Origin of the sequence: Bacteroides sp. AF32-8BH (assembly GCF_003435205.1) — a bacterium.
Classification (GTDB): Bacteria; Bacteroidota; Bacteroidia; order Bacteroidales; family Bacteroidaceae; genus Bacteroides; species Bacteroides ovatus.
This window is the reverse complement of the sequence record NZ_QVLZ01000048.1, coordinates 1-50,170: the sequence shown is the minus strand read 5'-3', so window position 1 is coordinate 50,170 and position 50,170 is coordinate 1. Positions and strand designations below refer to the sequence as shown.

Annotated in this window: 46 protein-coding genes and 1 pseudogene; 31 read left to right on the top strand and 16 right to left on the bottom strand. The window is 39.1% G+C overall.

What is annotated here, in order from left to right; translation table 11 throughout:
* The 13 genes and pseudogenes from DWZ47_RS25260 to DWZ47_RS25200 all read left to right on the top strand — a co-directional run.
* Window positions 1-333 (top strand): annotated as a pseudogene (locus DWZ47_RS25260) (capsule biosynthesis GfcC family protein); the annotation flags it as partial.
* 12 nt (window positions 334-345) lie between these two features.
* Window positions 346-1,482: a chain-length determining protein gene (locus DWZ47_RS25255; RefSeq protein WP_117515071.1), complete on the top strand. Its 1,137-nt coding sequence runs from the start codon at window positions 346-348 to the stop codon at window positions 1,480-1,482.
* Window positions 1,483-1,504: 22 nt separating this feature from the next.
* Window positions 1,505-2,911, top strand: coding sequence for an undecaprenyl-phosphate glucose phosphotransferase (locus DWZ47_RS25250; protein ID WP_117515069.1), 1,407 nt, complete (start codon window positions 1,505-1,507; stop codon window positions 2,909-2,911).
* Between the two features lie 61 nt (window positions 2,912-2,972).
* The gene (locus DWZ47_RS25245; RefSeq protein WP_117515067.1) at window positions 2,973-4,268 is read left to right on the top strand and encodes a lipopolysaccharide biosynthesis protein; all 1,296 of its coding nucleotides are present in this window, start codon (window positions 2,973-2,975) and stop codon (window positions 4,266-4,268) included.
* A gap of 12 nt (window positions 4,269-4,280) precedes the next feature.
* On the top strand, window positions 4,281-5,135 hold the full coding sequence (locus tag DWZ47_RS25240) for a hypothetical protein (protein WP_117515065.1): 855 nt from the start codon (window positions 4,281-4,283) through the stop codon (window positions 5,133-5,135).
* A gap of 18 nt (window positions 5,136-5,153) precedes the next feature.
* Window positions 5,154-6,356, top strand: a complete 1,203-nt coding sequence (locus tag DWZ47_RS25235; protein WP_117515063.1) for an O-antigen ligase family protein — start codon at window positions 5,154-5,156, stop codon at window positions 6,354-6,356.
* A gap of 19 nt (window positions 6,357-6,375) precedes the next feature.
* The gene (locus DWZ47_RS25230) at window positions 6,376-7,215 is read left to right on the top strand and encodes a glycosyltransferase family 2 protein (protein ID WP_117515061.1); all 840 of its coding nucleotides are present in this window, start codon (window positions 6,376-6,378) and stop codon (window positions 7,213-7,215) included.
* Window positions 7,212-7,844 carry an acyltransferase gene (locus DWZ47_RS25225; RefSeq protein WP_199488165.1) on the top strand — a complete coding sequence of 211 codons (633 nt, stop codon included), beginning with the start codon at window positions 7,212-7,214 and terminating at the stop codon, window positions 7,842-7,844. Before DWZ47_RS25230 ends, DWZ47_RS25225 begins: the two co-directional genes overlap by 4 nt.
* Before the next feature lie 43 nt (window positions 7,845-7,887).
* A complete protein-coding gene (locus tag DWZ47_RS25220) occupies window positions 7,888-8,799 on the top strand; it encodes a glycosyltransferase family 10 domain-containing protein (RefSeq protein WP_158570397.1) in 912 nt (303 codons plus the stop codon).
* Window positions 8,800-8,815: 16 nt separating this feature from the next.
* The gene (locus DWZ47_RS25215; protein ID WP_117515057.1) at window positions 8,816-9,640 is read left to right on the top strand and encodes an alpha-1,2-fucosyltransferase; all 825 of its coding nucleotides are present in this window, start codon (window positions 8,816-8,818) and stop codon (window positions 9,638-9,640) included.
* Between the two features lies 1 nt (window position 9,641).
* Window positions 9,642-10,598 carry a glycosyltransferase family 2 protein gene (locus tag DWZ47_RS25210; RefSeq protein WP_117515055.1) on the top strand — a complete coding sequence of 319 codons (957 nt, stop codon included), beginning with the start codon at window positions 9,642-9,644 and terminating at the stop codon, window positions 10,596-10,598.
* Between the two features lie 143 nt (window positions 10,599-10,741).
* Window positions 10,742-11,872, top strand: coding sequence for a glycosyltransferase family 4 protein (locus DWZ47_RS25205; RefSeq protein ID WP_117515073.1), 1,131 nt, complete (start codon window positions 10,742-10,744; stop codon window positions 11,870-11,872).
* A gap of 346 nt (window positions 11,873-12,218) precedes the next feature.
* Complete coding sequence (locus DWZ47_RS25200; RefSeq protein WP_004296628.1) at window positions 12,219-12,452, top strand: DUF4248 domain-containing protein; 234 nt, start codon at window positions 12,219-12,221, stop codon at window positions 12,450-12,452.
* 59 nt (window positions 12,453-12,511) lie between these two features.
* Here DWZ47_RS25200 and DWZ47_RS25195 read toward each other — a convergent pair whose 3' ends face one another.
* From DWZ47_RS25195 to DWZ47_RS25185, 4 genes are all read right to left on the bottom strand, one after another.
* Window positions 12,512-12,955, bottom strand: a complete 444-nt coding sequence (locus DWZ47_RS25195) for an N-acetylmuramoyl-L-alanine amidase (protein WP_117515053.1) — start codon at window positions 12,953-12,955, stop codon at window positions 12,512-12,514.
* A gap of 16 nt (window positions 12,956-12,971) precedes the next feature.
* Window positions 12,972-13,070, bottom strand: a complete 99-nt coding sequence (locus tag DWZ47_RS30475; RefSeq protein WP_004303901.1) for a smalltalk protein — start codon at window positions 13,068-13,070, stop codon at window positions 12,972-12,974.
* A 70-nt stretch (window positions 13,071-13,140) separates the two neighbouring features.
* Window positions 13,141-13,629 (bottom strand): HU family DNA-binding protein, encoded by a 489-nt coding sequence (locus DWZ47_RS25190; RefSeq protein ID WP_004296631.1) that lies wholly within the window; start codon window positions 13,627-13,629, stop codon window positions 13,141-13,143.
* A 256-nt stretch (window positions 13,630-13,885) separates the two neighbouring features.
* Window positions 13,886-16,213, bottom strand: coding sequence for a DUF3987 domain-containing protein (locus DWZ47_RS25185; protein WP_117515051.1), 2,328 nt, complete (start codon window positions 16,211-16,213; stop codon window positions 13,886-13,888).
* A gap of 152 nt (window positions 16,214-16,365) precedes the next feature.
* Here DWZ47_RS25185 and DWZ47_RS25180 point away from each other — a divergent pair, with 152 nt between their 5' ends.
* The 6 genes from DWZ47_RS25180 (at window position 16,366) to DWZ47_RS25155 (ending at window position 21,719) form a co-directional block, all read left to right on the top strand.
* Window positions 16,366-16,725 (top strand): hypothetical protein, encoded by a 360-nt coding sequence (locus DWZ47_RS25180; protein WP_004303898.1) that lies wholly within the window; start codon window positions 16,366-16,368, stop codon window positions 16,723-16,725.
* 137 nt (window positions 16,726-16,862) lie between these two features.
* Complete coding sequence (locus tag DWZ47_RS25175; protein ID WP_004303897.1) at window positions 16,863-17,369, top strand: DUF805 domain-containing protein; 507 nt, start codon at window positions 16,863-16,865, stop codon at window positions 17,367-17,369.
* A 126-nt stretch (window positions 17,370-17,495) separates the two neighbouring features.
* Window positions 17,496-19,754 carry a hypothetical protein gene (locus DWZ47_RS25170; protein ID WP_004310254.1) on the top strand — a complete coding sequence of 753 codons (2,259 nt, stop codon included), beginning with the start codon at window positions 17,496-17,498 and terminating at the stop codon, window positions 19,752-19,754.
* Window positions 19,755-19,758: 4 nt separating this feature from the next.
* Entirely contained in the window at window positions 19,759-20,331 is a 573-nt protein-coding gene (locus tag DWZ47_RS25165; RefSeq protein WP_004296637.1) for a sigma-70 family RNA polymerase sigma factor, read from the top strand.
* A 4-nt stretch (window positions 20,332-20,335) separates the two neighbouring features.
* On the top strand, window positions 20,336-21,403 hold the full coding sequence (locus tag DWZ47_RS25160) for a RyR domain-containing protein (protein WP_004310255.1): 1,068 nt from the start codon (window positions 20,336-20,338) through the stop codon (window positions 21,401-21,403).
* A 22-nt stretch (window positions 21,404-21,425) separates the two neighbouring features.
* Entirely contained in the window at window positions 21,426-21,719 is a 294-nt protein-coding gene (locus DWZ47_RS25155; RefSeq protein ID WP_004303891.1) for a RyR domain-containing protein, read from the top strand.
* Here the strand turns inward: DWZ47_RS25155 and DWZ47_RS25150 are convergent.
* From DWZ47_RS25150 to DWZ47_RS25140, 3 genes are read right to left on the bottom strand one after another with little or no spacing between them, the layout of a single operon-like run.
* Complete coding sequence (locus DWZ47_RS25150; RefSeq protein WP_004321205.1) at window positions 21,694-24,975, bottom strand: CHAT domain-containing protein; 3,282 nt, start codon at window positions 24,973-24,975, stop codon at window positions 21,694-21,696. The two genes, DWZ47_RS25155 and DWZ47_RS25150, sit on opposite strands and share 26 nt — an antisense overlap.
* 20 nt (window positions 24,976-24,995) lie before the next feature.
* The gene (locus DWZ47_RS25145) at window positions 24,996-25,664 is read right to left on the bottom strand and encodes a hypothetical protein (protein WP_004310258.1); all 669 of its coding nucleotides are present in this window, start codon (window positions 25,662-25,664) and stop codon (window positions 24,996-24,998) included.
* 21 nt (window positions 25,665-25,685) lie between these two features.
* The gene (locus tag DWZ47_RS25140; protein WP_004321203.1) at window positions 25,686-27,302 is read right to left on the bottom strand and encodes a formylglycine-generating enzyme family protein; all 1,617 of its coding nucleotides are present in this window, start codon (window positions 27,300-27,302) and stop codon (window positions 25,686-25,688) included.
* 95 nt (window positions 27,303-27,397) lie between these two features.
* Between DWZ47_RS25140 and DWZ47_RS25135 the strand changes: the two genes are divergently transcribed.
* A complete protein-coding gene (locus DWZ47_RS25135) occupies window positions 27,398-27,772 on the top strand; it encodes a RidA family protein (RefSeq protein ID WP_004303886.1) in 375 nt (124 codons plus the stop codon).
* Here DWZ47_RS25135 and DWZ47_RS25130 read toward each other — a convergent pair.
* Entirely contained in the window at window positions 27,740-29,230 is a 1,491-nt protein-coding gene (locus DWZ47_RS25130) for a bifunctional folylpolyglutamate synthase/dihydrofolate synthase (protein WP_004303885.1), read from the bottom strand. The genes DWZ47_RS25135 and DWZ47_RS25130 overlap by 33 nt on opposite strands.
* A gap of 131 nt (window positions 29,231-29,361) precedes the next feature.
* Here DWZ47_RS25130 and DWZ47_RS25125 point away from each other — a divergent pair, with 131 nt between their 5' ends.
* Window positions 29,362-30,687, top strand: coding sequence for a PhoH family protein (locus DWZ47_RS25125; RefSeq protein WP_004296645.1), 1,326 nt, complete (start codon window positions 29,362-29,364; stop codon window positions 30,685-30,687).
* Between the two features lie 120 nt (window positions 30,688-30,807).
* On the opposite strand, the gene DWZ47_RS25120 is transcribed toward DWZ47_RS25125, so the two are convergent.
* From DWZ47_RS25120 to DWZ47_RS25105, 4 genes are all read right to left on the bottom strand, one after another.
* Complete coding sequence (locus DWZ47_RS25120; RefSeq protein ID WP_004296646.1) at window positions 30,808-31,785, bottom strand: dihydroorotate dehydrogenase-like protein; 978 nt, start codon at window positions 31,783-31,785, stop codon at window positions 30,808-30,810.
* Window positions 31,786-31,808: 23 nt separating this feature from the next.
* Window positions 31,809-32,477 carry a YggS family pyridoxal phosphate-dependent enzyme gene (locus tag DWZ47_RS25115; RefSeq protein ID WP_004296647.1) on the bottom strand — a complete coding sequence of 223 codons (669 nt, stop codon included), beginning with the start codon at window positions 32,475-32,477 and terminating at the stop codon, window positions 31,809-31,811.
* Between the two features lie 6 nt (window positions 32,478-32,483).
* Window positions 32,484-32,963, bottom strand: a complete 480-nt coding sequence (locus DWZ47_RS25110; protein ID WP_117515049.1) for a DUF4494 domain-containing protein — start codon at window positions 32,961-32,963, stop codon at window positions 32,484-32,486.
* A gap of 83 nt (window positions 32,964-33,046) precedes the next feature.
* Window positions 33,047-33,610: an HdeD family acid-resistance protein gene (locus DWZ47_RS25105; protein WP_032854764.1), complete on the bottom strand. Its 564-nt coding sequence runs from the start codon at window positions 33,608-33,610 to the stop codon at window positions 33,047-33,049.
* A gap of 137 nt (window positions 33,611-33,747) precedes the next feature.
* Here DWZ47_RS25105 and tpx point away from each other — a divergent pair, with 137 nt between their 5' ends.
* Together tpx and DWZ47_RS25095 are read left to right on the top strand one after the other, a co-directional pair.
* Window positions 33,748-34,248, top strand: a complete 501-nt coding sequence (gene tpx, locus DWZ47_RS25100; RefSeq protein ID WP_117515047.1) for a thiol peroxidase — start codon at window positions 33,748-33,750, stop codon at window positions 34,246-34,248.
* 198 nt (window positions 34,249-34,446) lie between these two features.
* On the top strand, window positions 34,447-35,331 hold the full coding sequence (locus tag DWZ47_RS25095) for a DUF3078 domain-containing protein (RefSeq protein ID WP_004296651.1): 885 nt from the start codon (window positions 34,447-34,449) through the stop codon (window positions 35,329-35,331).
* Window positions 35,332-35,500: 169 nt separating this feature from the next.
* Here DWZ47_RS25095 and DWZ47_RS25090 read toward each other — a convergent pair whose 3' ends face one another.
* From DWZ47_RS25090 to DWZ47_RS25075, 4 genes are all read right to left on the bottom strand, one after another.
* Window positions 35,501-36,145 carry a DedA family protein gene (locus tag DWZ47_RS25090; protein ID WP_004296652.1) on the bottom strand — a complete coding sequence of 215 codons (645 nt, stop codon included), beginning with the start codon at window positions 36,143-36,145 and terminating at the stop codon, window positions 35,501-35,503.
* Window positions 36,146-36,175: 30 nt separating this feature from the next.
* Window positions 36,176-37,627 (bottom strand): tetratricopeptide repeat protein, encoded by a 1,452-nt coding sequence (locus tag DWZ47_RS25085; RefSeq protein ID WP_117515045.1) that lies wholly within the window; start codon window positions 37,625-37,627, stop codon window positions 36,176-36,178.
* Between the two features lie 102 nt (window positions 37,628-37,729).
* Complete coding sequence (locus DWZ47_RS25080) at window positions 37,730-39,469, bottom strand: glutamine--tRNA ligase/YqeY domain fusion protein (RefSeq protein ID WP_004303881.1); 1,740 nt, start codon at window positions 39,467-39,469, stop codon at window positions 37,730-37,732.
* Between the two features lie 48 nt (window positions 39,470-39,517).
* The gene (locus DWZ47_RS25075) at window positions 39,518-40,330 is read right to left on the bottom strand and encodes a PstS family phosphate ABC transporter substrate-binding protein (RefSeq protein WP_004310267.1); all 813 of its coding nucleotides are present in this window, start codon (window positions 40,328-40,330) and stop codon (window positions 39,518-39,520) included.
* A gap of 177 nt (window positions 40,331-40,507) precedes the next feature.
* On the opposite strand from DWZ47_RS25075, the gene pstC reads away from it, so the two are divergent.
* The 8 genes from pstC to DWZ47_RS25030 form a co-directional block, all read left to right on the top strand.
* Window positions 40,508-41,704 carry a phosphate ABC transporter permease subunit PstC gene (gene pstC / locus DWZ47_RS25070; RefSeq protein WP_117515043.1) on the top strand — a complete coding sequence of 399 codons (1,197 nt, stop codon included), beginning with the start codon at window positions 40,508-40,510 and terminating at the stop codon, window positions 41,702-41,704.
* A 1-nt stretch (window position 41,705) separates the two neighbouring features.
* Window positions 41,706-42,581, top strand: a complete 876-nt coding sequence (gene pstA, locus DWZ47_RS25065) for a phosphate ABC transporter permease PstA (protein WP_117515041.1) — start codon at window positions 41,706-41,708, stop codon at window positions 42,579-42,581.
* An 8-nt stretch (window positions 42,582-42,589) separates the two neighbouring features.
* Window positions 42,590-43,348, top strand: a complete 759-nt coding sequence (pstB, locus tag DWZ47_RS25060) for a phosphate ABC transporter ATP-binding protein PstB (protein ID WP_004296658.1) — start codon at window positions 42,590-42,592, stop codon at window positions 43,346-43,348.
* Between the two features lie 55 nt (window positions 43,349-43,403).
* Window positions 43,404-44,093, top strand: a complete 690-nt coding sequence (phoU, locus tag DWZ47_RS25055) for a phosphate signaling complex protein PhoU (RefSeq protein ID WP_004296659.1) — start codon at window positions 43,404-43,406, stop codon at window positions 44,091-44,093.
* Window positions 44,094-44,519: 426 nt separating this feature from the next.
* A complete protein-coding gene (locus tag DWZ47_RS25050; protein WP_072067140.1) occupies window positions 44,520-46,274 on the top strand; it encodes a site-specific integrase in 1,755 nt (584 codons plus the stop codon).
* A gap of 719 nt (window positions 46,275-46,993) precedes the next feature.
* Window positions 46,994-47,899 carry a hypothetical protein gene (locus tag DWZ47_RS25040; protein WP_233525105.1) on the top strand — a complete coding sequence of 302 codons (906 nt, stop codon included), beginning with the start codon at window positions 46,994-46,996 and terminating at the stop codon, window positions 47,897-47,899.
* Window positions 47,900-48,316: 417 nt separating this feature from the next.
* On the top strand, window positions 48,317-49,471 hold the full coding sequence (locus DWZ47_RS25035) for a hypothetical protein (protein ID WP_117515037.1): 1,155 nt from the start codon (window positions 48,317-48,319) through the stop codon (window positions 49,469-49,471).
* Between the two features lie 25 nt (window positions 49,472-49,496).
* Window positions 49,497-50,170: leucine-rich repeat domain-containing protein (locus DWZ47_RS25030; protein WP_147330795.1), on the top strand; the 674-nt coding region annotated here is incomplete at its 3' end.

Genomic DNA, 50,170 nt, shown 5'->3' with positions numbered 1-50,170 from the left:
CCGAAAAACAATAATACGGTTACGATTAATGGTGCTGTAATGGTTCCGAATACAGTTTCTTATATAAAGGGTGAAGATATGGATTATTACCTGAATCAGGCCGGTGGTTATTCTGAAAATGCAAAGAAGAATAAGAAATTCATCGTTTATATGAACGGCCAGGTAACTAAAGTGAAAGGTAGTGGTAAGAAACAGATTGAACCGGGTTGTGAGATAATTGTGCCTAGTAAGGCTAAGAAAAGGACTAATATTGGAAATATCTTAGGTTATGCTACTACATTTAGCACTTTGGGAATGATGGTTGCTTCTATAGCTAATTTAATCAAGAAATAACGAATTCCTTTTATGACTACTTTGATAGAACAAAAATCTGAAAAAGATATAAAACAAAAACTGAATAATCATACGGATGAAGAGATCGAAATTGATTTGATGGATATTCTTCGTAAGATTATAGGTATTCGTAAGACGATTTATAAAGCTGCTGGCATTGGTTTTGTAATTGGCGTTATTATAGCAATCAGTATTCCTAAACAGTACACGGTTGAAGTGACTCTTTCTCCGGAGATGGGGAGCGTTAAAGGTGGTGGTTTGTCAGGTCTGGCAGCTTCTTTTTTGGGGAGTGAGGTTTCTATGGGGGATGGAACGGATGCTTTAAATACCTCTTTGTCCCCGGACATTATATCTTCCACTCCTTTCTTACTCGAACTTTCTACAATGAATATACCGGTATCGAAAGATGAGAATATGACTTTAAACACCTATTTGGATGAAGAGTCATCTCCTTGGTGGAACTATGTAATCGGATTTCCGGGCATGGTAATTGGTGGGGTGAAGTCTTTGTTTGCTGAAGAAGAGAATGAATCAAGAGCTTTGAACAGAATCAGTCAAGGCACAATCGAATTATCTAAAAAAGAGTCAAAAAAAATCGAAATCCTGAAGGAAATGATTGTTGCCGCTGTAGATAAGAAAACGTCCATAACTTCCATTGCTGTAACCATGCAGAATCCCAGGGCAGCCGCAGTCGTAGCTGATTCTGTGGTGAAAAAGCTGCAGGAATATATCATAGACTATCGTATTACCAAGTCGAAAGAAGATTGCATTTATCTGGAGAAACTCTTCAAAGAGCGCCAGCAGGAATATTATTCCGCGCAGCAGAAATATGCTGATTATCTGGACTCTCATGACAATATCATATTGCAAAGTGTCCGTGCCGAACAGGAACGCTTGCAGAATGATATGAGTTTGGCTTATCAGGTATATAGTCAGGTGGCAAGCCAGCTTCAGGTTGCCAGAGCTAAAGTCCAGGAAGAAAAGCCGGTCTTTGCTATTGTAGAGCCTGCGGTAGTGCCATTGGAACCTTCGGGAACGAGTAGGAAAATATATGTATTGGTATTTGTTTTCCTGTCTGTTTGTGTCGTTATATCCTGGAATTTATTCGGAAGAGATTTTCTGAATAAATTTAAAGAACTCCGGGCTTAATATATCTAATTGGTGAAGTGATATGGCATCAACTAATCAGATAAATAAAGTAGTAGAATTTATTGCAGTTTTGGGAGATTTGATCATCCTCAATCTCTGTTCGTTTCTATTACTATTTTATTGGGAAAATGTATATATGCATTCTCCTTTTTCTTGTACTGTTTCTTTGATGATGACTTCTCTTAGTCTTTGTTATTTGGCCTGTTCTGCATCTCGAGGAAAGGTTTGGAGTAGTAGGGAAATTCGTGCGGATCAACTTGTATTGCGTGTACTGAAGAATATTGTAACTTTTTCAGTATTTTGGGCATGTATTATGGCATTTAGTGGAATATCTATTATTTCTCCTCTTTTTTTTGTTATCTATTTTTTTACACTTTTTGTTGTATTAAGTATTTATCGTATTATAATTCGTCATTCGCTGATTGCTTATTGCGCCAAGGGCAAACATAAGCGTTATGCTGTTTTTATTGGTGGAGGCAATAATATGCAGATGTTATATGAAGAAATGGAAAGTTCTTTGGCATCTATTTATGAAGTTGTTGGTTATTTTGATATTAAACATAATGAGACTTTTTCATCTCAATGTCTATATTTGGGTAATCCTGAAAGTTTTGCTGATTTTATGTCTGGACAAACAGGAATAAAGCATGTTTTTTGTTCCTTGTCGATGGAGGAAGGACGCTATAATTTTTCTATAATGAATTATTGTGAGAACCATTTGCTCTATTTTCATGGTGTTCCTAATGTTTGCAAGGGTTTTCCTCGACGAATTTGGCACAGCATGGTTGGTAATATGCCTATTTTGAATCTACGTTATGAACCTTTGGGTAAGATGGAAAACCGTATATTAAAACGAATATTTGACATTGTTTTCTCCGGTCTTTTTCTGGTTACTGTATTTCCTTTTATTTATCTCATAGTTGGAAGTATCATAAAGTTAACTTCTCCCGGTCCTGTATTTTTTAAGCAAATGCGGACAGGTTTGAACGGTGTGGATTTTGTATGTTACAAGTTCCGTTCCATGAAAGTGAATGATGAAGCCGACAGCAAACAGGCTACGATTGATGATCCTCGAAAAACTCGTTTTGGAGACTTTCTTCGGCGTTCTAATATTGATGAATTTCCACAGCTTATTAATGTATTTAAGGGGGATATGTCAATAGTAGGACCTCGTCCACATATGTTAGCTCATACAGAGACTTATGCCCAGTTGATTGATAAGTATATGGTGCGTCATTTTATTAAACCTGGCGTAACCGGTTGGGCACAAACGCATGGTTTTCGCGGTGAAACGAAAGAACTGTCACAAATGGAAGGACGTGTAAAGGCTGATATTTGGTATATGGAGCATTGGACGATATTGCTAGACTTATATATCATTTACAAGACTGTGGTGAATGTGATAGTTGGAGAGAAAAATGCGTATTGAAAAAAAATATATTTGTCAATATATCTTTTTCAGTGTTTGATGTTTAATCTTATAATGAATTATGTATCTTTTTAAAGATAGAATTAAAGGTTATCTACAGCATCCTATATTTAAGAGAACGGCTATATATACTATAACTGATGGCATAACTAAATCTATTTCTTTTATAGTATTGCCTATTGTATCCTATTTTATTATTCCTTCAGAATTAGGTATTGCTGCAAATTTTGATGTCCTTCAAAACATAGTAATACTATTAGCTGGTCAGGTTGTAGTAAATTCATTACCCTATTTCTATTATGAAAGGACCAAAGAAGAGGTCGCTATATTGGTTAGTAATCTACTTTTTCAAGTTTTATTACTTAATATGATTTTTGCGATAATTATTGTTTTCTGTACTAATATAATAGATGGATATTTACATATAGGATTATCATTACAATTGCTTACAGTGTTGAGTAGTATTTGTATGTTGGCAAACAGTGTGAACTTCATTTTATATAGGATGGAGGATAATCCTATTAACTTTGCGAAATTGCAGATTGGTCAGGTTATTGTATATGTCGGATTACTTATTATTTTAGTAGTAGGATATGAACAACAGGCATTTGGAAAGATTCTGAGTCATGTAGTAGCAATGTTTATTATGTCTTTTATTCATCTTTCACTATTATATAAGAGAGGGTATCTGTTATTTAAAGTAGACCTTAACATTCAAAAGACTTTAATGAAGTTTGGAATACCTCTTTTGCCGCATTCTTTATCTTTTTGGATAAAAGGAGGGATGGATAAAGTTATTCTTACAACATATTGCGGACTGTCTGTTAATGGTCTTTATTCGATGGCTTTGAGCTTTGGTGCGGTTTACGCTTTATTTAATACCTCTTTTAATAATGTTTATGTGCCGGAACTTCAAAAAAGGTTATCTAAGATGACACCGGAAAATGAATATGAAGAAAAAAAGTTCCTAGTAAAATTGTCATATAAATTAGGCGGTGCTTTTTTTGTGTTGGGCCTTATCGTAATTTTCCTATGCTGGTTTTTGGTTCATTATGTTTTGAGCGAGCAATATGCTGCTTCTTTCCAATATGTGCCATGGATAATATTGTCGTCTACGATATATTCATTTTACGGGTTAGTTATTCAATATCCATATACTGTGAAAAAAACATTCGGATTAGGTGTAGTAACATTGTTAGGCAGTGGTATTCAGCTTTTATTAACTTTTTTATTGGTGAAAACAATTGGAGCCGATGGTGTAAAATACAGCTTGGTTATTGGGTCTTTAGTTATTATGTTAGGAGTTTGGTGGTATAGTAATAAAGTTTATCCCATGCCATGGTTTTCACGGCTATAAATTAATCAATATATGAGAAAGATTGTACTTCTTTCATTTGCTAATACAGACTATTCTGATTCTTTAATCAGATTGCGAAAAGAAACGGAAGTTTTTCCTTTTGATGAGAGAGTTTTTCTTACAGAAAAAGACCTTAAGCCTGAATTAAGAAAGAAAATTCATTGGTTCAAGCATCGGCGTGGCTATGGATATTGGCGTTGGAAAGGATTTATTATATATAATCAACTTCAAAGAATGGAAGATGGTGATATACTAGTTTATTCTGATGCGGGAAATGTTTTTAATTATAAAGGAATACCAAGGTTTCTGGAATATATAAAGATGTTGGATAACAGCATTTCGGGAATTTTGGCATTCCAAGAAAGATATAAAGAAAAGGAATATACGAAAGCTGATTTATTTGAATTTTTAAATGTGAACAGTGGAGATTCTGCAATGGAATCTAATCAACTTCTATCCGGATGTATCTTTCTTAAAAAGAATAATATAACATTGACTTTGACAAAACAATGGTATGATATTAATCTTTATCATTACGACTTGGTTACTGATAAAAGATCTAAAATTCCCAATTATGACGGCTTTATAGAAAATCGTCATGATCAAAGTGTTTTTTCTTTATTAGCAAAGAAATGCAATCCTATTATTCAGAATACGGATGAGTTTGTTGCAGTGGATAATGATTGGGGTAAATTATCAGATAAACCTATCCATGCGAGAAGAGCTCGTTACAGTGATCAATCTTTAAAAAAGAAGATAAAACGTTTCTTATTGAGACCCTTGATTTTAGTGATTCGCTGGTATATTATTATATTTGAGAATATGGATATGCAGCGTCCCTTTCAAATAAAAGGAAGAACTTATTAATTGTTGTCATTGACGTATATGAAAGCAATAATAGTAAAGCGTTCTTACATAGAGGATATGATAGCTGTATTACTGATATTATTATCATCCGGTACATTTTGCTTTTATCATCAACATTCTATATTATCATGCTTTTCATTATTCTTTTATGGGGCATATTTATTTGTAAGGCGTAAAACTCGTTTGAGTTCAGTTATAAAGAATAAAAGTTTTTTATTTGTTGTTATTTACACATTTTGGATATGGATAAATTTTCTTGTAATTAATACTAATCATGTAGAAGCTGTCACTCAACCCTATGTATATTGTTTAGTACTTTGGGGGACATTTTTTATGACTTTGTCAATGAGTTACAGTGCATTTAAGAGTTTGTTGTTGGATCTGACCTATGTCATTTGTATTATTAGCATAGCTTTGTACGCACTGTATCATATAGGGTTGATATCTCCTCGTTCGGTAGAGGGAGTTCATGGTGGAACGCATTATTTGCTTTTATTTGATGTTATAAAATTAGGTTATGATAGCAATCGGATGTGTAGTCTGTGGTGGGAACCCAGTGCCTTTCAAGTCGTATTATCAATGACCCTATTTTTGTATATTCCCGATATGATATCTAATTTATTTAATAAGAAAATATTAAAAAAAGTATTCGTACTCATATTGGCTATGATATTATCACGATCTACATCCGGATATTTGGGATTAATGATAATTGTTCTCATAATTGTTTTACAGAATGATGTTTTGAAAAAGAGTAAATTTGCTTTTTTTCTTCTATTGTTAATAGCCGCTAGTGGTGTAATGTATATATATTCGAGTGATGTTATTCAAGACAAGCTTGAAGAAGATTATGGGAATCAAAATGCGGACGGATCACTGAATGTTCGTCTGTTTGATAACTTAGCTATGTTGCAAATGATTTCTGAACGTCCATTAGTAGGATATGGTATCGATTCAGAGGATTACGATATGAGATCTTTAGAACTAAACAATAGAACATCATCTAATGGAGTTCTTGCACAATGTGCGAGTTTGGGCCTTCCAATAATGTTCTTCTATTTAATAACAGTTTTTAAAACTTTAAAGCTCAAAGAATTACACTTTAATAATGTTGCTGCTTGTCTTTTGTTCTTGTTCCTTAATTGTTTCAATGGCATGATTATACATTCAATTGTATGGGCGGTATTTTTAGATTATAAAAAGAAAAATGCAGACTCTTAACCTCTTAATAATATAAACAATGAAGCAATGTGATATATCTGTCGTTTTAGGTTCAAAAAATAGAAAACAACTAATAAGAGCTACGATAGAAAGCATAAGGAAAAATAAATTCAATGGTTCAATGGAAATCATTGTGATAGATGGTGGATCAACTGACGGTACGTGTGATTGGTTAGCAAAACAAAGAGATATTCTTACGATAATTCAACCGAATTACACTATAATAGATTTTGATGGCATAAAAAAAAGAAAACATTCTTGGGGTGAATTTATGAATATTGGATTTAGATATGCGCATGGGAAATATATTGTAATGGTTAGTGATGATCTAATTCTTGCTGATGATTGTTTACAAAATGGTTATGACGCAATGGAAAGTTTCTTAAAATCCGGTTTAAAGGTCGGTGCCGGTGCCTTTTATTTTAGAGAATATCCTCGTTATAATTATTATCGTGTAGGTACGCTTGGATCCTATATAGCGCTTAATCATGGCTATTATCTTAAAGCGGCATTAGAAGACGTTGACTATATAGATGAGAAATCGTATAATTTTTATTGTGGAGATGGAGATTTAATAATGCGTTTAAATAATGCAGGTTGGAAAACTGTTGATTTACCTGAATGTTTTGCCTTGCATCTTAATCATAAAGTTTTACCTCATAAATCGTTGCCTCAATGGCGTATTCAGGATGAGAACACTTTTCATAATAAATATTCAAAGTTAATAAATATTCCTTCTCCTCGTAAGGGATTGAAAGAGAAAAAGATAAATCCATTACCTTTTATTAAGCATGCTTATAGCTTTGTTATTCAAGGATATGTAATGAGATTTTTAGATAAATATCGGGTGAAAGAATGATAAAGAAAATGATCAGATTCTCATGGACGATTTTAAATATTATCAGGTTGAATGTTAAGACATATAAACATGATAAAAAATTGTCAATTGGTAGAGGAGTTAGATTAGTGGGAAATATTCGATTTAAGTTGCATCGGAATTATGCAGGATTTACGATAGGCTCTCATACGCGTATAACGAGTGGTGAAAATACTCTTGGAGCCAATATGCGGTCATACATTGAGATTGAGGATGGAGCGATATTAGAAATAAAAGATAATGTTGCTATGAGTGATGTTTCAATATGGGTTCATAATTATGTCAGGATAGGCTCCTATGTTACAATGGGAGCCGGCTGTATGATAAACGATAGTAATAGCCACGCTTTGGACTACTTATCTCGACGTTATGAAAGAGAACTGGTTGATCTGCAAAATTATGCTTGCATAAAACATGCTCCGGTGATTATAGGGAATGATGTTTTTATTGGTGCACGGACAATTATTAATAAGGGTGTTACTATAGGTGATAGAAGTATTATTGCCGCTGGAAGCGTTGTGGTAAAAAATATTCCAAATGATTGTATTGCTGGAGGAAATCCCTGCAAAGTGATAAAACATGTTAATATTGGTAATGATGAAAAAGATTAAAATATTACTGAATCAAATAATTCCTACTGAATTGATAAAACTTATGAGGAAAACAGAAATTGAAGATAAGAGTTCTCCTTTGATTTTCAATCAAACAGGTGAACGGGTGAAAATGATGTTTCTGTCTAGTGATGAGACTGCTCATTCTCCATATTCTCTTATTGCCGGGAGATATCCGAAGAATATATTGTGGGATAGATATAATTATGCTCTGGATACACACTTTTATACTTCATCGAACATTTTTAATATTAAAAACGCGTCAGCTAAAAAATATGCAGTTCTATTAGAATCTCAAGTTATTATACCTCATATTTATAGTAAGGCGAAAAAGAACATAGCTTATCTGAATGATAATTTTGTTAAGGTATTTACATACTCTCCCGAGCTACTGGATAAATTATCTAATTCGGAATTTATTCCCGCTGGAGGGGTCTGGTATGGTACTGATTTGTGGGGAGGGGCAGCAGTCGAATATGCGGATAAAAATAAATTGATATCAATGGTCGCATCAAATAAATCAATGTGTCGAATGCATATTTACCGAAAACAAGTTGCGAAACATCTTATTCCAAATGACAATGTTGATGTTATGGGGAAAGTTGTAAATCGGTACGTTTCATGTGAGGATATTTATAGAGATTATATGTATTCAATTGTAATAGAAAATACGATTGAACCATTCTATTTTACAGAAAAAATTCTAAATTGTTTTGCTTCAAGAACCGTTCCTATATATATAGGTGCGTCAAGAATAAAAGATTTTTTTAATTCGGATGGCATTATTCAAATTGAAGATTTGTCTATTGAAGCTATTGACCGAGCATTGAAACAATGTAGCGATAAAGATTATTGGTCAAGGAGAGATGCCATAGACGATAATTTTAATCGTGTGAAAAAATATCTTTGTACAGAAGATTTTATTTGTGACAAACATCTTGAAATACTATTGTAGTGTAAAAAATAGAAGAATGAAGGTCATTGTATTTCAGGGAGGATTAGGAAATCAGATTTTTGAGTATGCATATTATTCTTATCTCAAAAATAAATATAAAAATGAAAGATTTTTTGCTTATTATCCAAAGTCGGCACTGAAACGACACAATGGTTTTGAACTATCTAGGCGATTTAAGGTAGAAATGCCTCCTACATCTTTGCTCACAAATTTGCTAGGCGGTATTCTTTTTTATCTTAATAAAATTTTTAGAAGGCTAGGCTTTTTGCCATGGTTTATTAATGATGATAGTAATCGACATGAAAATGCATTATTTCATGATGGATATATGCAAGATCGGAAATTTGTTGGAAATAATTTTTCGTTGTTATTTAAATCTTTAGAGTTATCAGGGAAGAATATAGAACTAATTAAACGATTGAAATCAGAGAATTCTGTATCTATTCATATTAGACGAGGGGACTACTTATGGCAAAAAGAAGCTGAAATATTTGGTAATATCTGTACAGATGAGTATTACAAAATGGCAATACAAGCTGTTTGTCAGACAACTGATAATCCATTATTTGTGTTTTTTTCTAATGATCCTGATTATGTGAAAAAGCATTATAAATTAGAAAACATGCTTGTTGTTGATTGGAATACAGGTGATGATAGTTTTATTGATATGTATTTAATGTCTAATTGCAAGTCTATGATATTGGCTAATAGTACTTTTAGTTATTGGGCAGCCATGCTTAATAATAATGTGCAAACTGTTTTTTGCCCTCCAAAATGGTCGAATGTAGATAATCCTCCTGAAATTATTATGGCTAATTGGATAATTATTAATTGCTCTTAATATGAAACCCTTAATTTCGATAATTGTTCCTGTCTATAATGTGGAGACGTACTTAGCTAAATGTGTAGACAGTATCTTGGCACAAACATACACTAATCTTGAGATATTTCTAGTAAATGATGGTAGCTCTGATTGTTGTGGAAAGCTTTGTGATGAATACGCAAAAGAAGATAAACGTATAAAAGTCATACACAAAAAGAATGGAGGATTGAGTGATGCTCGTAATGTGGCGATTGATGTAACAACTGGTGAATTCATTACTTTTATTGATAGTGATGATTATGTTACTGATGACTATATAATGACGCTCTATTCATTGATAGAGAAATATGAGTGTAAAGTTTCAATTGCTTTGTATAACACTTTTGTCGAAGGTTCAAAACCTAAAGTGGTTAATAGGGTTTATAGAGAAGATTGCCAGACAAATATAAAAGCTATAGAAGAGATGTTTTATCAAGAGAAATATGATACGGCATCATGGGCAAAACTTTATCATAGTTCTTTATTTGCTACAGGAATTCGCTACCCAAAAGGCATAGTTTATGAAGACTTGGCTACTACTTATTTGTTGATATTTCAATCTGATAAGGTGGCATTCTGTAATAGAAGGATATATAATTATTTATTACGAAGAGACAGTATTGAAGGGTCATCTTTTAGTTCTAAGAAGATGGATAGTGCATTAAAAGTATGTGAATTGATGGAAAGTCACTTAGATATTCTTGGTAAAGTAATGCAAGCATATCAATGTAGAATGATGAGCTTCTTTTTTCATCTTTTACTTAAAATGCCAGATGGCTATGAACAGCGTAATATGCTTTACAAAAGAATAAAGGCAATACGTTGGTCTGTTTTATGTAATAGTAGGGCAAGGAAAAAAGCACGTGTGGCTAGTTTGCTTTCCTATTTTGGATTAGGCGTCGTGAAAGGTGTGTTTCATTTGATAGATAGGAGATAAATATTTTAGATAATATGCTTTTGCTCTAGAGAGACTGCGTAGGTATATACTTTTTATGGGATTATGGATGCTATTGTTAATATGTAGCAACATTTGTGAGGTTAAGCTCTTGGCTTAATGTTAATTATTTACTCATTTTTGATATGGATAAAATAAAAATAATGCATATCGTGCAATCTTCTGGTGGGGTTGCTCGTTATCTTTCTATGTATTTGAAATATTCGGATAAGAATAGATTTGAACATATATTGATTTGCTCTTTGGATTATAAAATAGAAAAGATGGAATATTTAGCCGAGCATGTAGAATACTTATCTATGGGGAGACAAATTTCTATAATAAATGATGCAAAGGGAATTTGGGCTATACGGAAATTTATAAAAAAGTATATGCCAGATGTCATATATATGCACAGTAGTAAAGCTGGTGCTTTAGGAAGATTGGCAGATATCGGATTTAAAAATATAGTTTTATATAATCCTCATGGTTGGGCATTCAATATGAATAACATATCTGTAATCAAAAAAAAAGTGTATGCATTGATTGAGAAGGTGTTAGCTTATAAAACTAATATGATAATAGCTATTTCTGCTTGGGAAAAGGAGAGTGCTATAAAATATAAAATTTGTTGTTCGGATAAGATTCATATTATACCTAGTGGTGTTGACGTATGCTTGTATGATGAGGAACGAGGTAGATATGACTTAAATAGGAGCAAATTGAAGATACCATTAAACGCTTATATAATAGGTATGGTAGGAAGAATATCTTATGGTAAAGGCCCTGATTTATTTATAAAAGCAGCTGCACTTATTAAAGAAAAAATTCCTAATGCTTTTTTTGTTATTGTTGGAGATGGTGAAGAAAGGGCATCTGTTGAAAATTTACTTTCAGAGATGAGACTAAAAGATGACTTTCTTATAACTGGGTGGGTTTCTAACCCGATAGAATATATCCAACTCTTCGATCAAGCGATGTTATTAACTCGTTGGGAAGGGTTTGGATTGGTGTTAACAGAATATATGTTGGCAGAAAAACCTATAATTACAACTAGAGTGGGAGCAGTTCCTGATTTAATGCAGCAAGGAAAAAATGGCATAATGATCGATGTCGGAGATATCGAAGGAATTGTTGAAGCCTCATTTAAGTTATATACAGATAATCAATATAGGCAGACACTAGTATCTAATGGACGTTCAACTGTGCGAAATTTATATGATATACGCTGTACTGTAAAAGAACATGAACGTTTACTTATGAGTGCGAGATATTGATGATTAAAAAAAATAAGAAATGGTATAAAATAAAATGTTGAGATGTAATAAACACGTGAGTGTTTCGTATGTGAGATGAAAAAAATGTAGGTCCCTAGCTTCATGCTGTTTACAGCATGATTCTCCTACATTGTAGATTAGAAATAGCGCGACGGCGCATTTCTAATCTACGCCCTGTCATCGGAGGTTAAAGCCGATGTGAATTTCCCACTATATCAACTGTCTGTGAAGATCGTTGATATTTTTCGATTTATTCTCATTATACCGGATAATAGTCTCCTCTTTCTTTGTTTATATGTTATAATATTTGTAACTTTATAGCATATAAAACAGTAATAAAGAAACGATGGAACATTCAGACTTTGTAGTGAAATGTTATAATAAACAAGAGTTAGCCCAGATGTATTTTCCTGATTTGACGATTCGTGCTTCAGTCAATAAACTTCGGAGGTGGATGAGGAGATGCAAGCCATTGATGAATGAGATACTGTCTACTGACTTTCATCCGAAGACAAAGGCATTTTCTGTGAGAGAAGTGCGGCTTATTACTTATTACTTGGGAAAGCCGGGAGAACTATAAATGATATAAATATAAAAAACTGCGGGAGACTGCACTTTCGCGAGCTCCCGTAGTTCTTTTTATATATTCATATACTCTTTTCGACTGTCAAAACAGGGACAAGCCTTATGAATCGAAGCACTAAGTTGATAATGCCCCAGGATTTGCGCATCCGGATACTGATGTTTGAGAATCGTCAACAAGTCAAGTAGCGCGAAGCGCTGCGCCTGTGTTCTCGTATCCGCCGGACGACCTTCTTCATCCAACCCACCTTCATAGCAAATTCCAATACTATGCCGGTTGAAACCTCGCACATGCGCACCGGGCTCTGATACCGGGCGACAATGGTGAAGTGCCCCATTACGGGTGATGTAAAAATGATACCCTATGTCCTTGAAACCTCGTTGCAGGTGACATTGTCGAAGCTGCTCTACGGTGAAGGAAACATTGCAGCGCGTCGCGCTGCAATGAATCACCAACAACTTAATCTCACGTGGGAGATAGTTTTCTTCTGAATTTTCCATATCGGTCAGCAGGAGATTAATGTCCCACGCAGGACGTTACACCGATAGCCGAAATGATCGAAGTCGCGATAGTTACAATAAACTGGAGAATGTTTTTCCAAAGTTGCTTTTTCATATAAATTTGAATTAAAGAATAAATACTACTGATACATTATGAACTCAAGAACCAGTCAACAACCGGTTGATTAAGCTGCCGGGTCCGGAGCTTCCCCGCTGCCGGAACCTCCCTGATTATCATCACCGCCATCATCAGGAAGCGGATCTTTATCCGAATCAGTGGAAGAATCACTTTTATACAATGTATAATCCAATGTCTTACACAACTTGCGGAGATCACTACCCGGATAGAAGAGCACTTTGCCCTTATCAATGCATGATGCCTTGAATTCCTTTGCCGTATCGGTAGGAGTACCGGTCTTGATACTCATACGGAAATTACCCAGGTCACCCATCTGGACGATATTTCCTTCATCCAGTACATTGACGATTTCGAGCAAAAACTCACCGATACAACCTTCCAGTTCCCCTTTGGAATAAGAAGAGCGTTCAGTGATACGTTTACAAACTTCCTTGACCGTCACTTTACGACCGCTACGCGCCACTGCATAAAATTTCGGAGTTTCACTAGGTTTCAACAGGTTCTTACGAGCCATGAGAGTGTAATTCTGTGCCATAACTTTTAATTTTAAATCATTAATTTTTAATTGTTTAATTGCCTTGTAATCGATTACATGACAAAAGTACTACATCGGGAAAGCGGCATGACGCATAATGACGCACACAGGCGCACAGATAAAAAGAAAAAACATCGGGAGATTTGTATCGAAACTTCCCAATGTTTGATTTCAATCATTGAGATGTTTTTTTCAAATCTCCCGATGTTTTTCCGGACTCTTCAAAAGGACAAAAGGACAAAAAGGACAGATGTGACTATTGCTCATTCATCTTGGTATAGGAACCATGGGATATCTTATTGATCTTTACTCCATTAAGCGATTTTAGCAGACGTGTTACCTTACGATGGTTGAAATCGTATTTTGCGCCAATCTGAATCGCTTCATCTGTCGTGAAACTGTCGGGCAACTCTTGAACAAAATTACGAATAGTGTCTGGATTCTTCAGTGGACGGACCGAAGGAGACGGCATGGATGAGTGCAACAGCCGGCTATGTTCGTAACAACATAGAACGATTTGAAGAGAACGCTCAAAATCAGCGTCCGTGCAATAAATCTCGGGAGAAAGATCGGTTGCCTCAAATTGCCGGATACGGGTCTGGATCATACTGATACGCATCACCAGAAAAGCATAGCGTTTCACTACAGCTTGGAGGTCATCGTTGCCTTCCAATGCCACCTCGGACAGCATACGTGAGAAAATCTCATTCAGACGGTTCCATTGCAGGCGGTTGAAATGAAAAAGAACCGGATGAGCCAGACAGAAGTGATATAATTCGGAGACACGATGCGCAATCGGTTTGAAAGAATCTTCCAGTGAGACGCAGTCGTCGCCCATTTCTTTCCAGTGCGGAGCTTCGCGGAAAGTGTAAATCAGGGTGCGGCTGGGCAATCCGTTTTCGTAGCTGCTCAATAGGCCGTCTATTTGTCCGGGAGTACCCGTCAGCAACAAAGCCAATTTGGGATGGCGTATATAGATCGGAATGAGGCCGTTGGCTTTGTAGGAAGAATCTATATTTTCGTGCTCAAAAGCCTTGCGGAGCATATCGTCGAAATTGCCACAATCCAGATGATTGGCTGTGGATAGCGTTTGTGCCTCCGTGTCGAAAATGATGCTTCCCTGTGGACCGTTGTCCTGCATCTGCATTTGCATGCGGGTATAGCTGGTAGTAGCAGGAATGAATAGCATTTTGAAAGGAGGTCGTTGAGGTTCTTCGGAGCATGCTTCTCCTTTCTTTTTCTGTTTTTGATATTCTGATTGCCAGTTATTATGTACAGTTTGGTAGTTTTTCATCATAGATTCACTGGTAGACAGGATTTCTGAATGTATTTCTTCCAACAGGTATCGTCCGGTTTGGGCGATGCTTTTACCACTGGCGGCAGGCGAAAGTATGACACTGAATATATGCGTGGAGTATTTTTTATGATTATAAATTCCGAAAGTCTGCGGAAGTGCTGCGCTCAAGGCCGTGAGATCGGAAAGGAGAGCGACATCTTGTTCGCGTTCGCTTCCGTCTTCAATGATACAGTCATTTAATAGGTCGGGAAGATTATTGTACAAACTGCGGGGAAATAAAGGAGTTCCTTTTCGGAATTCTTCTCCCAGCCAATAGGCTTCGTCGTCGGTATCGGAATTTTCTGCAGTACTATATTGTCTTTTTGTCCTTATGTCCTTTTGAAAAGAAGGGGCGCTGGCCGGAGAGGAAGCGGGTGCATGTTCATTAACTTGTTTATATCCAGACGATAAAACCTTTGTTAGTTCTTCGGGACGAAAATCCGTGTGCTCGAAAAATACAGTAAGTTCGCGTAATATGCTTTTCTGGGGATAGTGTCGGCGGCAGGCTTCGCAGGCAAGTTTGAAGACGTTGGAATGGCGCTGACCGGCTGTTAGCGGATGAAAGAAAATATAGGACGAAATAAATTGGGCGATTCCTTCTTCAGACACGTTTTCCGGAGTATTATCCTGAAGGGGAAAGGGAGGAAGCACTTCATTTTCAGAGAAAGTGTTTGTTTCTTCTTTTATAAGTGGCTCCAACACAAATGCCTGATAGAGCGCCGCAACATATCCGTTGGGGGAATAACTGAAATAACACAGGCGACTTTCGTCCTTGCATGCCGGGTCACTCTCCAATCCCAGCAGTTGATTGTAGTAGCGGCTCACTAGTTGCTGCCCTTCACGATGGCGGTTTTCGATACCTTCTACATAGGCGAAAACTTTCACTCCGTCGGTAGGGCTTTCTATTGCCGCTACTGTGTGGGGATCTGCCGCACAACGTTGGATGACTTGAAGACGATCTTTTACATGATCGTAATCAAGTCCGACAATATGGCTGGGGAGAAGAAAGTTTTTGATAGCGTGCGCTCCGTCGAATGTGCCTGCCGGAGTGAAGCAGGGGAGTTGGTTTTTCAGCTTCTGTGCCGCGGCATGGTCTCCTTCTGCATAGTACCGCCGAATAGCGTTTATGATGGAGGCATAGATCGGATGAATGCACATAATAATGACTTCAAGGAAAGACATGACTCGGGGCTTTTTTGAATACACATTTTCGTAAACCGAGACTTTGATTTCTTCTAAAACTTTCATATAAAATTGTTTTTGTAAGATTGAGCTACCTGACTATCAGATAACGGGAACAAAGGTCGGGATATTAAAAATAGGGTTGCTTCCCTATGTGGATAGCACTTGATAAAGCAAATAAAAAATGAAATATTATAATTTATTAATCATAGAATGACATGGCAAAAGAAAAACAGGAACCTTATGAGTTTTTAAGCAATTTGGTATTGGCTTTAATGGATATGGATCGTATTTTCAGTAACAGTTTTTTCATAAGCGAATTCGCTATCTCTCCTAAAACATTAGGGGAGATAAGGCGGGGAGAGGATATGTGCATTTATCAGTATGTACGGGTGATCCGGTGTATGACGAAATATCTTCATTTGATTATTCAGCTGGATATGTTGCTGAAGGAGTTAAGAATCGTACTGTCTTCCCATTGTGACTTGGTGGTCGCTACGGTTCCGCATCGTTCTTGCGGAACTTGTCAGCCGACAGAATGGGTGGCAGTGATGCATTGGGATGGAGTGAAATTGTGATTTCTACAGAAAATAGGGCATTTTTTCAATCTTTTTGCCCGATTTCTTTCTTTATTTAATTTTTTTTATATCTTTGCTTTCATATTGAGAAACACGGATAAAAACTCACTTATTTATTCATATAAATTTAATAAATTATGTTCAAAGCTCCTTTCTCATTTGACGGGCGTATTCGTAGAATTGAATATTTCCTGTCGGGCATTATCGGTGGTATAGTTTCCAGTATTGCATGGGCACTTGGTGTAGGTACATTTATTTTGGGTGCTGCCAGCGGATCGGCCGGTGGATCAGTATTTGGTTTATTGATCGGTCTTGCTGCTATGATTGCTTCCATTTGGTTCTCTTTGGCACAGGGTGTGAAACGTCTGCACGACTTAAACAAATCCGGTTGGCTGATTTTGTTGTGCTGTGTGCCTATCATTGGTTGGATTTTTGCATTGTATATGTTGTTTGCAGATGGTACGGTAGGTCCTAATCCTTACGGAGCAGATCCGAAAAACCGTATGCCATATCAGGCACAGCCTGCTTCTGTAAATGTGACTGTAAACGTTTCAAGAGAAGAGGTGAAAGTTGACAAGCCGGTGGAGGATGCTCCCGCACCTGCAGAAGCTCCAGCGGAGGAGAATAAAGAAAAAGCTGAATAATCTTATTAAAGAAGAAATAAGAAAGCCTCTTGCAAAATTCGTTTTGCAGGAGGTTTTTTGTTACTAATCTGTTTGTTATTCAATATTTTGTATAAATTTGTAGAATAAATAATCAATCTATCGAATATGTATATGTTAAGCACAGTAATCTCTCAAACTGGTGAATGCAATGCACAGCACGCGACAGACCCTTGTTTTTTAAATCAATGGGGATATTCTACCCTTTTGTTAATCATTATCGGGATAGGTTTAGTATACCTGCTTTTTAAGAAACGGAAATTCTTAGTGGATAACCTGAAATGGATTGCAGGTACGGTATTTATTGCAGGTTTCCTGATATATTGGTATGCTTTTAATGAGGGAGGGAGTGATAGTAATTCGATAGCGTTGACGTTTAGGTCTGCTCTGTCTTCTATGGAAATGTTCGCTTCGCATTCCGATCTTTTGGAGGTTCCTGAAGATCTGCATCATGATCCTTTCTACATGACGATATTTTCTGTGATACATTTCCTGGCCGTTATAGTGAGTGCGGTTTTTATCATCAAACTGTTAGGATTCAGATTCATCTCATGGGTGCGGTTATGTATGGCGAATCTTTCAAGAAAGAAGAAATGCCGGCTGTTTATTTTCTGGGGTGTCAATGATAATGCGATATTGCTGGCTAACAGTATAAGAAAAAAAGCGGCAGAGCCAAAGGGGAAGAATGAAGAAGGATGGGAGAATTGTAAGTTCATTTTCGTGAGGTTGCTTTCTGCTAATGAAAGCAGTTCTCATGGCCGGTTCACATTCAGTCATTTCTTTAATTCGTCTCATGACGGAACTGAAAAATTCATAGAAAAGATAGAAGAGCTTGACGGCATACTGGTTAACTCTAAATTTGGAATCACAGGCCGGGTTATAGATAAAGTCAAATCGGAATTTGATTTATACAAATATCTCGGATTGAGGAGATTGGGAAACCTAATCAAGAAGTACCCGCAGGCAACTTTCTATTTCTTGTCTCCCAATGAAGAACTGAATCTGGAGGCGGTGTCTGTTTTTAAGGAAATAGCGAAATGTAAAGAAGATAGAGTCCATAATCAGGTTCAGATTTATTGCCATGCGCGTAAGAACAACCAGAACCAGAAGTTGGAAATATGTGATGGGTTGAAACATCAGATTCATATCATCGACTCGTCTAATCTTGCTGTATTGCAATTAAAAAAGAATGTGAGGAATCACCCCGTGAATTTTGTAGATGTCGATACATCGAAGGCTTGTGTAAAGAAACCTTTTACGTCGATGATTATTGGCTTTGGAGAAACCGGACGTGATGCATTTCGTTTTCTATATGAGTTTGGGGCATTGATCGATGTAAATGGCAATAGGAACCCTCAAAAAATATATGTGGTTGATGAACATATAGATGAATTGAAAGGTGATTTTTTAATGAAAGCACCTGCCTTGAAGGAGAGGAAAAATGAGTTGGAATGGTGTGAAGAAATGTCTATCCATTCCGAACGTTTTTGGGAAAAATTTTCTGAAATCATTCATGATCTAAACTATGTTGTAATTGCTATAGGAAATGATAATGAAGGGATGGCATTGGCGATTGATCTCTACGAATATGCCTATCGATATAGAAAGGATTGTTTCAATGATTTTAGGATTTATCTGCGCGTCAATGGAAGTTGCAACACCATTCAGCTGAAGCAAATAAAAGAGTATTTTAATATTTATGGCAATACCCGGGATGTAATCATAACTTTTGGAGCGCAGGAAGAAATATTCTCGTACGATGTGGTATCGACAGATGTGCTTGAAGTATTGGCAAAGGAATTTTATTATGCATATCAGAAAATTATGATTGACGCAATGCCTGAAACGAATGAGAAGGAAATTGAAGAGAAGAAGAAAGCGAAGGAAAGCCTGAAGCAAACAGCGGAAGAAGAATGGAATGCGCGTAGAGAGGCATTGCAGGACAAGCATAGCTTGGATGCACAAATTAAATTGGCTTATCAGGAAGAGCAGGATAGGGCTAATGTATGGCATATCGATACCAAAAAGTTTTTAGCCGGGGCCATGGGAGAGGATGGCAAAGATAATAAGGAAAGATTGAAAGAGATGGTTGAGCTGACGCAGCGTGATGCCCATACATTGAACTATTCTAAGGTTTGTGACGTTGTTTCCAGTACATTATTTGATAATTTGAGTAAGTGCGAACATTTGCGTTGGAATGCATGTATGGAACTGCAAGGATTTGTAACGTGTGACGGAGATAAAGACTTTCAGCAGAAGAAGCATAAATGCATCGTCGATAATGATATTTTAAGAAGTAAATATCCGGAAACCATCCCTTATGACCAGTGTGTGGTTGAGCTAAGTTTTAGATTGAAAAAGAACTAACTATATGACAGATCAGGAAATAGTCGACGGATTAATCAATCGGGATGAAAAAATCACCGATTGGTTTTTCAACATAAAATATCGTCCGTTGTTTATCAATGTAATTAAGCTGATATTTGATTACCAGGTTGATTACGATGAATGTATCAGCGAACTCTACTATCATCTAATGAAGAATGATGCTGCCGTTCTTCGTAATTTTGAGGGACGTAGCACCATTGGAACATGGATTAAGATTGTGGCAATTCGTTTTTTCTGTTCCCGGAAAAAACGTGAACAGATGATAGAAGACGAGAGTAAAGAGCCTCTTTATGAGCAGAATCATGAAGAAGAAATAGACGACTCTGAATCGAAAATAGCCGCAAAGATTGATTTGGAACGTTTGTTCGATCTGATGTCGAATAAGCGGTATGTGATGGTCATCAGGGAATTAGTACTCAAAGAGGTCGAACCTGAATTTTTAGCATTATCTATGGGAATAACTGTTGCTAATCTGTACAATATTAAAAAGCGTGCGCTGGCAGCATTGGCTCACTTAGCTATGAATGATAAGAAGAAGTATGAAAACAAAAGATAAAAATATGATAACCGAAGAATTGTTGGCTGCTTTTGAAGAAGGTAAGACGAATGCTGAAGAAACAGCTTTGGTACTTGAATATCTGGCGACTGATGAAAGTTTGCAAGAGGAATTTATCTTGTCTCAACAGTTGGATGCCATGATGGGAGCTGATGATGAAGAAACGGACTTCCTGCCAATGGCGCAGATGGCAGCCAAATCGGAAGGTAATCTTTGTGATTTCCAGTGTGAGCAGTTTATTTTGAAACGTAGAAAGATTGAATATAATTCGGATGAACTCTCGGAGGAGGCCAGGAATAACAGTTGGTTGAGGGAGAGGGGAACTCCTTTGCATAGTGTAGGCCGCCTGCTCGAACAACGCGGATTGATTGTGATGCGCAGTTATGGTTCCAGTATTGACAGTGTCATACGTGCCCTCAAGGCCGGACATGATGCGATTGTTGTGGTAAATAGTTGCCGGTTGCCGGGAAATAGTGAGGAGGAAATTGCTTATCATGCAGCAGTAGTGCTTGACGTAAATGAAGAGGAAGTGACGCTTTATGATCCTGCAACAGGAGAGGAAAGTACGGCCTATCCCAAGGATCACTTTATTGCGGCATGGAATGATGCAAAAGCGTATCTTGCGAGAGTGAAAGTGCCTGATCTGGATTATAATCCGCGGCCTATTGATCTGGAAGATGTTGAATTGAGCACTGATTTGATTGAATTGCGTGAAGCCATTGCTGAAAATGCGCACGAAATCTGGGCCGACCAGCGCCAGGAAGAGGGATGGACTTATGGACCGCAGAGGGATGACGAGAAGAAAGAGACTCCGGACATGGTGCCTTATTCCATGCTTCCTTATTCGGAAAAAGAATATGATCGACGTATGGCGTTTGATACGATCAAGCTGATGAAAAAGCTGGGGTATAGTATTATCAAACAGGGCGATACGGCTCTTCATAATGAGCTGATGAGAAAATTGAAGAATGAAGGTGATGCCAAAGTCTGTGAATGTGGTGCGTCTATTTTTATGGACCAAATCTATTGCAGTCATTGTGGTAAAAAGATAGATTGGAAATTGTTCCGCTAATATATAAATAATGAATCATAAAATGAAAGAGTATATTCCCAATCCGGTGGATACAGGACATATCCAACTCCCGAAGGAGTTGGAATATTTGGTAGAAGAGATGGCTAAGAATGTTCATGAAGTCTGGTCGAAAACCAGAATAGAACAAGGTTGGACGTATGGAAAAAAGCGGGATGATGTGTTGAAGCAGCATCCGTGCCTGGTTCCGTATGAAGAATTACCTGAAGAAGAAAAGGTGTACGACAGAAATTCTTCGGTGGAAACCTTGAAACTGATTATGAAACTAGGGTTCAAGATTTCGAAGGATGAGGAATAGGCGATTTGCCTGCATCCAACAAGATAAATGGTGCCCAATATTTACTGTCTGCATATCCGTTCTCACGAAGGTACTGTTGCGCTTTTATAAGAGCCTGTCGTTCGGATAACCCTGAAATGATGTTCTCATAGAATTTAGTCATGAGAAGCATGGAGGCCTGGTCGTCAACAGCTGAAAGTGTCATGAGGATGGTTTGTACTCCTGCATTCTTAAAGCCTCGTTGAAGACCGAAAAGACCATCCGCACCAAGAGTACCTTGACCGGTGTTGCAGGCAGAAAGAACAACCATACGACAACCGCGGAGGTTTAGTGTACTGATTTCATCTGCACGGAGCAGTCCGTCGTTATTCTCTTCCGTGGCATTGGCGCCGGACATAATCAGGAAGCAATGCTTCATCGCATCATCGGCTTCACGTTGCTTCAATTCTTTATAGTCTCCGTGAGTAGCTATGTGAATCAACGAAACAGCTTTGCCGTCGAGTGCCCGGAACTGCTTTTCCGTTCCGTTTTCACCTACGAATAGATTGGTTTTAATCTTCTTTTCTTTCAATAGGGAATTTACGTTATTTACTTCATTGAGCGTATATGGTAACTCATGATACCCATTCTGTCCGTTACGGAATTTCCCGGAGTTATGATCTGTAGAAACAATATTGCGAACTTTGGTTGAAGCCATTTCGTAGTCTAATCCTCCGAAAAGTGCGGCTGATGAGTAGTTCAGTGAAGCTTTGTCGAGTGCGATTTCTTTTGTTGACGATAAACGATAGACGGCTTTCTGGAATGCTAACGGCAGGTTACCCGCTCCATACGGAAGATATTCTACAGGTAACTGATGAAGTATCCCGTCAGGTGAAAAATAAATAGTATCCGCTTTGCTGATATATTCATCCAGCGCTTTCCAGAAATGTGCCCCGTTTTCGGTTGTGGTGAAAGCCGTAGGCGATTGCATCTCTTTCGATAGCAATTTCTGACTCATTAACTTGATTGCGGTGGGAGACGTGTCGCCCGGACGAAGTACGAAAGCGGCCAGGTGTTTGTCCGGAGCTAGTAGTTCATCGTCTATGAGAGCAAATTCTATGGCGATGGAGTTTCCATGCAGATGCTTTTGTACGTCCTGCCATTTGACAGAAAGATAACGGGTATAGTCGCCGAAATCAGTAGATTTTCGCATCAAGTCCAGTTGCAGCTGTTCATACTCCTCTTTCTGGCGGATGATATTTTTCCGTGCTTCCGTCTGATTGGTTGCATTCGGGAGTTCACTTTGCATGGATAAAATTTGTTCCGCCATAAGGGTAGCCTTGTTGTATTGGTCAAGCAGGGATTTATCTCCCGAAGCGCGGATCAGAGACTCCAGTTCAATAGACGAATTGAGCATAATACCTTTTGAAAACAATAATGCATCGTAACCTAACCGGGCAAAACGTTGTTTTTGTTCAGGTGTACCTGTTGCGGCGATATTGGCTGCACGGAGGGGAATACTGTCCAGTGAGGAACGGATATCCTTCCAGAATGCCAGGCGTTCATCGGCTTTCGAGAGACGGAAAAGATTACGCAGCGCGGTTGTTTCGCTGGAGAGGAAAGGTTCCATATAGGCTAATGCCTTGTCGGTCTGTCCTTGGGTATAGTAGATGTCAGCGATAGTCCCTAATGCGGAGACATACATCAAACCGTCTTCTCCCCATTGCAGGCGATAAGCGTCCAATTGTTCAAGATTCTCTTTCAATAGCCTGTTTAAAACCGCCATTCGTTGACGTTCGGCATCCTGTTCTGTCTGCCTGGCTGCTGTCTCATTGCCCATCATGGTGTGGCAACGATTCAGACTGCTAAGTGCATCCTGATATTTTACATCACTGCCGGGAAGAATTTTGTAAATGTCTGCAGCCTGTTGGTAGTTTGCTGCTGCTTCTGCATATTGTTTTTGTCGGTATAAGATACTGCCTCTGGAACGCAGAATTTCCCCCATCTTATCTGACTTATCACCCGTCGGAAGCAGTTTTTCGGCTTTTGTGAGTATTTCGAGGGCTTTTCCGTACTCCTTGGTGAATCCGTAGTTACGGCACAATGCAACGGAGGCGTCTACATATTTGTCCAGTTTGTCCGGCAACATCTGTGCATAAACCGACAGTGCCTGGTTGAGCATACGATTGGAGGCCTCATACTTGGCGGCAATGCTATAATTGAGTCCGCCCAGATAAGATTCCAATGCAAATTTAGCCTGTTCGGCAGGATTGTTGCGAAGGATGTCTGCTGCCAGTTCGTAGTATTCGCCGGCAGATGCGTGATCTTGTATTCCGGAAAGAAATTGCGCATAGTTGTGGCGTACTTTAAAAACAATCTCCTTATCAGTATTCACATCGCATTTCTTTAAAGCATCCAGAAAATGTGCCCTTGCCTTATCATTGTTACCTATGCTGGCAAAATACTGGGCACGCTCGGTCAGGCAATCAGGTTCGTCGCAAGGCTTTTCCAATTCTTTTTTATTGTGAGCTTCTACCAATTTCATGTATTCTAATACTTTCGGCTGATTGTTCAGTTCCACGTAGATGGATGATATCCAATCGAGAAGTTGCTCGTATTCTTTTGAATCGTCAGGAAAGATGTTGAAGGCCTGCTCATAATAAGTGACTCCTACATCTTTACGTCCCGACAGGTAGTACAACGAACCTATCTGCTGGAGTTGACGGGCAACTGAAAGGGACTTTTCGCCATACATCTTTTTACTGATGGCTATTTCCTCTTCTACGATGGCACTTGCTTTGTCCATTTCTCCTAAAGCTATGTAGCAGCGGGCGAGATTGATATGAAACATGAATGCCTGTTCAGGACGGGGCTGAATGCGACTGCACAGTTCCCATGTCTTGCCATGAATTTCTGCTGCTTTAGGATAGTCTTTTGCAACAGTCAGGTAGTAGAGTCCTGTGTTGTTCAGGGAGGAAATGTATTTGATATTTGTTTCGCCCAGTATGGTCTTGCGCATATCTGCTGCCATTTGTGTATAGGTTAGTCCTTCGGGACGTTCCAGATTCAGATAACAACGGCCGAGAATGTGCAGGCAGGTAGCGCGTTCCGCACTCTGTGTCTTTCCTGTTTTGACATATAATTCATCCGCTTGTTTCAGTTTGGTAATGGCAGTTGGGTAATCTTGTTTACTTTCTAGTTTTTGAGCTTCTTCAACCAGTAGGTCGGCTTGGCTTGTAGTCTGTGAGTAGGCTGTCAGACATAGACAGGCTAATAGAGATAGAATGAATTGTCGCATATAATAGAGATTTTAGTGGATTAAAATAAGATCAAGGCAAAGCTCCCGTCTCTCTTGCTTTTATTGGTGATCGAGACGATGATTTTATATCGTTCATCCGAGCTAACCTTTTCTTTTCGGAAGGGAAGACCTTTCCGGACGCTGTCATTACATTTGTATTCCCGTTCACTTTTCGATTGATAACCGATTGTCTTTATTTTCCAACTGAAAGAGCGATTCACCTCTGCCACACAGCCTATCTGCGAGGTTCCCGAACAGCTCGGAATCTCGAAAGTACAGGTCTGACCGGCAGCCACCATTTTGGTATCTAATCTTACTTTGTTGGCGGAGTCCTTATCACCTCTCATCCTCGCTTCTGCTGCATACTTGTCCGCAATTTCATAGATTGTTTCATTATCAACGCAGGCTTGAATGAATTCGTAGTCAAATACCAGATGTCCTTTCAGGCTCAAGACATCGCCCTTGGTTTGTTTGACGGTTAATGGGATAGGGGCTGCATCACGCAGCGTTTTGCTTACTGCCAGCAGTTGTTCGCCACTGGCAAAGCCGCCGTCCAATGCTTCACATGCTTTCTTACAGGCGTCGAACACCGTTTCAAAGGGTGTCGTTGTCTGTGCATTGGCACTCATTTGCCCTCCGATGGAAAAAAACAGGAGGATGAATACTCTGAAAATAGTTTTCCTGCTCATTTTTATTCTGCATTCATAGTGTTATTGAATAGGATTAAGTACCACACGAAATCCGATATGTGGTTCTGATGTATCGTAAGTCTGTACGCTACGATGGCGAATGTCCATATCACGTTCGTTGGCCAGGTAGCTGCCTCCTCTCACTATCTTTTTATGGTGTCCGGGATTCTCTGCCGGACCTTGGGGATCTGTGACCCGTGTATTTTCATACCGGCTCATCCAGTCTGTACACCATTCGGCGGCGTTGCCTGACATGTCGTATAAATCGAATCCGTTTTCGCGTTTCTCGCCAACGGGATGCAGGCGTTCATTGGCATTGGAGGCATAGTAGGCTACATCACGAATGTTGTCTGAACCGGCATAAGGATAGCTTTCGCCTCCGGCGGCTGCATACTCCCATTGCGCCTCCGTAGGGAGGGAAAAAGGTAAACCGGTGAGCTTGTTCAGTTTCTTGGTGAAGGCCTCTGCATCATTCCACGTTATATGTGTCATAGGCAGCATGCCTTCTTCCGTAACAATGGAGTCATTCATAATGGCATACCACAACGAACGTGTTACTTCGTATTTACACATATAATAATCGGAACTTAATACAACGGTGTGCTGCGGTGAGTCATATCCTTTTCCCATAGTTTTCCCCATGATGAATTCTTTGTTTTTGGCCGGAATCAGCAGCATATTATTCATCATGTCCACCAGGGAGCGGAGCTGGGGCAGTGTGATTGTGGGATTCCATTTTACGTCTACCCATTCTTTCTCTCTGTCTTTTATATCCCTGTTTCCGGTGTTGTTTACGGAAGCGCGTCCGTCATTCCGGAGTGCATTGAATTCATGCAGGATGGAGTCGCATGTAGATTTCAAAGAACTGTCCGGGTGTTTCTTTATGAAACTACTATAATCGTCATAAGTGCGGCAATCCTTGAATTCCAGTTTTTGTTCTGCCGTTCTTTGGATGGAAGTATAAGTTTTGCTTCCTGCTACTATTAATGATAGAGCAATGAAAGTCATCACAAGCCATTTGGCAGATACATAAGAAGGTTTTGATAACATTTGTTTCAGGAGGTCACCCTTTATATCTTTGAATCGGGCTACTCGTGAGTTGCTGTAAAATACAGCTTGAAAATCTTTTAATCCGCTAATGTCCGGTGGTAGTTGCAGGGTGGCGAAATCATAGCTTTCACTTTCCTGCGGAGCAATCGGAATGATATTTATCTGTTTGGGGTTTCTACTCCGGCGGTGTAACGCACGGCCTAATTCTATCCGGACAAAATCGATTTCTCCGGTATGGCTGATCTGCTTAATTTCCGTTTCAAACTCTTCATAGGTCAAGGATGCCATCCGTTCGTAGAAAGCCACTTCTTCCATGTCCCATGTTGCTTTTTCGCCTGTCTCGACCGCTTCTTCATTGAGCGGGCGGATCGTTGTAAACGTCTCCGGCACCATAAACATAATGAAGTCTTTGCACTCATCAATACGGCGAATCAACTCAACATCAAACCGACCGTTTAAATTGTCTTTATCAAAGCTCACCCTTTTGCGGAATCCGGATTCTTCCAGCATCAGTTGTAGCATTTCAGGCTTGTCGCCCGAACATCTTTTACGGTAACTTATGAATATGTCGTAATTATGCTTGCTCATCAGCTGCTAAGATAATAAAAAGAAACAGATTTGTCAATCTTACTCGAAATTTATTTTTATCTTTGAAATTCGGTAAACAGAAAAAAGAAATATATATGAAAAAAGTAATTTGCAGTGAGAAAGCTCCGGGGGCTATCGGCCCTTATAGTCAGGCGATAGAAGCCAATGGTATGGTATTTGTGTCCGGTCAGTTGCCTATTGATGCCGCTACGGGACAGATGGCTGAAGGGATAGAAGGACAGGCTCGCCAGTCGTTGGAGAATATCAAACACATTCTTGAAGAAGCAGGATTGACAATGGGAAACATTGCCAAAACCACTGTCTTTCTTCAGGATATGTCCCTGTTTGCAGGGATGAACGGTGTGTATGCCACGTATTTTGACGGAGCCTTTCCGGCACGTTCGGCGGTTGCCGTAAAAGCTCTGCCAAAGGATGCGTTAGTAGAGATTGAGTGTATCGCGGTTCGCTAACAAATCTGCGACAATGAAACTGCTGCCTCCTACAAAGATCAGATCTTTGGGGGGGCAGTTCTTTTTTGCCGCCTGTACAGCTTCTACAACAGTGGGGTAGGTGGTACCTTTCAATCCGGCTTCTTCTGCCAATGCCAGTAGTTCATTTTCCGGAAGCGCACGTTTAACGCTTGCTTTGGTAAAATAATAGGTGGCATATTTCGGCAATGCTCGCAGAACCCCCCGGATGTCTTTGTCATTGACCATGCCGAATACAATATGGATCTCCTGATCGAAGGTTTTGTGAATGGCATTGAGCTGTACATGGATATATTCGATTCCATCAACATTATGTCCCGTGTCACAGATAATATCCGGATAGCTGTGTACTTTCTGCCAACGCCCCATCAGACCGGTGAGCTGACATACGTTTGCAAGACCTGCGCGATAGTCCTGGGATCTGATGTTGTAGTTCAGACGGGTCAGTGTCGCAAGGGCTTTTAGGATGGTAAACATATTTTCGAATTGGTAAGCTCCGCTCAACTCTGTGAAAAGTCCGAAAGGAAACATCTCATTGTGGATTTTGATAGCATCTTTTCTTTTGTCGAGTATCTGGTCTAGCGTACGTAGACTGTCTGACAGGTCTAACATGAGTAATGCTTGCCGCATCTGGTTTGCCTCTTCTTCTGATTGTTCGTCCATTGCTTCGATCATTTCGTGCATGCTCTGAATTGTGTTGTCCATCATCGGTCTTATTTCTTGCAATTTCGAATAAGGAACTATTTCCATGTCCCAGTACCGGGCATTTTCACGGGCATATTCGATAGGCGCATTCTTTTCTTTAGCTTTCATGGTAAATACACGTTTCACTGCCCCTTGGGCTCTGCCGATAACGACCGGAACTCCTTCTTTGATAATTCCGGCTTTCTCTTTGGCAATCTTCGTCAGCGTGTCACCCAGATATTGAGTGTGGTCGAGGCCTATGTTGGTGATAACACACAAATCCGGATGGATGATATTCGTACAGTCCAATCTTCCGCCCATGCCTACTTCGATAACTGCTACATCTACTTTCTGGTCGGCAAAATAACGGAATGCCATAGCGGTGGTCAGTTCGAAGAATGAAGGGTGCAGCGGCTCGAAGAAAGAGCGATGCTCTTCTACGAAATTGACTACATACTCTTCCGGTATCATCTCACCGTTGATACGGATACGTTCGCGGAAGTCGATTAAATGAGGGGAGGTAAATAGTCCTACCCGGTAACCGGCGCACTGCAATACGGCTGCGATGGTATGTGAACAGGATCCTTTTCCATTGGTTCCGGCGATATGTATCGTCTTGAATTGTTGATGAGGATGCCCAAAATGTTCATCCAATTTGTGTGTGGTCTCTAAACCCGGCTTATATGCTTTGCCTCCTATTTGTTGAAACATTGGCGCACTCTCATATAAGTACTTTAAAGTGTTCTGATAGTCCATGTTTTATAATATTTAACGTCGGGCAATCTTTATTGCCCACTAATTTGTTTATCTTTAGAACCGTCAATCTGACTATAAATGGGGGATTGGCGAATGAGATTGCAAATATCAACATTTAAATCTAAGAAATCATGGGAACTAAGAAAAATTTTGTGCTAGACACAAATGTTATTCTTCACGACTACAATTGCTTGAAGAATTTTCAGGAAAATGATATTTACCTCCCTCTTGTTGTACTCGAAGAACTGGATAAGTTCAAAAAAGGAAACGAGCAGATAAATTTCAATGCTCGTGAGTTCGTGCGCGAATTGGATGTGCTGACAAGCGACGAGCTTTTCTCCGACGGAGTGAAGCTTGGCGAAGGATTGGGACGTCTGTTTGTCGTGACAAGCAATGTGCCGGCTGCCAAAGTGTGGGAATCGTTTCCTATAAAGAAACCCGATCATTTGATTTTGGCGGCAACCGAATACCTGACCGACAAGTATCCGAAAATGAAATCTATCTTAGTGACCAAAGATGTGAATCTGCGCATGAAAGCCCGTTCAATCGGTCTGCTTTGCGAAGATTATATTACGGATAAGGTGGTAAATGTAGATGTGTTCGAGAAATCTAATGAGATTTTTGAAAATGTAGATCCGGCATTGATCGACCGTATTTATTCTTCAAAGGAAGGCATTGACTTGAGTGAATTTGACTTTAAGGATTTGATTCATCCCAATGAATGTTTTGTATTGAAGAGTGACCGGAATAGTGTATTGGCACGCTACAATCCTTTTACCCATTCTATTATCCGTGTGATGAAGGGTAAGAATTATGGAATCGAACCACGGAATGCGGAACAGAGTTTTGCTTTTGAGATTCTGAATGACCCGAACATCAAACTGGTGGCTCTGACAGGAAAAGCAGGAACAGGTAAGACTTTGCTGGCTTTGGCTGCTGCTTTGGGCAAGCTGACGGATTACAAACAGATTTTGCTGGCACGTCCCGTTGTGGCGCTTTCCAATAAGGATATCGGTTTCCTTCCGGGAGACGCACAGGAAAAAGTAGCTCCTTATATGCAGCCGTTGTTTGATAACCTGAACGTCATAAAACGTCAGTTTGCTACAAACTCTACCGAAGTGAAGCGCATAGAAGATATGCAGAAAAGCGAGCAGCTGGTGATTGAAGCTCTGGCATTTATCCGTGGTCGTAGTTTGAGCGAAATGTATTGCATCATTGACGAAGCGCAGAATCTGACCCCGAATGAAATAAAGACAATCATCACCCGTGCAGGAGAAGGTACGAAGATGGTATTTACGGGAGATATCCAGCAGATTGACCAACCTTATCTGGATAGTCAGTCCAATGGCTTGGTATATATGATTGATCGTATGAAAGACCAGAATATCTTTGCACACGTCAATTTGCTGAAAGGTGAACGAAGTGAATTGAGTGAACTGGCAAGCAACCTGTTATAACAGATTTCTCTGCTAAGCGAGATAAATTAATAAGTGATTAAAAAAGTAAACGGTGAACATCCTGTTGCAAATAGCACAATTTGTTCACCGTTTTCTTTATTGATTTAGTATACTTTTTCCTTATTCTTTCTTTCCGAAATATTTCAGGAACTGTGTACGTTCGAATGTATTAACACCCTGAACATCCTTAATATTCAGTTTGCCTTTGAATTGAGCTATATTCCTGAACCCTTTGCGTTCCATCCATGCAGAGAGGAAGCGGTTGGCTTCTCCGATGAATGCATTTGTATTTAGATAGACTGCGCTACAAACTTCTACAGCCGAAGCACCGGCAAGGATAGCTTTCACTACTGATTCTGCATTGGCAACACCACCGGAAGCTGCATAGTCGATCTTGTCTACTACTGCAGACGCAATTCCGATCCAACGAAGCGGAATGGCGAGGTCGGAAGCATTGCTGAATATTTCGCCTGAAATATGCTCCATCTTTTCGATATTGATGTCCGGCTGATAGAAACGGTTGAAGAGAACAACTGCTGCTGCACCGTTGGCATACAACTGATCGATTAATGCCACAGGATTTGTCAGGTTATCACCCAGTTTCATGATTACAGGTATCTTGATTGTTTTTTTAATGTGGCGGAGAATATCGATGTGGCGTTGTTCGAATGAACCGTATGTATATTGCACTTCCGATTGCAGGGCAAGGATATTGATTTCCAATGCGTCGGCACCGGCTTCTTCAATCATCTTTGCAAAGTCAATCCATTCGGAATCAGTGTAGCAGTTGATGCTGGCAATGATAGGAATGGGGCATACCTTCTTACTTTCTTTTATTAAAGTCAGGTATTCGGATAGCTTGTGCTCACGGATATATTCTTCCAGATAGTCACTGGCTTCCGGATAGAAAGCCGGATCTTTCAGTTGGTCTGCTTCCAGCATGATCTGTTCCTCAAACAGTGATTTCAGAACAATTGCACCGGCACCATCTTCGGCCAATTTTTTGTTTTTGCCGGCACTGTTGGTCAGCCCCGAGCTACTGATAATGATAGGGTTTCTAAGGGAAAGCCCTGCGAAAGTAGTTTTTAAATCGGTCATAGCAATATGTTTTTTACTCCTGATTAATAAATTCGTTCTCCGAAAATCTTGCTTCCTACCCGTACCAGCGTACTTCCTGCGGCAATGGCTTCGTGGTAGTCATGTGACATTCCCATCGACAGCTCGCAGAAAGTATCGGAGTGGATGAACCAAGTTGTTTTTATCTCGTTAAAGAGCCTATTTAGTAAACCAAATTCCCGGTTGATTTGTTCAATGCAATCGGTGTTGCTGGCCATCCCCATTAATCCGCAGATGCGTACATGAGTCAGCTCTTTCCATTCTCCGGCATTCAACATCTCCTTACATTCTTCGGGACTGAAACCAAATTTGGTTTCTTCCTGCGCAACGTGAATCTGCAACAGGCAGTTCACTGTACGTCCCGCTTTGACAGCTTGTTTGTTGACTTCGGCCAGCAGTTTATAACTATCAATTCCATGAATCATCGCTACGTATGGTATCATGTATTTGATTTTGTTCGTCTGCAGGTGTCCGATGAAATGCCATTCAATGTCTTTGGGCAAACTTTCGTATTTAGCTGTCATTTCCTGCACTTTGCTTTCTCCAAAAATACGCTGTCCCGCCTGATATGCTTCTTCTATCGCTTCATTGGGATGGAATTTTGAGACAGCAACCAGCCGGACTCCTTGAGGGAGTTCGGCCAGCACTTGCTTTAAATTGTCAGCAATACTCATTGTTACTTATGCTTTTGATGGATCAAACTCCGGTTTGTCATTCGGTTCGGCGCTGTAAGGATATACATCCATGAGCGGAGTCTCGGATACCATACCGATCTGATAATCTGCCATGGTTCCTTTCATTCCTTCATCCAGCTTCTTGACTGCGTCGCGCAAGTCGGCAGCTTGTACCAGTACTTGGGTGGAAGTCTTTTTTTCAGCACCGCTTTTTTCATCCAGAGTGATGAAAATAAGTTTGCATTTGAACCAGCGGTCGGCACTTTCTTTGTCGCTAGGGAAAAGTTCGCTATAGTTGGCACGTTTAATATCCGAAACGGTAAATTCTCCGGAGATAAACGGAGTCATTTCTTCAATAATCCGTGCTTCTGCTTCTGTAAAACTGAGTGCGTCAACAAGATAAGGTTCAGTTACTTTCTTCTGCATTCCGTTTTCCATTACTTTTTCATAACGGATCTTGCACTCAAACCATGTATGCATTGCCATAATTTTCTTCCTTTTTAATTAATTGATTTATGTAAATTGCCTACAAAGATAAACAAAATCCCAAAGTAAGTGCCGAAAGCTTTTTATTTTCTTTTATGCAGATTCTTTAATTCAAATGAAAGCATGACACGGAAAAGTCCGATGATGAGGAAAGCAAAAGAAATCATATACACTGCGTAGAGCGCTCCTATGGCGGGGTGCCATAATATTAAAAGAGAGCACAGGATGGCAAGAATACCGAAAGCCATGTACCAGCCCCAGTCGCGGGTTCCGTAACGTTTCAGGTCGATGGAATAGCCGGTGGAGGAGAACCCTCGGAACATAAGCCAGAAGGCTATGATGAAAGGGATAACTTCCATGCTGACCATCGGATAGGCAATCAGGTAAATACCCAGAACGAGGTCGATGAGTCCTCCTACGATATACCATCCCCAGCTCGGGACACCTTTCCGGTTGCTAAGAGCAAAGATGATTTCCAGAATACCGCTTATCAGCATCGATACACTGAAAATGATACTTAGAGCTACATAGGTGCTTACGGGTGAGAACATGAGCCAAAGGGCTACAATGATATACACGATTCCCAAAAGAAGAGAAGTCCACCAATTTTTTACTGAATGTTGAATCTCATTGAATACAGTTTCCATACATTTTATATTTTAAATTGAACACTAGAGTGATTTCGTTGAGGAATAACAAATTGAATTTAGAAAAGGTTTTCCGTGAACATATTTGGGGGAATAGTTGTTTCCTATATAAAGTAAATTTTAAAAATACATGCATTATGGCAACAACAAATTTCAAAGAACAACCGGTGAAACTGATCGGTGAATTTATACAAGTAGGTAAGGTAGCTCCTGACTTCGAGCTGGTAAAAACAGATTTATCTTCTTTCTCTCTGAAAGATTTAAATGGTAAAAATGTGATTTTAAATATTTTCCCTAGTCTGGATACCAGCGTATGTGCAACTTCTGTACGTAAGTTTAATAAAATGGCTGCCGGATTGAAAGATACGGTAGTATTGGCTATTTCTAAGGATCTTCCTTTTGCACACGGCCGTTTCTGTACGACAGAAGGTATTGAAAATGTAATTCCATTGTCTGATTTCCGCTTCTCTGATTTCGACGAAAGTTACGGAGTGCGTATGGCAGATGGTCCGTTAGCAGGACTTTTGGCGCGTGCGGTAGTTGTGATTGGCAAAGATGGCAAAATTGCATATACGGAACTTGTTCCTGAAATCACCCAGGAGCCTGATTATGACAAAGCCTTAGCTGCTGTAAAGTAATATAGAATATGGAGTATTAAGTATTAGGTATTAACTATTAGTTGCAGCTAATAAACGAATATGGCTAATACTTAATACTTAAGCCTGCTACTTATCTTAAAGATTTTGACCTAATGGGAACTGGTAAAAAGGCTTGGTAAACTGCCAAGGCTCCGTTCTTGTTAGGTTGTGTTTTTTCTACACTAAACCTCAACTATCATGAACAAAATGAAAACTCTATTCATCGCCCTGTTATGTATGGGCGTTGGAACCTTGTCGGCCCAAACTGCCGATAGTACACAAATTTCTCCCTGGACAAAAGAAGGATTTGCCGGACTGAAACTAACGCAAGTGAGCCTCACTAATTGGGCTGCCGGAGGTGATAACTCCGTTGCCTTTGACTTGCAGGGCACTTATCAGATTAATTATAAGAAAGGAAAACATCTGTGGAATAATCGTATCGAACTGGCTTATGGATTAAATAAGACCGGTGACGACGGAACCAGGAAAGCAAATGATAAAATCTATTTGAATACGAATTATGGCTATGCTATTGCCAAAAGTTGGTATGCCAGTGCGTTCGCCACTTTCCAGACACAGTTTTCTCCAGGATATGACTACTCCGTCAATAAAGACATTGCTATCTCCGAATTTATGGCTCCTGCCTATTTGACTACCGGTTTGGGCTTTACGTATGATCCGGGTAAGATATTTACCGTTGTATTGTCTCCTGCTGCGTGGCGCGGAACATTTGTACTCAATGACCGTCTCTCTGACGAAGGAGCTTATGGAGTGGATCCGGGCAAACATCTATTATCCAGCTTCGGTGCTAACTTGAAAGGAGAAGCCAAATATGAATTCTTGAAAAATATGACGGTATATTCACGTTTGGATCTATATTCCGATTATCTGCATAAGCCGCTGAATATAGATGTGAACTGGGAAGTACAAGTAAATATGATTATCAATAAATGGTTCTCAACCACACTTACTACTAACCTGATGTATGACGATGATGTGAAAATCGTGCAAAAGGATGGTACAAAAGGTGCTCGTGTGCAATTTAAAGAGATATTGGGAGTAGGAGTTCAGTTTAATTTCTAATTAGCTCTTATCTACCACAAAAAATAAACCACAGAGGACGTAGAATACACAAAGAAGTAAGAATTTAACGGGTAATAGCCGATTTACAATAATGGATGCCCCGGTAACTCTATGTTCTTGCTTTGTGTTCTCTGCGTCCTCTGTGGCTTTGCAATGAGTATTTTACTACTTATTTTCTTTTTTTCAGCCCTTTATAAGCCAAAAAAACGATTACAATTACCACCACTGCTATAATGACATAGCCGATTTCGTGACTGTATTCGGTGGCCATTACATAGACATCGTTAGTCGTTTTGAGGTCTGTAAAACGGTAAATCAGGTATCCGAGCAAAGCTAATATGCTGTTCCATATAGCAGCGCCGAGAGTTGTATAAAGCAGGAAAGGACCTATTTTCATGCCGGCTAACCCTGCGGGAATACTGATAAGTTGGCGTACAGCCGGAATAAGACGGCCAAAGAAAGTAGAGGCTGCACCGTGCTTTCTGAAATATTCTTCTGCATGGTGTATTTTCTCTTCGTCAATAAGGCACATGTGCCCTAAACGGCTGTTAGCGAATTTATAGATAATAGGACGACCCAACCAACGTGCCAGGTAATAATTAACTAATGCACCGATATCTGCTCCTATAGTTGCAAATAGGACAACGAGAAAGATATTCATACTGTCGTCTGCCATAGCTTTCCATGCGGCAGGGGGTACTACGGCTTCCGAGGGGAAGGGAATAAAAGAGCTTTCGATAGCCATAAAAATAGTGACTACCCAATAGTTCAAGTTTTCTAATACCCATTTAAGAAGTTCTGCTACTGATTCCATGTTTTTTGAGGATAGAATTTATAAATTGATTTATTTTTTTCCTTTTGTTTTTTTCTTATTCTCTTTTTTCATGCGTTCCCACACTTCTTTGAGAGTTCTTTCGTCTTCTTCTCTGTGTTCGGGACTGTTCAACAGATCCAGGATCATGTCTTCTTCCAGTGGATGTTCACATTCCTTGTTATATTTAAAGAAGTTGTCGATTTCACCGTGCATGAGGCAAAGAACACTCAATTTCTCCGTCACATCTTCGTATTTCGGATTTATCTGGTACACTTTTTCAAAGTATTCTTTCGCTTCGATCAGATAGTCACTTTCCGAATAAGCAGAGGCAATCATATACCACATTTCTATGTTCGGGTTGATCTCTATCGCTTTTTCGAAAGAGATGGCAGCTTCGTCTTCCAGTTCCTCTGCCAGGTATAGTTTTCCTTCTGTCAGATAAATCAATCCCTCGTTCGGGTTTATCTCTTTGGCTTTCTCGCATAGTTCATGCGCCTCTTCATACCTTTCCAGGTGAGACAGGGCGAATGCTTTGCTGGTATAGGTGTCTATCAATAAAATAGACTGCTTGTCTCCGTCTTCTTCAAAACGTTCGATCACTTTGTCGTAATAGTCATCGGCTTTTTGCCATTCTTCTTTATTACCGTAGGATATTCCCATAAACATGTAACCCAGTTCGGGGGGAATGGCTTTGAGCTCAATCGCCTTTTGGTAATTCTCGATGGCATCATCCGAATTGTTCAGATAGAAGAAACAATGTGCCTTGTAGGCATAAGCTTCCCCGTACTGATCGTCGGCTGCCAATGCGAAATCACAGGCTTCGATGGCTTTGTCTATTTGTTCCTGGACAAAGTAACATTTCACCAGTCCCATCCAGTAGGAAGGGTTGAATGGAGATTTGTCAATGAGTTTATTGTAATAGGTGATGGCTGATTCTACCTGATGGGTCGATGCCAGATAATCGGCTGTGAGAGCCATGTATTCTTCATCTTCGGCATAACGGGATTTACCTCTGTCGAGCCATTCTTTGGCTGCGTCCGGGTATCCCATGTCCAGATAGAGAAATACAACATCAATGATTGTTTCCAGCTCGTCGGCATCCGCTATTGTGCTTAACAGCCATTGAGCTTCCTCCAGTTTTCCTCCATTCAGCAATAGTTCGGCTTTCAGCAGTTTCACTTCGGAATCAAATTCTTCGGTAATCGAATCCGCTACTTTTTTTGCTTTTTGCAGCTTTTGGGTATCCAGGTAAAGATATGCTTGTTCTATAAGCAAATCTGTGTTTCCCGGATGTATTTTAAGTCCATAAGTGATTACTTCTTGTGCTTCTTCAAATTTTCGCTCGGAGGCATACCAGTCGGCGATGTCGGCCAATTGGTCAGCATCCAGATAAAGTTGTCGGTTTTCTGCTTTTGCTTCTTCGTAGTTTGTGATTAGTGTGACTAGTTCCTTTTTTGCTGATGGCGAATTTTTTCTACCCATTTTACTTTTAGATTTTTAATTGCTAAGATGGGGCTGTTGCAAAAGTTCAGATGATGATCCTTTTGACACAGCCCCATTGTAAAGTTAAGCTTGAAAGCTTAGTTATTTATTAATCTTACCCCATGTGTCTTTCAACCCTACTGTACGGTTGAAGATTAGTTTATCCGGGGTTGATTCTTTGTCGATATTAAAGTAACCGATCCGTTGGAACTGCAGATAGGAGAGTGGAGGCAGGGTAGCTGCGAACTTCTCTATGTAGCAGTTAGGCAGAACTTTCAATGAATCCGGATTAATGATTTCTTTCATGGCTTCCAGTGCTTCGCATTTTTTTGCTTCGCGGATGGCGGCCAGTTCGTCACGTGGATTTTCCACTTTCCACAGACGGTCGTACAAACGTACTTCTGCTTGCAGGCAGTGGTTGCAGCTTACCCAGTGGAGCGTACCTTTCACCTTGCGGTTCGCATCCGGCATGCCGCTGCGGGTATTTGCGTCATATTCGCAATATACTTCTGTGATAACACCGTTTTCGTCTTTCTTGCAACCGGTGCATTTTACGATATAAGCATTTTTGAGACGTACTTCTTGTCCCGGTGTCATGCGGAAATATTTCTTGGGAGCGTCTTCCATGAAGTCTTCGCGCTCCATCCACAATTCGCGGCTGAACTCGATCAGGTGACTTCCTGCTTCCGGATCTTCCGGATTGTTGATTGCTTCCAGTTCTTCAACCTGTCCTTCGGGATAGTTGGTGATAATCAGTTTAACCGGGTTGATTACTGCAGATATACGGGTAGCACGGCTGTTCAAATCATCCCGGACAGAGCTTTCCAACAGGGCGATGTCGTTCAGGGCATCGTAAGTGGTATATCCGATTTTATCGATAAACTTATGAATGGACTCCGGTGAATAACCGCGACGGCGGAAACCGCAGATCGTCGGCATACGAGGGTCGTCCCATCCGTTTACCAATCCTTCTTTCACCAGTGTGAGCAGGTTACGTTTGCTCATCAGGGTGTAACTTAGGTTCAGTTTGTTGAATTCAGTCTGACGGGGACGGTTGTCGTTCAGGTCTTTTCCCTCTTTCAACCAATCGATGAAGAGGTCGTAAAGCGGACGGTGTACCACAAATTCAAGTGTGCACAGAGAATGAGTCACTCCTTCGAAGAAGTCACTCTGTCCGTGGGCGAAGTCATACATCGGATAAGCTTTCCAGGTAGTACCCGTACGGTGGTGCGGGTGTTTCACTACACGGTAAATAATCGGATCGCGGAAGTGCATATTCGGATTAGCCATGTCAATCTTGGCACGGAGCACCATGGCGCCTTCTTCGATCTCGCCGCTATTCATTTTCTTAAAAAGTTCGAGGCTCTCTTCGATAGGACGGTTCCGGTAAGGGCTTTCCACACCCGGTTGGGTAGGAGTACCTTTCTGCTGTGCAATCAGTTCGGAACTCTGTTCGTCGATATATGCTTTTCCCTCCTGGATCAGGCGGATAGCGAAATCCCATAATTGCTGGAAATAGTCGGAAGCATAATATTCATTTCCCCACTGGTAGCCTAGCCATTGGATATCTTCTTTGATAGCTTCTACATATTCCACATCTTCCTTGGTAGGGTTTGTGTCGTCGAAACGAAGGTTACATACACCGCCGTGTTTTTCTGCGATGCCGAAATCAAGGCAAATAGCTTTGGCATGGCCGATGTGAAGATAGCCGTTGGGCTCGGGCGGGAAACGCGTCTGCACTTTTCCACCATTTTTACCTTCTTTCAAGTCTTTCTCTACTGCCTGTTCAATAAAGTTCAAGCTTTTCTTTTCGCCTGCTTCTTCGTTTTTAATATCTGTCATAACGGTTAATGTTATCTGTATTTAGGCTACAAAAGTAGGACATTTTTTTTATTTAACCGGAATATAACCGCTCTTTTTTATAATGTCCTGTCCGTCGGATGAAAGAATAAACTGAATCAGGGGGCTAACTTGTTCCTTATTTTTTACATTGTAATAGTAGTAAAGCGGCCGGACGATAGGGTAGGTTTTGTTGGTGGCATTCTCTACCGTAGGGGTGGCGTAGTGGCTTCCGTCATAAGACACGGAAAGCGTTTTGACACGGGGAGACACGTAGGCCAGTCCTACATATCCGATGGCTCCTTTGGTCTGGCTGACAGACTGGATAATAGCACCTGTTGCCGGCATGGAAAGGCTGCTTGCCATGTAGTTTTTATTTTTCAGTACGCTCTCTTTGAAAAATTCGTAAGTACCGGACGATGTTTCACGCGAGTAGACTACTATTTTTCGGTTGTCTCCGCCTACCTGTTTCCAGTTGGTTATCTTCCCCCGGAAAATATCCTCCAGTTGTTGGCGGGTCAGCTGTTTCACCGGATTAGAGGGATGCACCACCACGGCGAGGGCGTCGTAGGCAACAATCACTTCGTTTACTTCTTCTCCTGCCGCTTTAATTTTCATCTTCTCGCTGAACTTGATTGGGCGGGAAGCCATTGCAATGTCCGTTGTATTATCCATTAAAGCGGAGATACCCACACCGGTTCCGCCACCGGTTACAGTGACACGGGCATCCGGATGCTGGTTCATAAACCGCTCTGCTGTCTGTTGTGCGACAGGCAGTACCGTGTCGCTACCTTTTATACGTTGTGCGTTGGCACCGAGCGAGAGTAAGGAAAGGGCGATTAATAAGTTTCTTCTCACTTTCATATTTCTTCTTTTTATTGACTTTGCAAATTAAGCAATCGAATATTACATTTCCATTTCATCCGGAATGGAAATGATACTTGTAACACAAACGTAACATGATTGAAACATTTCCTTCAAACGTTAGTCACACCTCCTTAATAAAGAGACGCTTTCTTTGCATCAGAAATCATAGTAGGTATGAAAAAGGTATTTGAAAGGATTATAGAAGGAATGTTGACTTGTAGCGGTTTCGTGACAAGTATTACTATTCTGCTGATTGTACTCTTCCTTTTCACGGAAGCTTTCGGGTTGTTCAAGAGTAAGGTGATTGAAGAGGGATATGTGTTGGCGCTGAATAAGAGCAACAAAGTTAGTGTGTTGAGCCCTGCACAGATAAAAAATGTTTTTGATGAGGAGATCACAAACTGGAAGGAACTCGGTGGGGAAGATCTCCCTATCCGGGTTTTTCGTTTGGAGGATATAACGCAGTATTATACGGAAGAGGAGCTGGGACCTGCTTATGAATATGCAGGCGACAAGATTACGGAACTGGTAGAGAAAACACCGGGTATCGTAGCTTTTGTTCCGCAGAAGTTTATTGTTCATCCGGACGCGGTGCATTTCATAGAGGATAACACCATTTCCGTGAAAGATGTATTTGCGGGTGCCGAATGGTTTCCTACGGCTACTCCGGCAGCTCAATTCGGCTTCCTGCCGTTGATTACCGGTACGTTGTGGGTGAGTCTGTTCGCCATTCTTTTTGCTTTGCCGTTCGGGCTTTCGGTTTCTATCTATATGTCTGAAGTGGCAAACCCGAAAGTGCGGAACTGGCTGAAACCGATTATCGAACTGTTGAGCGGTATTCCTTCCGTGGTCTATGGCTTTTTCGGGTTGATTGTCATCGTTCCGTTGATTCAGAAGTTGTGTAATCTTCCGGTGGGAGAGAGCGGCCTGGCAGGGAGTATCGTACTGGCCATTATGGCATTGCCTACCATCATAACGGTGACGGAAGATGCGATGCGTAACTGTCCGCGTGCAATGCGGGAAGCGAGTCTGGCGTTGGGGGCTTCTCAATGGCAGACTATATATAAGGTCGTAATTCCTTATTCTATTTCGGGTATTACATCCGGCGTGGTACTTGGCATCGGACGTGCTATCGGGGAGACGATGGCGGTATTGATGGTGACCGGTAATGCGACTGTGATTCCGACAACCATTCTTGAACCTTTACGTACCATTCCGGCTACGATTGCCGCCGAACTGGGAGAGGCTCCTGCAGGTGGTCCGCACTATCAGGCATTGTTCCTGTTGGGTGTCGTACTGTTCTTCATTACATTGATTATCAACTTTAGTGTGGAATATATTTCTTCTAAAGGATTAAAACGTAGTAAATAAGATGGAAATACGGAGTAATAATAAAGCTAAACACCATTCGCAGAAATTTGCTTTCGGGATTTTCCGGTTGTTGAGTCTTTGCATTGTATTGATATTGTTTGCGATTCTGGGATTTATCATCTATAAGGGAATCGGTGCTATCAGTTGGGATTTTATCACTTCGGCTCCTACGGACGGAATGACAGGTGGCGGTATCTGGCCGGCTATTGTCGGTACCTTCTACCTGATGGTGGGAAGTGCGCTGTTTGCATTTCCGATAGGGGTGATGAGTGGGATTTATATGAATGAGTATGCGCCGAAAGGCAGGTTGGTACGCTTTATCCGGGTGATGACCAATAACTTGAGCGGTATTCCTTCCATCGTATTCGGATTGTTCGGTATGGCGCTGTTTGTCAATTATATGGGGTTTGGTGATAGTATTCTGGCAGGTTCTTTGACATTAGGTTTGCTTTGCGTACCTTTGGTCATCCGGACAACGGAGGAAGCCTTGAAAGCCATTCCCGACAGTATGCGTGAAGGTAGCCGGGCATTGGGAGCGACGAAGTTGCAGACGATATGGCATGTTATTTTGCCGATGGGTATGCCAAACATTATCACAGGGTTGATTCTCGCCTTGGGACGTGTTTCGGGAGAGACGGCGCCGATTCTGTTTACTTGTGCCGCATATTTCCTGCCGCAACTTCCTACCGGCATTTTGGATCAGTGTATGGCCTTGCCTTACCATTTGTATGTGATTTCCACCAGTGGAACGGATATGGAGGCACAACTGCCGCTGGCTTATGGCACGGCATTGGTATTGATTATGATTATCCTGTTGGTGAATCTGCTGGCTAATGCCTTGAGAAAGTATTTTGAGAAAAGAGTAAAAACGAACTAAATTAGTATATGGATACAGTGAAAATAGATGCGCGTGATGTGAACTTCTGGTATGGGGACTTTCATGCATTGAAGGGCATCAGCATGCAGATTGAGGAAAAATCGGTTGTTGCTTTTATCGGACCGTCCGGTTGTGGCAAATCTACTTTTCTCCGGCTTTTCAATCGGATGAATGATTTGATTCCTGCTACCCGTCTGGAGGGAGAAATCCGTATCGACGGACATAATATCTATGCGAAAGGCGTGGAAGTGGACGAACTCCGCAAGAATGTGGGAATGGTGTTCCAGCGTCCCAATCCTTTCCCGAAAAGCATATTCGAGAATGTGGCTTACGGACTTCGTGTGAACGGAATAAAAGATAATGCTTTCATTCGCCAGCGTGTGGAGGAAACATTGAAAGGAGCGGCTCTTTGGGATGAGGTGAAAGATAAGTTGAAGGAATCGGCTTATGCACTGTCCGGCGGACAGCAGCAGCGTCTTTGTATCGCCCGTGCGATGGCTGTCTCTCCTTCGGTATTGCTGATGGATGAACCTGCGTCTGCGCTCGATCCTATTTCTACGGCGAAAGTGGAGGAGTTGATTCATGAACTGAAGAAGGATTATACGATTGTAATCGTTACGCATAATATGCAGCAGGCGGCCCGTGTCAGTGATAAGACGGCGTTTTTCTATATGGGAGAAATGGTGGAGTTCGATCAGACGAAAAAGATATTCACCAATCCGGAGAAAGAGGCTACCCAGAATTACATAACGGGACGTTTTGGGTAATCCGGGTATCTGGAACCCAATTGATAGAATATTAATCATTTATATATAATAGACTATGGTAAAGTTTATAGAATCGGAACTCATCCTATTGAAGAAGGAAATTGATGAAATGTGGACCTTGGTGTACAACCAGCTTGACCGTGCCGGAGAGGCTGTGTTGACCCTTGACAAGGAGCTGGCTCAACAGGTGATGGTTCGCGAGCGCAGGGTGAATGCTTTTGAATTGAAGATAGATAGTGATGTGGAAGATATTATCGCATTGTATAATCCGGTGGCGATTGATCTTCGTTTTGTGTTGGCTATGTTGAAGATTAACACAAATCTGGAACGTTTGGGTGACTTTGCGGAAGGGATCGCCCGTTTTGTACTTCGTTGCAAAGAACCGGTATTGGATGCGGAGCTGTTGTCTCGTCTTCGCCTGGCAGAGATGCAGGCAGAGGTGTTGTCAATGTTGGAACTGGCAAAACGTGCCTTGAATGAAGAGAGTAATGATTTGGCGGCAGGAGTGTTTGCTAAGGATAATTTGCTAGATGAAATCAATGCGGATGCAACAGGGATTCTTTCAGACTATATTATCGAACATCCGGAAGCTGTACATACTTGCGTAGATTTAGTCAGCGTGTTCCGTAAACTGGAACGTTCGGGAGATCATATTACCAACATTGCCGAGGAGATTGTATTCTTCATTGATGCCAAAGTGTTAAAACATCGTGGAAAAACCGATGAAAATTACCCGGAAAAGTAATTTTCTGCCGATTTTTAAACAGAAATTAGGGCTCCTTAAAAAATTATCTTATATTTGTCTCCTGTAACGGACAAGTTACAGGAGATTTTGCTTCAAATGATAATAAATCCAAAGAATTTTCAAAAAGATGTTATATGACATGTTTTATAATTTGGATAGTATCGGTAAAACCGCCTATATTTGCACCGTTATCCTGAAAACAATCTTTTTACCTTAAAAAAAAACTAATACCTATTGAAAACTGAAAAATGGAGCTTTGTGAAAAGCCCCATTTTTTTTGCTCTTCACCGAGGTGGTGAAGCCGCGTTCTACGGTGTTTCAAAAGGGGATACTTCTTCATTTAATTAACTTTTTAGCCTTTAAAGAACCAATTTGAAGAACGAGTTTAAAGAACCAACTTGAAGAACCGTTTTGAAGAACGAGGTTATGGAAGAGCAGTATTTTTTTAATGAAGTACAAGCAAGGTTTCATTTGAGAAAGCCTAAGGCAAATAAGCCTACTAATATTTATTTGGTATGTCGAATAAATGGGAAGCAGGTTAAACTCTCTACGGGTGTTAAAGTATATCCAGAGCATTGGAATGAAGAAAAACAAGAAGCATACATTAGTTGTAGGCTATCCGAACTTGATAATAGGAATAACACTATAACTAATGAAAAGTTGACAGAATTAAAAGCAAGTTTTGTCGAATATAAATACTATCTTTGTCAACATCCCAACGAAATGGAGCAGGGAGTAGAATTATTACGAAAGTTTATATATAAAGATACTATGGTAAAGAAGCAAGAAACTGAAAATGCTATACATTGGTTACGCAATGCTATAATTGCTGATAAGAATATAGGTGAAAGTACAAGAGCTGATTACATAAAGCAAATAAAGTTCTTTGAAATATTTTTGAATGAGACAGGTAGATGTCCTATCAGTTTCAGTGACATAAACCTACCTTTAATTAAGGGATATGAACTTTATCTTCTTAATAAAGATGTGGGTAAAGGTAAAACAACGAAAACTACTACGGTTGGTAATAAGGTAGAGAAGATAATATGTATTCTTAAAAGAGCAGAGCAGCAAGGAATGATTGATATTCACGAATCTAACCTTGATAAATATAAGAAGCCTAGAAGTAAAGAAGGTGATAGCAATGATATATTTCTTACAGAGGAAGAGATAAGTAAGATATATGCTTTGGAACTCTCTGGTAAAGAAGAACAGGTGAGAGATTTGTTTGTTTTGCAATGTTGGATAGGTCAGCGTTTTACAGATACACAGTCAATAAATGAGGGAATAATGAAGGATAATGGAAATATAATTGAGATTATCCAAGAAAAGACAAAACATAAGGTATCTGTACCATTATTGCCAATAGCTAAAGAGATACTAGCCAAGTACGAAAACCAATTTCCTATATTTACCAATCAGACGGCTTTAAATTATTTGACAAAGATTGGAGAAAAGGCTGGTATAACAAGACTGCATACCATAGTGGAACACCGAGGTGATGAAGTAACTAAGAAGCAAGTTCCTGTTTATAAACTGATAAAGACCCATACTGCAAGACGTTCATTTATTTGTAATATGTTGTTACGTGGATTTGACGCTCATCTTATAATGAAAATTACAGGACATAATGATGTTGAGTCTTTTCAAAAATATGTTAAGTTAACATCTAATGATGCAGCGAATGTCATTCTTGAAAATGAAGCTAATCAAATAAAGTCATCAAAGAAAACACCAATAACGAAAGAAATCCCGATAGCTAATGATGTGCCAACTGATATAGAAGGTATTTTAAATTATGTATTTGCTTTAGATAAAGTAAATGAGTTATTTCCGCTATTAATGAAAGGAATAGATATATATGGATTAGATGATGAAATAAACGAGCTTATGTCTATTATTAAGGATAGAAAAAGACTTCCAAAAGTTTTGGAAAGAGCTAAAGAGTTATTTTGTGATGATACAATAAAAGAGGTTGCCATTAATAAACTGTTATGTGCACGTCCAATGTTAGAACAAATAGGAAAGCTCAAGAATGATGTTACAGCATATCAAATGTTTATTAATAACTTATCGGAATTAGGGATATTGGAATTGAATATTCCTAAGAGTGCGGATGTGAAGGATTACTACAATGAATTACCTAATATGGTAGATGTGCTTGATAAAATAGAATTGTAAGATAAGAGCGAAATGGTAATATTAAAATAGAGTTCGTCTAATTGCTAAGTGAACTTTTTTCACTATATGAATACTTCTAGTCGATTTTTTCAGTTTGTGGTACTAGTATTAGGTCATTCCCTAAAAACTTAGTACCTTTGTATCAATATATTACAAATAGTATATAAGATAGCACAGGCACAAAAGATACACTATTTTATCACCATTTTTATTATAAAACAGTACCATGCAAACATTCACCTATGAAGAAATCAGAGAAAAAGCACTAAAGCAAGGAGTTACAGATAACAGGCTTAGAGTTGGCTTATGGGCTAGCTCAAATGGCTATATTAAAAGCAAAAGGAAGATACAGGGAAAAGTTATCACGGTCTATTCGATACCCCAAATGCAATTTAACTAAGATTTATATGAAGTGTCAGATTCTCGTTTTTCAAAGTGTCAGATACTCAAGGATAATATACTAATACAAAATATACTAATATCCATAGGGGTACACCCCGTTTTTCGTATTTTATATATGATACTACACAAACCAACAGGAATAATTTTTAAGAATAGAAAAGAAGCTAAGATATTTTTTGGTACTTCACGATACAGGAAGATAGAAAAAGAAAAACAGGAGATTGTTTTGATTGATAACCACGACTTCATAGCTACTGATGAAATATATAACGGTAAACAAAGACCTGATACGTATTCCTCAAAGTAAAAGTGCCAATATGGAAGCATTACTACTTTATTATATACGGACTAAATGCAATAAAGAATGTGCTTCCGCTATTGGCGAGAAAAAGATGCAAGAAGAACTAAATTTATCAGAAAGTACAGTTGAGGGCTATATTGGCAAATTGAAAGAATATAAATCAATATTATCCATAAAAACTTTGAATCCCAATAATGAAGAGGATAAAAAAGAAATTGATAAAGCTCTTGGTGTACCTTATGAGGGAGATAAAAGGAAGAAGAATTTATACTATTTCCATGAACCACAAAGATTCTACTTTTTAAATCCACAGTTTATATACAGGACGGATATTGAGAACGAAATAAAAGGCTTTTTAATCCGTCTTGCTTGTTTATGTGACATAGGTACTACTAAGATTTATACTCCCAATTGCAGAAAGGAGAAAGCAAATATAAAGTCCATAGCAGAAGAGTTAAAGATGTGCAGGGAGAAAGTTAAAAGCTTATTGAGTAGGTGTGAGAATTTAGGATTAATAAGAGCTATACCACGTGGGTATATCATTTTAGAAGATTCCTTTCTACTTAATCTCAATGGTACATTAGAAGATAGGGTATATAATAGTATATATAAGTATTGTTTAGAAAAAAAAGTAGTACCACCGAATAGATATGAATTTAGCAGCAAAGGTAATCCAATGGAATGTGACGGGCTTCTAATGTGTACTCCTTATATATTTGATTGGTGGAATATGTATAATGAAAAAGCAGTAAGATTTAAAGAATATTCCTCTTTAATGTTTGAAGTCTATATAAATGATATTCTTTTACCAATGAGATTTCCAACACTTCCAAAAGAACCACATTGGGAGTATTTCAAAAAAGCACTTTTAAATTTAAAGACAAATAAACTAGAATTTGTGGAAATGCCTATGTATTTATAAGAGAATGTTGATTATTATGATATATAAAATATAGTAATGTTTGAATTATGAGCCATTAAAATATATGTAAGAATATTCAAAATATTCTTTGAATTCATTGTGATTCATAAATAAAATATGTAATTTTGAAACATCTAAATAATACAATATTAGATGTTTATTTTTATAAAATAATTAGTTGTAGATATTATGAGTATTATTAATTTTCATGTTTGTTATACTTGCTGTAATAATATAATCCCAACATTTCTATATATTGAAGACACTCTTTTAGAGGGATGTACCAATAATAATCAATTGTATGATAATGTGTTGTCATATATAAAAAAGAATATACACCCTTCTTTTTATTATTGTCATAGATGTTGTCAAGGATTAGATTCTTATCTATATTTCAGTAATATTTGTTATAATAATATGAATTTAGATGAATTCTCTTCTGAACCAATTTCTTCGAAGAAAATTATAAAATGTGATACTATACGTATACCTCAATATTATCATATTGGATATACCTATAGATGCGAGAACTGTGGACGTTCCTATCATGATAGTATAGAGTGGGTTTCTAATGATGGAATTGATATACCCTTTGATTGTTTAGGAAAAATAGATATTAAACTTTTATCTAAAAAAATACTTAAAGAAAATATATTGATTTGCGAATCTTGTAATCATGTGCATAATTTTGCTATTGAAGAGGTTTTCTTTTTAGAAGACAACATAAATACTTATTCGGAAGATTTGTTAGTTCAACCTAATTTAAATAATAAGTGTAAAAATATATCATTTGTGCCTAAGCGAATCATTCAGTACTGTTTAGACATTAAAGTGAAAAATAAAGCACGTAATAGTTGGTTCTCAAATTTTGCTCCTAGAAAGTATATTCTTGGGATGTCAACAAAAAACAATCAGATAGATTCTTTCTCTTATACTTCATATATATTAGAATCTGGCATGAGAATTAAACGGCATTCAATATCTCAATCTTTTGTAACCAATCAAGCTAATTCCATTTATCACTGTGACGCATATGAAATTATAAATGGTAAAAAATATATACGTGAGAATTTTGATGTGAAAATTCATCAAAATCTACTGATAGAAGTATATATGCATAGTGTAACAGAATGTATAATGAAAGATTTAAATATAGGTAATATAAGTCCTATTGCTGACTTTTCAAATATAGCACTTGAAGAATTTGAAGCTTTATATAAGTATATAAGTAAGATAACGTCTATTCGCAAAAAAGAAAAAGCAGATAATTACTATTGGCGTTTAATAAAAATAATATTCGATATTATTGGGCAAGAATATTATCCTTCTTTGACATATAAAATCATAAGTCCATCAATGATAGAAAGCAAAGATGCTTTTATAAATCAAGACTTAATTCTAAAGTATTTAGAATCACGTGCAGATACTTTAGCTTTGTTTCTGTTTGATTACTATACTGATTTTAGTTATATTGATGAAGAGATAAGAAGCGATTTAATGAATGTTTTGGCTATCTTATATATTATCGATAGTTTTAAATATTCTCCTATATATATGAAATTAGTTGATTAGAGGGTATCATTGTTATTGGAAGATTATGGAAACAATTGTAGACAAATATGGAGTTGAATATGATATCAAACAAAAGATATTAATAAAAGCATCACCTGACTTGAGAGAAGAATATATTATTCATCAAAATACAGAAATAATACATCCATTTGCTTTTATGGATTGTAAAAAAATAAAATCAATTGTTTTGCCTGATAAATTGCAATATATTGGTAGTGGTAGTTTTTTAGGTTGTTCTGCATTAAAACGTATAGATATTCCAGATTCTGTTTTACAAATATCATCAAATACTTTTAGTGGTTGCAGAGAACTAGAATCTGTAAGTTTGCCCCAAAACCTCATTACTATTGGAGGCTATGCTTTTTGCCATTGTGAACATTTACATGAAGTTATAATTCCTCAAACAGTAAGCGCTATCAAAGAACACGCTTTTAACTACTGCTTAAATTTACAGAAGGTTTATTTTCAAGGAGCTTTGAGAAGACTTCCTTATGGAGTATTCTCTCATTGCGAGAATTTAAACCAACTAGATTTGCCATATAATATTGAAATTATAAATGAAAGGGCTTTTGAATATTGCAAATCTTTAAAGCAAATAACTATTCCTAGTACAGTAAGGCTTATAGATACAAAGGCTTTCAAAGATTGTATTTATAACCATAGAACAACCAAAACTAATCAGAAATATCCGAGTGTAAA

Bases quoted from the DNA above. Each gene is read 5' to 3' on its own strand.
- DWZ47_RS25115 (WP_004296647.1), bottom strand. From the start codon at position 32,477: ATGAGTATTGCTGACAATTTAAAGCAAGTGCTGGCCGAACTCCCTCAA.
- DWZ47_RS25135 (WP_004303886.1), top strand. From the start codon at position 27,398: ATGAAAAAAGTAATTTGCAGTGAGAAAGCTCCGGGGGCTATCGGCCCT.
- DWZ47_RS25225 (WP_199488165.1), top strand. From the start codon at position 7,212: ATGATAAAGAAAATGATCAGATTCTCATGGACGATTTTAAATATTATC.
- pstC (WP_117515043.1), top strand. From the start codon at position 40,508: ATGAAAAAGGTATTTGAAAGGATTATAGAAGGAATGTTGACTTGTAGC.
- DWZ47_RS25125 (WP_004296645.1), top strand. From the start codon at position 29,362: ATGGGAACTAAGAAAAATTTTGTGCTAGACACAAATGTTATTCTTCAC.
- DWZ47_RS25240 (WP_117515065.1), top strand. From the start codon at position 4,281: ATGAGAAAGATTGTACTTCTTTCATTTGCTAATACAGACTATTCTGAT.
- DWZ47_RS25210 (WP_117515055.1), top strand. From the start codon at position 9,642: ATGAAACCCTTAATTTCGATAATTGTTCCTGTCTATAATGTGGAGACG.
- DWZ47_RS25220 (WP_158570397.1), top strand. From the start codon at position 7,888: ATGAGGAAAACAGAAATTGAAGATAAGAGTTCTCCTTTGATTTTCAAT.
- DWZ47_RS25180 (WP_004303898.1), top strand. From the start codon at position 16,366: ATGGCAAAAGAAAAACAGGAACCTTATGAGTTTTTAAGCAATTTGGTA.
- DWZ47_RS25130 (WP_004303885.1), bottom strand. From the start codon at position 29,230: ATGGACTATCAGAACACTTTAAAGTACTTATATGAGAGTGCGCCAATG.
- DWZ47_RS25075 (WP_004310267.1), bottom strand. From the start codon at position 40,330: ATGAAAGTGAGAAGAAACTTATTAATCGCCCTTTCCTTACTCTCGCTC.
- DWZ47_RS25140 (WP_004321203.1), bottom strand. From the start codon at position 27,302: ATGAGCAAGCATAATTACGACATATTCATAAGTTACCGTAAAAGATGT.
- DWZ47_RS25255 (WP_117515071.1), top strand. From the start codon at position 346: ATGACTACTTTGATAGAACAAAAATCTGAAAAAGATATAAAACAAAAA.
- DWZ47_RS25250 (WP_117515069.1), top strand. From the start codon at position 1,505: ATGGCATCAACTAATCAGATAAATAAAGTAGTAGAATTTATTGCAGTT.
- tpx (WP_117515047.1), top strand. From the start codon at position 33,748: ATGGCAACAACAAATTTCAAAGAACAACCGGTGAAACTGATCGGTGAA.
- DWZ47_RS30475 (WP_004303901.1), bottom strand. From the start codon at position 13,070: ATGAAAAAGCAACTTTGGAAAAACATTCTCCAGTTTATTGTAACTATC.
- pstA (WP_117515041.1), top strand. From the start codon at position 41,706: ATGGAAATACGGAGTAATAATAAAGCTAAACACCATTCGCAGAAATTT.
- DWZ47_RS25090 (WP_004296652.1), bottom strand. From the start codon at position 36,145: ATGGAATCAGTAGCAGAACTTCTTAAATGGGTATTAGAAAACTTGAAC.
- DWZ47_RS25170 (WP_004310254.1), top strand. From the start codon at position 17,496: ATGTATATGTTAAGCACAGTAATCTCTCAAACTGGTGAATGCAATGCA.
- DWZ47_RS25160 (WP_004310255.1), top strand. From the start codon at position 20,336: ATGATAACCGAAGAATTGTTGGCTGCTTTTGAAGAAGGTAAGACGAAT.
- DWZ47_RS25110 (WP_117515049.1), bottom strand. From the start codon at position 32,963: ATGGCAATGCATACATGGTTTGAGTGCAAGATCCGTTATGAAAAAGTA.
- DWZ47_RS25080 (WP_004303881.1), bottom strand. From the start codon at position 39,469: ATGACAGATATTAAAAACGAAGAAGCAGGCGAAAAGAAAAGCTTGAAC.
- DWZ47_RS25095 (WP_004296651.1), top strand. From the start codon at position 34,447: ATGAACAAAATGAAAACTCTATTCATCGCCCTGTTATGTATGGGCGTT.
- DWZ47_RS25040 (WP_233525105.1), top strand. From the start codon at position 46,994: ATGGAAGCATTACTACTTTATTATATACGGACTAAATGCAATAAAGAA.
- DWZ47_RS25145 (WP_004310258.1), bottom strand. From the start codon at position 25,664: ATGAGCAGGAAAACTATTTTCAGAGTATTCATCCTCCTGTTTTTTTCC.
- DWZ47_RS25205 (WP_117515073.1), top strand. From the start codon at position 10,742: ATGGATAAAATAAAAATAATGCATATCGTGCAATCTTCTGGTGGGGTT.
- DWZ47_RS25165 (WP_004296637.1), top strand. From the start codon at position 19,759: ATGACAGATCAGGAAATAGTCGACGGATTAATCAATCGGGATGAAAAA.
- DWZ47_RS25245 (WP_117515067.1), top strand. From the start codon at position 2,973: ATGTATCTTTTTAAAGATAGAATTAAAGGTTATCTACAGCATCCTATA.
- DWZ47_RS25200 (WP_004296628.1), top strand. From the start codon at position 12,219: ATGGAACATTCAGACTTTGTAGTGAAATGTTATAATAAACAAGAGTTA.
- phoU (WP_004296659.1), top strand. From the start codon at position 43,404: ATGGTAAAGTTTATAGAATCGGAACTCATCCTATTGAAGAAGGAAATT.
- DWZ47_RS25120 (WP_004296646.1), bottom strand. From the start codon at position 31,785: ATGACCGATTTAAAAACTACTTTCGCAGGGCTTTCCCTTAGAAACCCT.
- DWZ47_RS25190 (WP_004296631.1), bottom strand. From the start codon at position 13,629: ATGGCACAGAATTACACTCTCATGGCTCGTAAGAACCTGTTGAAACCT.
- DWZ47_RS25150 (WP_004321205.1), bottom strand. From the start codon at position 24,975: ATGCGACAATTCATTCTATCTCTATTAGCCTGTCTATGTCTGACAGCC.
- DWZ47_RS25185 (WP_117515051.1), bottom strand. From the start codon at position 16,213: ATGAAAGTTTTAGAAGAAATCAAAGTCTCGGTTTACGAAAATGTGTAT.
- DWZ47_RS25085 (WP_117515045.1), bottom strand. From the start codon at position 37,627: ATGGGTAGAAAAAATTCGCCATCAGCAAAAAAGGAACTAGTCACACTA.
- DWZ47_RS25195 (WP_117515053.1), bottom strand. From the start codon at position 12,955: ATGGAAAATTCAGAAGAAAACTATCTCCCACGTGAGATTAAGTTGTTG.
- DWZ47_RS25105 (WP_032854764.1), bottom strand. From the start codon at position 33,610: ATGGAAACTGTATTCAATGAGATTCAACATTCAGTAAAAAATTGGTGG.
- DWZ47_RS25175 (WP_004303897.1), top strand. From the start codon at position 16,863: ATGTTCAAAGCTCCTTTCTCATTTGACGGGCGTATTCGTAGAATTGAA.
- pstB (WP_004296658.1), top strand. From the start codon at position 42,590: ATGGATACAGTGAAAATAGATGCGCGTGATGTGAACTTCTGGTATGGG.
- DWZ47_RS25050 (WP_072067140.1), top strand. From the start codon at position 44,520: ATGGAAGAGCAGTATTTTTTTAATGAAGTACAAGCAAGGTTTCATTTG.
- DWZ47_RS25035 (WP_117515037.1), top strand. From the start codon at position 48,317: ATGAATTTAGATGAATTCTCTTCTGAACCAATTTCTTCGAAGAAAATT.
- DWZ47_RS25155 (WP_004303891.1), top strand. From the start codon at position 21,426: ATGAAAGAGTATATTCCCAATCCGGTGGATACAGGACATATCCAACTC.
- DWZ47_RS25235 (WP_117515063.1), top strand. From the start codon at position 5,154: ATGAAAGCAATAATAGTAAAGCGTTCTTACATAGAGGATATGATAGCT.
- DWZ47_RS25215 (WP_117515057.1), top strand. From the start codon at position 8,816: ATGAAGGTCATTGTATTTCAGGGAGGATTAGGAAATCAGATTTTTGAG.
- DWZ47_RS25230 (WP_117515061.1), top strand. From the start codon at position 6,376: ATGAAGCAATGTGATATATCTGTCGTTTTAGGTTCAAAAAATAGAAAA.